The organism is Scandinavium tedordense (assembly GCF_024764965.1).
Taxonomy (GTDB): domain Bacteria; phylum Pseudomonadota; class Gammaproteobacteria; order Enterobacterales; family Enterobacteriaceae; genus Scandinavium; species Scandinavium tedordense.
This window is the reverse complement of the sequence record NZ_JALIGG010000049.1, coordinates 114,366-158,635: the sequence shown is the minus strand read 5'-3', so window position 1 is coordinate 158,635 and position 44,270 is coordinate 114,366. Positions and strand designations below refer to the sequence as shown.

The window sequence follows — 44,270 nt, the reverse complement described above, 5'->3', positions numbered from 1 at the left end:
TTGGCCCCGAAGGGGTGAGCCGCTTGCGGCGAATAATCGAACGGAGTTCGATGGAGAGTCCATACTCCAGAAAGCAAAAAACCAGCCCTTAGGCTGGTTTCTTTAAATAGTGGTGCCCGGACTCGGACTAACGCCGCAGGCGTTTGAACAACGCGCTTGTCGCGTTGGCCCCGAAGGGGTGAGCCGCTTGCGGCGAATAATCGAACGGAGTTCGATGGAGAGTCCATACTCCAGAAAGCAAAAAACCAGCCCTTAGGCTGGTTTCTTTAAATAGTGGTGCCCGGACTCGGAATCGAACCAAGGACACGGGGATTTTCAATCCCCTGCTCTACCGACTGAGCTATCCGGGCAACGGGGCGAATTAAACCTTAATCAGCGATGCCCGTCAACCCAAATCACGGAAATCTAGCGCGTTTGCTTAACATTACGACAATTTGCGCAAATTAGCTGCGATTGACCTGAGCGACGTGCATTAGGTCAGTGCGCCACCCGAACGGCACTGGGCGAAGCGTAAAATATCTTCTGCCAGGCGATGTGCGGTATCAACATCCTGCTGACTGCGTTTAACCAATAAACGGCTCAGGCAGCCTTCAAGCACCAGCTCCATTTGCTTCGCCACCATCGTCGGGTCGTCGACTTCCAGCTTCGTCAGTAGTTCATGCGTGAAAGCATGGGCGGTGCGCTTTTGCAGGTCCGCAAGCTGATGAATAGGATGCTCGGGATCCGGATAAAACGTACACGCCGCGATGAACAGGCAGCCGGGATAGCGGTTATTGCTGACACACTCCGTCAATGCGCTGTAGCGGGCCAGCAGCTTTTGCTCGCTGCTGAGCTCCTCATTGAGCATTAACTGTCGGCGCCAGGTATCCACCTGCTGGCTGAGATAGCGCAGTACGTCATACAACAGCGCTTCTTTGTCGGGCCAGAAACGCTGCAGATCATCAAGCGGGATGTTGACCTCTTTGGCCACCATTTCCAGCGTTGTGTCGGCAATCCCTTTAATCTCAAGTAATTGCAGGGCTTTCCCCAATACATCTTCGCGTTGCACGGCTTTATCCTCCGTTTATCCCTTTAAAAGTGTCGTTTACCGGACCAGATTCTGCAAATGCGCCTGAAACGCGGCGGCATCCATAAATCCGGCAACCCGCATGGTTGGGATCTCTTTACCTGCGGAATCAAAAAACAGAATGGTCGGCAGACCCGGAACTTGCAACTGTTTCAGCAACTCCGCATCTTGCGCTGTGTTGCGCGTCACGTCGGCCTGCAATAAAACGCTGTTTTTTAGCGCCTGCCGGACCTGCGGATCGCTAAAGGTATATTTCTCGAACTCTTTGCAGGCAACGCACCAGTCGGCGTACAGGTCTAGCATAACCGGTTTGCCATTAGCCTGTGCCAGCGCCTGATTCAGTTCATCCACGTTAGCGATACGCGTGAAGTTTAAATGCGCCTGCTGTTGCGTTGGTACAGCGCCAAATGCCCAATCCTGGAGCGGGCGCGCACTGACCAGGGCCGCAGCCAGCAGTATGATTTGTATCACCCGCATCCATGGTTTGCTGGCCGTCAGGCTGGCGATAAACGCCCAGCCGAAGAAGGCAACGCTAAGCATCGACCACAGACGAAGCCCCCATGTGTCGCCAATAATACGTTCGAGCAGGAACACCGGCAGCGCGAGGATCACGAAGCCAAAGGCGATTTTAACCTGTGCCATCCACGGCCCACTTTTCGGTAGCAGCCGGTTGCCAAAGACGGTGACCAGAATCAGCGGTAATCCCATTCCCAGTGCGTACAGGTACAGCGTGCCGCCACCCAACCACAGATTTCCGCTTTGAGCGATGTACAGCAGAATGGCGCTCAGTGGCGCGGTAGTACAGGGTGAACAAATCAGCCCAGCGATGGCACCCATCGCAAATACGCCGCCCGCAGAGCCGCCCTGTTGGCGATTGCTCATCAGCGTCAGGCGCGTTTGCAGCGAAGAGGGGAGTTGCAGGCTGAACAGGCCAAACATCGACAACGCCAGCAGAATAAACACCGTTGACAGGCCAATCAGTACGTAAGGGTGCTGGAGCGCAGCCTGAAACTTCAGCCCGGCAGCCGCAACCACCAGGCCCAGCGCGGTGTAGGTCAGCGCCATGCCCTGTACATAGATAAACGCCAGCAGCAACGCGCGGCCCGTTGAGAGGCGCTGTTTACCGCCAAGTACGATACCGGAGATCAGCGGATACATCGGCAACACGCACGGCGTGAAGGCGATACCAATGCCAATCAGCAATGCCCACAGTGCCGAGAATGGCAACGTAGAGGACGGCTCGCTGGTGGGGTGATTCACCTGCGCTGCAGGTGGGGTCACTGATTCAGGCGTAGCCTTGGTCGGGGCGATAACTTCGCTCAGAGGCACCACTTTAGTTTCCGGTGGATAACAGAATCCAGCTTCGGCGCAGCCCTGATAAGTAATCGTTAACGTCGCGCCTTTGCTGGCCTGGTTGATGGTGACCGGAAGCGTGAGTTGATGGCGGTAGATTTCACTTTTGCCAAAGAATTCATCTTCATGCCATTCGCCTTTGGGCAGCTGTAACGGGCCGACAGAGGCCTGCGCGGGCGTAATGCTCACCTGTTTTCGGTACAGGTAGTAGCCGTCTTTTATCTGCCAGCTCAGATTAAGGTCATGGGCGCTCTGCTGGAAATCAAAAGCAAATGCCCGATCAGCAGGAATGAAATTGGAGCGGCCAGGTGCGTCAAATAACCCGGCAAAGGCCGATGTGCTGCACAGCAGCAGGATCAGCGTAATGAATCGTTGAGCCATGAGAGGTAAGCGTTGTCTCCGTGGGAAACGGGTAAAACCAGCAATTCTGGCGTTTGATACGGGTGATGTGACTTCAGGCAGTCCAGGAGTTCCTGCTGATGCGCCGTGTCTGATTTCAGCAGCATCTGCACCTCGTATTCCTGTTCGAGCTTACCTTCCCAGTAGTAGAGCGACGTGGCGTTGGGCATGAGCGTGACACATGCTGCGAGCTTTTCAGCCAGCACTTTGGCGGCCAGGTCCTGGGCCGTAGCTTCGTCCGGGGCGGTACAGAGCACAACAACTGCGGTGGGCAGGGTCATCGTCACAACCTCGTATCGGCGAAAAAAGGCACTATAGCACGATGCGGGGCGGGGGGATGAAGGAGTCAGGCCGCTAGCGGCCTGACTTTAAGCATTTTTACACCCGGTGAAGGTCAGAGAATGAAACTGCCGAGCAGGAAACCGAAGCATACGGAGAAAATCACGCCCATGGTGCCAGGGATAAAGAACGGATGGTTAAACACGAAGCGGCCAATGCGCGTGGTGCCGGTGTCATCCATTTGCACGGCGGCAACCAGCGTCGGGTAGGTCGGCAGGATAAACAGGCCCGATACGGCTGCAAATGAGGCTACGGCGGTCAGCGGAGACACGTTCAGCGCCAGCGCCATTGGCATCAGCGCTTTGGCGGTCGCGGCCTGAGAATAAAGCAGCGCTGAAGCGAAGAAGAAAATCACCGCCAGCAGCCACGGATGGCCCTGAATCACGCTGCCCGCAGTCTCTTTAATCCAGTCAATATTGTTGGACACGAAGGTGTCGCCGAGCCACGCCACGCCCAAAATACAGATACAGGCGCTCATCCCGGCCTTAAAGGTGCTGGAGCTGAGAATGCTGTCGGTTTCAACGCGACACAGAATGGTAGTCAGCGTCGCGACGCTCAACATAATAATCAGGATGGCGTTGGTGGTGTTCATCAGCGGGGTGGCTACCAGGCCAAGACTTGGGCTGTTGACGATGGCATAAACCACCACGCAGACCACGCCGAGCAAGAACATCAGTACCGACAATTTCGCCCGTGGTTTGATCTCCATCTGACGTTCGCCGCGCAGTTCCACCAGGCCCTCTTCCAGGCGCTTGAGGTACACCGGGTCGTCGGAAAGTTTAGAGTTAAATAGCATGGTGACGAGGAAAGACATCAGTAGTATCGCCATCAACGTGGAAGGGATAACCACTGAAAGCAGATGAATGTAGCTGATACCGTGGCCTTCCAGCACCGACGACATGTACACCACGGCTGCGGAAATTGGTGAGGCGGTAATCGCAATCTGCGCGGCAACAACCGCTGTGGACAGCGGACGGCACGGTTTAACGCCTTGTTCTTTCGCCACTTCGGCGATAACCGGCAGCGTGGCCAGCGAGATGTTGCCGGTACCGGCAAAAATGGTCAGGAAGTAGGTGACGAGCGGCGCGAGGATGGTGATGTATTTTGGGTTTCTGCGCAGTAGTTTCTCGGTTTGATTCACGAGATAGTCCAGACCACCGGCAATCTGCATCGCCGAGATAGCAGCAATCACCGCCATGATGATGGAGATCACGTCAAACGGGATGTGCCCCGGCTTCACGCCGATCACCGCGAGGACGAGAACGCCCAGGCCACCCGCATAACCGATGCCGATTCCCCCTAGTCTGGCGCCGATAAATATCGCCGCTAATACAATGATAAGTTCGATGGCTATCATGGCCGCTTCCTTGAATGTTAGATATTAGATACGTAAATGTTGTTTTTTTGATGTTCCAGAAATGAAAAAAGGCACGTCACTCCTGACGTGCCTTGCATGATTTTAACCAGAATTCTTACTGTTCGCTTTCATCTGTATAACGCTTGGCTTTGTAGGCCGGGTGCATCAGGTTCTGTGGCGAGAAAATATCGTCCAGCTCCGCTTCGGTAAGCAGGCCGCGCTCCAGCACCACTTCACGTACGCTCTTTCCGGTTTCAGCACAGATTTTACCGACGATGTCACCGTTGTGGTGGCCGATGAACGGGTTGAGATAGGTAACAATCCCGATGGAGTTGTAGACGTAGCTTTCGCACACGGCTTTGTTGGCGGTAATACCGTTGATGCATTTTTCCAGCAGGTTGTAGCAGGCGTTGGTCAGAATGTGGATGGACTCAAACATCGCCTGGCCAATCACGGGTTCCATCACGTTCAGCTGAAGCTGGCCCGCTTCAGACGCCATGGTTACAGTGATGTCGTTGCCAATCACTTTGAAGCACACCTGGTTCACGACTTCTGGCACTACCGGGTTCACTTTTGCTGGCATGATGGACGAGCCCGCCTGCAGTTCTGGCAGGTTGATTTCGTTCAGGCCAGCGCGCGGACCGGAGGACAGCAGACGCAGGTCGTTACAGATTTTCGACAGTTTCACCGCAAGACGTTTCAGGGCGCTGTGCACCATCACGTATGCGCCGCAGTCGGAGGTGGCTTCAATCAGGTCTTCTGCAGGCACTACCGGCATATTGGCGACTTCGGCCAGCTTCTGTACCGCCAGCTGCTGATAGCCGTCTGGCGTATTCAGGCGCGTACCGATGGCGGTTGCGCCGAGGTTCACTTCCAGCAGCAGTTCAGCCGTGCGCAGCAGGTTTTTCGTTTCTTCGTTCAGCAGCACGTTAAATGCGTGGAATTCTTGGCCGAGTGTCATCGGAACCGCATCTTGCAGCTGGGTGCGACCCATCTTCAGAATGTCCTGGAATTCAACGGATTTACGCTGGAAGCCATCACCCAGCTGGTTAATGGCGTCAATCAGTTTGACGATGGAGGCATATACCGCGATGCGGAAACCGGTCGGGTAGGCGTCGTTCGTGGACTGGCACTTGTTGACGTGATCGTTAGGGTTCAGGAACTGATATTCCCCTTTCTGATGTCCCATCAGCTCGAGGCCGATGTTGGCCAGCACTTCGTTGGTATTCATGTTCACGGAGGTGCCCGCGCCGCCCTGATAGACGTCAACCGGGAATTGATCCATGCATTTGCCGTTATTCAGCACTTCATCGCAGGCGGCGACTATGGCATCGGCGACACCTTTAGGAATGGTGTGTAGTTCTTTATTCGCCAGCGCGGCGGCTTTCTTCACCATCACCATTCCGCGAACAAACTCCGGAATGTCGCTGATTTTGTTGTTGCTGATGTAGAAATTTTCAATCGCTCTCAGAGTGTGGACACCGTAATAAGCGTCCGCTGGAACTTCCCTGGTGCCCAACAAGTCTTCTTCGATACGAATGTTGTTTAACATGTGAACCTTCTTGATTAAGCTGCTAATGATTTCACCCTACACACAGGATGAGTGGGGTCATGTGTGTTTTTTAGCCGACGATTATTTCCTTAATCGGCCCGGTGCCCATGATCATATGCTGATGATAGCGAATTGCCGTAATCTGGATCACTTATTATGCGCCGATCCGTATCAGATTTATTAATCTGTGAAATGAATCACCGCAATAACGATAGGGTGAAAAAGAGTGCCATCGCCGATTGAAAATGCGGTTTTTGCCTCCATCTCCTGAACACGCGAATCGCAAACTCATTCAAATAGCCGCCGGAAGCGGCTGTTGCTCAACAGGAGAAACCAGTGCGCTGGATACCTTTAATTGCCGTTTTTTTATATGTCTACATCGAGATCTCGATATTCATTCAGGTCGCGCATGTGTTCGGCGTATTGATGACCCTGATTCTGGTGATTTTCACCTCGGTCATTGGGATGTCTCTGGTGCGTAACCAGGGCTTTAAAAACTTTATGCTGATGCAGCAGAAGATGCAGGCGGGCGAAAGCCCTGCGGCGGAAATGATCAAAAGTGTATCGCTGATCATCGCCGGCCTGCTGCTGGTGCTGCCGGGCTTCTTTACCGATTTCCTCGGTATGCTACTGCTGTTACCACCGGTGCAAAAACACCTGACGCTCAAGCTGATGCCGCATTTGCGCTTTACCCGCACGCCGGGCGGTGGCTTCACCGCAGGCAGTGGCGGCGGGGATACCTTTGACGGGGAATATCAGCGTAAGGATGACGAACGCGACCGACTGGAAAACAAAGACGACCGCTGATGAGATGAGCCCGGAAGGCGCAACGCCCCGGGTTTTTTATTGTGTAAATACCGTCTCGCGCTTGGGCAAAAACAGCCACAGCGCCGCCAGCATGATAATGGCATACAGGCTTTTCAGGCCGACTATTGCCAGCAGCAGTAAACACAGAACCCCGCCAAACATCGCCAGCACTCTGAATCGCCCTTTCAGCAAACGACACCCTGCCAGCATGCACAGCAGATAAATCATGATGAAAATGCCGTTGGCATAAATGATCAATCCTTCCAGATTGATGTTCAGCGCGTAGATACACAGCGTGCTCAACATGCAGCAGCTGAGGACCATGTTCAGTGCATTCAGCGGAATACGTCGCGGGGAAAGCTGCGCCAGTCGGCTATTTGGCCGGTATTGCGCCTGGGTCCACACCAGCCGGGCAAAGCTCTGGATGTAAATATTCAGGCTGGCGAAGCATGCCAGAAAACCGATCACGCTCGCCACCCACAGGGCTTTAACGCCAAACAGCGTAACTACAATACTTGGCAACGAGGCCGCTGCGGCTTTATCGGCGCCGAAAGCGTGGAAATGCAGTACCAGCACCGTGCAGGCCCAATAGACGGCACCCGACAACAGCAGGCCAATCATCAGCGCGCGCGGGAAATCGCGTTCCGGTTGTTTGAATTCGGAAGCCATATGCGCGAAGGCTTCGAGACCGACGAAGCACCAGAACATCACCGACAGCGCGGCGAAAAGCTGCGAGTGGTCGACGCGGGTTACGGGCGGGAAAGGGATGGAGGAAAAGGTGATGTTGCCTGCCCACCACAGTACCGCGATGAGCGCGACAATCAGGGCCGCGACCAGCGTTTGCAGATTAGCGCTGGTACTGGCGCCGCGCGAGCCAACCCACCAGATGATGCCCAGCGTGCCGAGTTCTGCCAGCAGCAATTGTTCATTATGCCAGCCAAACAGCGCCTGACTAAAACCGGTAGCGATATGTAACGCTGCCGGTAAACCTACCGGAATCACGGACAAAAACAGCCAGCCGGTGACGCGCTCAAGTCGTGGGCCAAACGCCATACCGACGAAGTGCGCCACGCCGCCTGCGCTTGGGAAATGACGGCCCAGTACGGCAAAGACGATCGCAATCGGGAAAACCAGCAAGATGAGCGCAGGCCACGCCCAAAGGCTGGTGTCACCGGCAACCAGCGCACCCAGCGCCGGAACGGCAAATACACCGGTGCCGAGTAGCGACGTGGACAGTAATCCCACGCCCTGCGCCAGACCGAGCTCTTGTTTTAAGCCACTCATCACTTCAACCTGTTACGAGAAAGCCCGCATCGTAGCACTGAAGCGTATTAATTCGTTTTGTGACGAATGCCCATTTCAAAATTTTTTTTTGATTTTCCCCTTGAAGGGATAGCAGGCCACCCCCATCTCTCAGGTCACTAGCCGGTAAACCGACTGCGTCCCGGCGCCATCCATAGTGATAAAGACTTTCTCAAAGGAGAGCTATCAATGAGTATTCGTCCGTTACATGATCGTGTGATCGTCAAACGTAAAGAAGTTGAATCCAAATCTGCGGGCGGCATCGTTCTGACCGGTTCAGCAGCAGGCAAATCAACTCGTGGCGAAATCATCGCTGTCGGTAAAGGCCGCATCCTGGAAAACGGTAATGTGCAGCCACTGGACGTTAAAGTCGGCGACATCGTTATTTTCAACGACGGTTACGGCGTGAAGTCCGAGAAGATCGACAACGAAGAAGTGCTGATCATGTCTGAAAGCGACATTCTGGCAATTGTTGAAGCGTAATCCACTCGCGAACCTGAACGAATTGAAGGGAAAAGAAAATGGCAGCTAAAGACGTAAAATTCGGTAACGACGCCCGTGTGAAAATGCTGCGCGGCGTGAACGTACTGGCAGATGCAGTGAAAGTAACCCTGGGCCCTAAAGGCCGTAACGTGGTTCTGGATAAATCCTTCGGTGCTCCGACCATCACTAAAGACGGTGTTTCCGTAGCACGTGAAATCGAGCTGGAAGACAAGTTCGAAAACATGGGCGCGCAGATGGTAAAAGAAGTTGCCTCTAAAGCGAACGATGCTGCAGGCGACGGTACCACCACCGCAACCGTACTGGCTCAGTCCATCATCACCGAAGGTCTGAAAGCCGTTGCTGCGGGCATGAACCCAATGGATCTGAAACGTGGTATCGACAAAGCTGTCGCTGCGGCCGTTGAAGAACTGAAAATCCTGTCCGTACCATGCTCTGACTCTAAAGCCATTGCTCAGGTCGGCACCATCTCCGCTAACTCCGACGAAACCGTGGGTAAACTCATCGCTGAAGCGATGGACAAAGTGGGCAAAGAAGGTGTTATCACCGTTGAAGACGGTACCGGTCTGCAGGACGAACTGGACGTGGTTGAAGGTATGCAGTTCGACCGTGGCTACCTGTCCCCATACTTCATCAACAAGCCAGAAACTGGCGCAGTAGAACTGGAAAGCCCGTTCATCCTGCTTGCTGATAAAAAAATCTCCAACATCCGTGAAATGCTGCCAGTTCTGGAAGCCGTTGCGAAAGCCGGTAAGCCACTGGTAATTGTTGCTGAAGACGTTGAAGGCGAAGCGCTGGCGACTCTGGTGGTTAACACCATGCGTGGCATCGTGAAAGTAGCTGCGGTTAAAGCACCTGGCTTCGGCGACCGTCGTAAAGCCATGCTGCAGGATATCGCAACCCTGACTGGCGGTACCGTAATCTCTGAAGAGATCGGTATGGAGCTGGAAAAAGCGACTCTGGAAGACTTGGGTCAGGCGAAACGCGTTGTTATCAACAAAGACACCACCATCATCATCGATGGCGTGGGTGAAGAAGCGGCAATTCAGGGTCGTGTGACTCAGATTCGTCAGCAGATCGAAGAAGCGACTTCCGACTACGATCGTGAAAAACTGCAGGAACGTGTAGCGAAACTGGCTGGCGGCGTTGCCGTTATTAAAGTAGGTGCTGCGACTGAAGTTGAAATGAAAGAGAAGAAAGCACGCGTTGAAGATGCTCTGCACGCAACCCGTGCTGCGGTTGAAGAAGGCGTGGTTGCAGGCGGCGGTGTTGCGCTGATCCGTGTTGCAAGCAAGCTGGGCGAACTGCGTGGCGTGAACGAAGACCAGAACGTGGGTATCAAAGTTGCGCTGCGCGCAATGGAATCCCCACTGCGTCAGATCGTGCTGAACTGCGGCGAAGAACCATCCGTTGTGGCGAACATCGTTAAAGCAGGCGACGGTAACTACGGTTACAACGCGGCGACTGAAGAATACGGCAACATGATCGACATGGGTATTCTGGATCCAACCAAAGTAACCCGTTCTGCACTGCAGTACGCAGCATCCGTTGCTGGCCTGATGATCACCACCGAATGTATGGTGACTGATCTGCCTAAAGGCGACAGCCCTGACTTAGGTGCTGGCGGTATGAGTGGTATGGGTGGCATGGGCGGCATGATGTAATTCGTCCCCCCGTAAAGCTCTTACACTAAATAATTCGTGCTGCAGGAAGGCGGCCAGTTCGGGAATCCCAGGAGCTAACATTCAGTAAGTGACTGGGGTGAGCGAGTGCAGGTAACGCACCTGCAGCATGAAATATGAAGTGTAAAAATAAACCCCTGTGGCAGATAATGTTGCGGGGGTTTTTCTTTTGGTCATCTTTTTAGTATAACGTTCACACGGACAAGTTGTGTCCAGCCCATTTATAACGAGGAATAAGATGCGCGTAAACGTCTGTGCAGGGATCGTCGGTGCCGCTTTATTATTGGCAGGCTGCAGTTCCAGCAATGAACTGACCGCAGGCGGGCAAAATGTTCGCTTTGTTGAAGATAAGCCGGGCGCTGAGTGCCACCTGGTCGGCACCGCAACGGGCAAGCAGAGCAACTGGCTCTCTGGTCAGCATGGTGAAGAGGGTGGTTCAATGCGTGGCGCGGCGAATGCGCTGCGTAATCAGGCGGCAGACTTGGGCGGCAACGTTATTTATGGCGTGAGCAGCCCAACTCAGGGCATGCTTTCAAGCTTTGTTCCAACGGACAGCGAAATGATCGGCCAGGTTTATAAGTGCCCTAACTGATCTTTCCCCGCCGTAAAGACGCCCTCTGTCTGAGGGCGTTTTCTTATTTAGCCTTCCCTGACTTCTGCCACAACGCATGTAGCGCGCGTAAACAGTGCTCGCGGGGAACATGCTCCTGGCCTGATGTTAAAGTAAAGGCCGAAACCTGACACTTTATCCCTTCCTGCTTTTTCAAACGTGGACTAAACCCCAAAAGCCTCTGTGCAATGGCCTGTGTCTCTTTCATCTCACTGCGGAGCCGGGTTTTAATCACCGTACCGTATGCCTGTTGTTCACCGTGTTCGTCGGCGTAGTGATACACCAGCGCCAGGGTTTCGCTAAACAGTGCGAGTTTCCATGCCGGGTGCGGATAAGAATCATATTCCAGCTCGCCGTTATTTTTTATCGTTGCATCGTACAGCGGTAAAAAGTCCAACAGCGATGACAGGCGTAGCGACAGCGTATGCATGCCTGCGTTATTGATGGCGTGGGAAATGGCGCTGACAAATAACGCGATTTGTGCGTCGTCAATCAACAGCGATAACGTGTTTCCGCCCTGAAGCGTAATCGTGAGCTGCAGTTCATTTTTGCGTTTGTTATTCGGCTCAATTTTCGTGACACGCTGATGTAACCCCGCTTCCAGTAATTCACTTTGGGTTAGCGAAGGAATATTTTTGTGCAACCCCGCAGTGGCGATTTGCTGCCGTTTTTTGAATGCCGCTTTGTCTTTGGCATTGCGCAGGCTTTGCAGATGCAGTCGGTATTCGAAACAGATAAAAAGATCGCGCAGTGGTAACGCCGGGATGAGCAGCAGCAGCTGTTCATGTTGTTGATTAATTTTCAGCGCCAGCGCCGTGAACTGTTCGCCGTGACGAATGACGCCGGTATTAATGCCGGTGAGGATTGAGCTCATCTTTATTCTCCCTGTTTTTCGGGGGCTAAAATAGCACTCGTCAGGAGTTGGGAAGAGTCGGTTTCCGGACTTGCAGCCTGCGCGAAGGGCTCCGCGCAGGCGAGGGTGACGTAAAAGTGGATTAGCTTTGGCGTAGCTGTAAATCGAGCGGCGTTTTACTTGGCTCACCGCCAATTTCACGGGCCAGTTTGGGCACCATGTAGCCTGACACCAGCGTCAGCAGTTCACGCATGATGGCGCGGGCTTCGTCATCGCTTACCAGGAAATGCGCGGCGCCCTGTACTTTATCCAGCACGTGCAGGTAATAGGGCATGATTCCCGCGTCAAACAGGGCATTGCTGAGGTCCGCCAGCGTTTGTGCATTATCGTTCACGTCACGCAGCAACACGCTCTGATTGAGCAGCGTCACCCCGGCTAATTTCAATTTGCGCATCGCCTGACGGAATTCTTCATCAATTTCCTGGGCGTGGTTGATGTGATTCACCAGCAGAATTTGCAGCGATGAACGGGCGAAGCGCTCCGCCAGGCCATCGGTGATGCGTGCCGGAATGACTATCGGCAAACGGCTGTGAATGCGCAGGCGTTTGAGGTGCGGAATGGCTTCGAGCGCATCCAGCAGCCAGGTGAGTTCGTGGTCCTTTGCCATTAGCGGGTCGCCGCCGGAAAAGATGATTTCGTCGAGCTCAGGATGGGCGATGATGTAATCCAGCGCCACCTGCCAGTTCCGCTTGTTGCCCTGGTTGTCGGCATACGGGAAATGACGACGGAAGCAGTAGCGGCAGTTCACTGCACAGCCGCCTTTCACCAGCAGCAGCGCGCGGTTGCGGTACTTGTGCAGCAGCCCCGGCACAACGCTGTGCTGTTCTTCCAGCGGGTCGGTAGTGAAACCAGGCGCCGCAGCGAACTCTTGCTGTGAGGTCAGTACCTGAAGCAGCAGCGGGTCGTTGGGGTTGCCTTTTTCCATGCGTGCGACAAATGCCCGCGGGACTCGCAGCGGGAATAAACGTTTTGCCTCACGGCCTGCGAGCAAATTTTCATCAGCGTCTACATTTAAGAGACGTAACAGTTCGTCAGGATCGGTGATTACATCGGCAAGTTGCGATAACCAATCTTCTCTGGACGGGGTGTTTAGGGTTACAATATGCGCCATTTTGTGGCTTAGCTACCAGTTAACAAATTTAGAGGGCCTTATGGCGACTTATTCTAGCAACGATTTCCGTGCCGGTCTTAAAATCATGATGGATGGAGAACCGTATTCGGTTGAATCCAGCGAATTCGTAAAACCAGGCAAAGGCCAGGCGTTCGCACGCGTTAAGCTGCGCCGTCTGCTGACCGGTACTCGCGTAGAGAAAACCTTCAAATCGACCGACTCTGCAGAAGGCGCAGACGTTATCGATATGAACCTGACTTACCTGTACAACGACGGTGAGTTCTACCACTTCATGAACAACGAAACCTTCGAGCAGCTGGCTGCCGACGAGAAAGCAGTTGGCGAAAACGCTAAATGGCTGCTGGACCAGGCCGAGTGCATCGTGACTCTGTGGAACGGTCGTCCAATCTCTGTGACGCCACCGAACTTCGTTGAACTGGAAATCGTTGAAACCGATCCAGGCCTGAAAGGTGATACCGCAGGTACCGGCGGCAAGCCAGCAACCCTGACGACTGGCGCTGTGGTTAAAGTTCCTCTGTTTGTGCAGATTGGCGAAGTCATCAAAATTGACACCCGCTCTGGCGAATACGTTTCTCGCGTGAAGTAATTCATGCTATAAAAAAGTCGGCACCGCTTTCGTCGTGCCGACTTTTTCTTAGAGCGCAGGGATGATGAACCGTTTACTCAAACTCTTCTTTATACTTCTGTTCACCGGTACGCTGCTTTCGGGCTGCAACACCTTCCGCGGCTTCGGCCAGGACGTCCAGCATCTGGGCAACTCCATTTCGCACGCCGCCAGCTAAGCACTTCACATCGTCTTAAAATTTCACTGTTTTCGACCATAATGGGCGATCTTGTCTATGCTTATGTTGCTACATAATGAATATTAACTGGCAATTAAAGGATGACATTATGCTTAAGAAAACCATTGCTGCGTTTTTTACTCTCCTGGTGCTCTCTTCTGTGCTTTCGGGCTGTAATACGACGAAAGGGATGGGGGAGGATATTTCAGATGGCGGTAGCGCTATTTCAGGTGCAGCAACCAAAGCCCAGAACTAACGATGTTCGGTACGGCTTTCAAGCCGTACCGTTATTCCACGCATTCGGTTGAAGGGATGAATGGCGAAAATCGATTTTCGACTTTCAGTTTCATGCGAATGTTGCGTTTGTAGGTGTAGACCGTTTTGACAGTAATCTGCATTTCGTTGGCCATCGTCTGATTGCTGACACCGTCCATCCATAGCGACAATACTTTCTCTTCCTGACGCGTTAAGAGCGGCGTGACTATGCGTGCCGGATTAATTGCGGGACCGTTGCGCAGCACCGTCAAAATATGCTGGCCGAGCGTTTCCAGCGGCGCTTTTTTAGCGAGCGCTTCCCCCACGTTTTTAAAGACGAAGGGCTCATTTTGTAGTCGCATCAGGCGCGTGCGTTGTTCACACACGGCCAGAAGGGCGGGCAGAAAATGTGATTGCTGAAGATCGTGCTGAAAGCAGGTGAAATCAGCGATAACCAGATGCGGTTGCCAGCTTTCCACATGCGCTTTTGCTAATAATAAACTGTTCAGATGGGTAATCAGAAACGATGATTTACCGCCATTGACCGCTTGCAGCCAGGTTTCTAGTCCGAGGCGACTGAAACAACAGCGATCAATAATTAGGATTTTATACATACAGGCCAGGTAAGCGCTTCATAGTTTGCGAATGCAAAGGGAACAGAGAGCCATCATAATGAAAGTGTCTGCGACATAAAAAGGCGATCTCCGCATTGAAATGCGCCTATTTCACTTAATCATCGCGGAAAATTAACTTAAGCCAAATTACTTGCATCCCCGAAAACAGTGGCTAAAATAAGCACTCTCAAAGACTTTACAGGACGACCTGTAAACGTATCTAAAATACCGGGGACGGCCCCAATCTGGAGTCAAAAATGTCCTGGTTAATTCTTGTTGTTGCAGGTCTGCTGGAAGTCGTCTGGGCTGTCGGCCTGAAATATACCCACGGTTTTACGCGCCTTGTGCCGAGCGTCATTACGGCAACGGCGATGATCGCCAGCATCGCCTTGCTATCATGGGCAATGAAAACCCTGCCCGTCGGCACGGCTTATGCTATCTGGACCGGTATCGGTGCAGTTGGTGCGGCGATAACCGGAATCCTTTTGCTCGGTGAATCCGCCAGTGTCGGCCGTATATTCAGCCTGGGGCTGATCGTCTGCGGCATCATTGGCCTGAAACTCAGCGCGCATTAATAGGTCTGATTTACCCAAATCAATTTCTGAACGGGGAAACCCTGCCGGGTCGCGATATCCAGCATCTGCTGCTTCATTTCATTGGAGATGGTTGGCGTGCGGGCGAGGATCCATAAATAATCGCGATCCGGTCCACAGACCAGCGCATGCTTATACTCTTTATCCAGCGCAATAATGTTATATCCGCCATAGAACGGGCCGAAGAATGACACCTTCAGCGCCGCCCTGTTCGGTGAGCCAGTGAAATAAGCCACGCCATCGGTTTTTTGCCACATACCCCTGTCTGGGTTGTAGCCTTTATTCCGCACGTTAATCCCGTTATCACTGCGCAGGCTGTAGGTCGCCGTGACTTTCTCCAGTCCACTTTCGAAGTTGTGGTCCAGACGGGCGATTTCATACCAGGTGCCGAGATATCGGTTGGCATCAAAAGGGGCGACGACGGTCACGCCGGGAGGGGGAACAGGATTACTACAGGCAACAACCAAAAATGCAGCAGCAACAGTCGCAATGATGGACAGCAGACGCATGGTAATGTCCTTGCATGTTTTTTTGTAAGTGTAGAACCGGGCGGGGAAAAAGTACGAGGCGGGACAAGAAATATGCCCGGCATGTGCCGGGCTTCTCAGCTTTAAATGAAAATCACACCGACGAGTGTAATGACGGTCAAAATAGCCGCCAATCCATAGAACACCCATTTGCCATTCGGCACATGAATTTTCAGATCATGCATGGCGTGATGAATGCGGTGTAAACCACACCACAGTGGTAGAACAATCATCAGGAACAGGAACGCGCGGCCAATAAAACTTTGAGCAAAGGACAGCACGCGTTCATAGCTGAAGGCGTCATGCGGTGCCAGGCCGAGCGGCAGCAGAACACCGACGAGCAGCACCATCACCGGCGCAATGATCGCCCCCCACATGCCGCCTGCGCCAAACAGGCCCCAGAAGACGGGCTCGTCCGAACGTTTTGGATTTGGATTAATCATCTTGGTCTCCTTACCAGAACAGTGCGACAAACAGGATCACCACGGTGACCACAATCGTCACCCCCCACAGCGCTTTAATGACCGGCTCTGGCCCTAACTTCTCGCCTTTGATAATCACATTGGCGGCTTTTGGTGCTAATTCAAACCAGGTTTTGGTATGCAGCAACGCGGCGGCCAGGGTTATGAGATTCAGCACTATTACTATGGGGTTTTGCAGGAACCCGACGTAGCCCGCCCAGGATTCAGCGCCGTGCTTCAGTGCGAACAGTCCGTAAATCAACACGATGCTGAACCATACTGTTGGAAGCGCGCTTCCTTCGCGAATCATGTAAAAGCGATAAAAAGGCAGTTTCTTCCACCACGTGGAGGTCATCGGCTGCACGTAGGGTTTGCGTTTTGTCGTCATGATGCACTCCTTAGCGTGGTTTCAGGGTGGCGATAAGAAAGTCTTTCGAGCTTTCCACTTTGCCCTGCTGAATGGCGGCGGCCGGGTCAACGTGCTTCGGACACACTTCCGAGCAGTAGCCGACAAAGGTGCAGCTCCAGACGCCATTTTTGCCGTTCAGTTGCGCCATGCGCTCCTTTTTCCCGTGGTCGCGGCTGTCTTCGTTATAACGATGTGCCAGCGTAATAGCCGCCGGGCCAATAAACTCTTTGTTGAGACCAAACTGCGGGCAGGCGGCGTAGCACAGACCGCAGTTGATGCAGCCGGAGAACTGATGGTATTTCGCCATCTGCGCCGGGGTTTGGGTGTTTGGTCCCTGATCCGGCGTACGCGGATTGCCAATGATGTAAGGCTTAATAGCTTCCAGACTTTCGATAAAGTGGGTCATGTCGACCACCAGATCGCGCTCAATCGGGAAATTCGCCAGCGCTTCGACCTTCAGCCCTTTTTCGTATTCACGCAGGAAGGTTTTACAGGCAAGTTTCGGCACCTTGTTCACCATCATGCCGCAGGAGCCGCAAATCGCCATACGGCAGGACCAGCGATAGCTGAGGTCTGGCGCAAGGTTATCTTTGATATAACCCAGCGCATCCAGCAACGACGTTTGCTCGTCGTAAGGCACTTCATAGAACGCGCTGTGCGGCGCGGTGTCTACTTCCGGGTTGTAGCGCACGATCTCGATTTTCAAATTCTTCATCTCAGCCATTTGCCGTCTCCTTCTTATCGGCAGCTTCCGCTTCTCCGCCGTAAACGCGTTTCGCAGGTGGCAGAGTGGTTATCTTCACGTCGCTGTACTCAAGGTGCGTAGTGCCATCTGCATCGCGGAAAGCAAGGGTATGCTTGAGGAAGTTAACGTCATCACGCTCGGTGCAGCCTTCGTCCAGGCGCTGATGCGCCCCACGGGACTCTTTACGCGCCAGGGCGGAATGTGCCATGCACTCGGCAACGTTCAGGCCGTGGCCCAGCTCGATGGTGTACAGCAAATCGGTGTTGAACACGCTCGAGGTGTCGGTGATACGCACGCGTTTAAAGCGTTCCTGCAACTCAGCCAGTTTATCGATGGTTTTCTGCATCAGTTCCGGCGTGCGATAGATACCGCAACCTTCTTCCATCGACAGGCCCATTTCGTCGCGGATCTTCGACCAGTTCTCGTTGCCTTCCTGGTTAACCAGCGCTTTCAGGCGTTTTTCGACATCTACCACCTGTGCATCCAGCGTCGCGCTGTTGGCTTCACCTGCCGTCGAAGCACGTTCCATCGCACGTTCACCGGCCATACGGCCAAAGACCACCAGTTCTGCTAATGAGTTGGAACCCAGACGGTTTGCGCCGTGCAGGCCGACGGAAGAACATTCACCCACGGCGAAAAGTCCCTTGATGCGGCTTTCGCACTGCTGGTCGGTTTCAATTCCGCCCATGGTGTAATGCGCGGTTGGACGCACCGGAATCGGTTCTTTCACCGGGTCGACGCCGACATAGGCTTTGGCCAGTTCGCAGATAAACGGCAGACGTTCCAGCAGCTTTTTCTCGCCGAGATGGCGCAGGTCGAGGTAAACCACCTCCCCACGCGGCGTGGAGATAGTGTTGCCTTTGCGCCATTCGTGCCAGAAAGCCTGGGACACTTTGTCGCGCGGGCCCAGTTCCATGTATTTATTTTTCGGCTCGCCGAGCGGCGTTTCTGGCCCCATGCCGTAATCTTGCAGGTAACGGTAGCCGTCTTTGTTGACCAGAATACCGCCTTCACCGCGACAGCCTTCCGTCATCAAAATGCCGGAGCCTGGCAGGCCAGTTGGGTGATACTGGACGAACTCCATATCACGCAGCGGCACGCCGTGGCTCAGCGCCATGCCCATGCCGTCACCGGTGACGATGCCGCCGTTGGTGTTGTAGCGATAAACGCGACCCGCACCACCCGTCGCCATGACGACCGCATTGGCGCGAATCTGGATCAGCTCGCCTTCCATCATGTTCATCGCCACGAGGCCGCGCGCCTGACCGTCATCGACCAGAATATCCAGCACGAAGTGTTCGTCAAAGCGCTGAATTTGAGGGAATTGCAGGGAAGTCTGGAAGAGGGTGTGCAGCATATGGAAGCCGGTTTTATCTGCGGCAAACCAGGTACGCTCAATTTTCATTCCGCCGAAGCGACGCACGTTAACGGAACCATCTTCACGGCGGCTCCATGGGCATCCCCATTGCTCAAGCTGGGTCATCTCTGTCGGGCAATGGTGAACAAAGTAGTCCACGACATCTTGCTCACAGAGCCAATCGCCACCGGAAACGGTATCGTTGAAATGGTACTCAAAGCTGTCATGGTCCTGAGTGACCGCCGCAGAACCGCCTTCAGCGGCAACGGTATGGCTACGCATAGGGTAAACTTTTGAAATCAGTGCGATTTTTGCGTTTGGATTGGCTTGTGCTGCGGCTATTGCAGCTCGTAATCCCGCCCCGCCAGCGCCTATAACGGCCAGATCGGCATGAAAGGTTTGCACGACATTCCTCCAGAATTGTTGTTATTTCGCAACACACCTAACCAAAGGTAGTTCACTTAGTCGGCACGGCAATTGCGAACGTGATTCCACTGCTCCTTTATGGGTAGCTCAGTATATCCATATGGTTGTGATGGAAATTTGACGCGTTCGATTTTTTTGTTGTTCTGTTTGGCCATTTATCATCGAAATTGATGAATTGCGTCACGGAAACGTCTTTACGCCATCGACGGACGTTTTCGCCGGGCAAAATTTGTCTCGTGCAGCGCTTGCGGGTAGACTTCGGGCCTTTGTTTGTCTTCGGAGAGTTTTACCATGAGCGAAACGGCCACCTGGCAGCCGAGCGCCTCCATCCCCAATCTGTTGAAACGCGCGGCCATTATGGCGGAAATCCGCCGCTTCTTTACCGACCGCGGCGTGCTGGAGGTGGATACGCCGTGCATGAGTCAGGCGACGGTGACGGATATTCATCTGGTCCCGTTTGAGACGCGTTTTGTCGGCCCCGGCCATTCTCAGGGTATTAATCTCTACATGATGACCAGCCCGGAATATCACATGAAGCGCCTGCTGGCAGCGGGATGTGGCCCGGTGTTCCAGCTGTGTAGAAGCTTTCGTAATGAAGAGATGGGACGTCATCACAACCCAGAATTCACCATGCTCGAGTGGTATCGTCCGCATTACGACATGTACCGCCTGATCAACGAAGTGGACGATCTATTGCAGCAGGTACTGGAATGCCAGCCGGCTGAGAGCCTCTCCTATCAGCAGGCTTTCCAGCGTCATCTCGAAATTGATCCGCTGTCGGCAGATAAGACGCAGCTGCGCGAAGTGGCGGCTAAACTCGATCTCAGTAACATTGCCGACACTGAAGAAGACCGCGACACTCTGTTGCAACTGCTGTTCGCCATGGGCGTTGAGCCGCATATTGGAAAAGACCGTCCGACTTTCGTCTATCACTTCCCGGCAAGCCAGGCTTCGCTGGCGCAGATCAGCACCGAAGATCACCGCGTGGCGGAACGCTTCGAGGTGTATTACAAAGGTATTGAGCTGGCGAATGGTTTCCACGAACTGACTGACGCGCGTGAACAGCAGCAACGTTTCGAGCAGGACAACCGTAAACGTGCCGCCCGCGGCCTGCCGCAACAGCCGATTGACATTAATTTGTTGGAAGCGCTCAACGCCGGAATGCCGGACAGCTCCGGTGTCGCACTGGGAGTCGATCGTCTGGTGATGCTGGCTCTGGGTGCCAAAAGCATTGGCGACGTGATTGCTTTTACGGTAGATCGCGCTTGATGTGATTGACACTCGCCGCCGGGTTCCTCCGGCGGCGAAAGTCTGAAATCCCCTTACTCTCCTTTCGAATTTACATCTGTAACATACTCGTTACTTAGATGATAATTTCAGTTCAGCTTTGAAAGTCACATTTTTTATCTGTGTTTGCCTTATTATCCTGACATCATGTCCGATTTTATCACCTTACCGCGCCGCCATTTCTGTTCGGCACGACGGGCATCGCTTTGAAAGTATTCTCGATTTTCGCCAGGATTCAGGAGGGTTAATGACCCAAAATATAAAAAGGATGAGTCTGACAGGCCTCATCCTCATGATTTTCACGTCGGTGTTTGGCTTCGCCAACAGTCCGTCGGCGTTTTATTTGATGGGCTACAGTGCCACGCCGTTTTACCTGCTTTCGGCTCTGTTCTTCTTCATCCCTTTCGCGCTAATGATGGCGGAAATGGGATCCGCATTTCGTAAAGAAGAGGGCGGGATCTACTCCTGGATGAACAACAGCGTCGGTCCACGCTATGCGTTTATCGGCACCTTCATGTGGTTCTCCTCCTACGTGGTGTGGATGGTCAGCACCGCGGCGAAGATTTGGGTACCACTGTCGACTTTTCTGTTCGGGGCCGATAAAACCCAGACCTGGTCATTCATCGGTCTGAGTTCAACTCAGATGGTCGGGATCCTGGCCGTTTTGTGGATGGTGGCGGTGACGTTCGTGGCCGCAAAAGGTATCAATAAAATTGCCAAAATCACCGCCGTGGGTGGGATTGCGGTGATGTGCCTGAACTTGGTCTTGCTGGCGGTGAGTATTGCCATCTTCGCGCTGAACGGCGGACATTTTGCCGAGCCGGTCGCGTTTACCGCCTCGCCTAACCCGGGTTATCAGACCGGCTTGTCGATGCTCTCGTTTGTGGTATTTGCCATTTTTGCCTACGGTGGGATTGAAGCTGTCGGCGGCCTGGTCGATAAAACCGAGAACCCGGAAAAGAACTTCGCCAAAGGCATCATCATCGCCGCTATCGTGATTTCCATCGGCTATTCGCTGGCGATATTCCTGTGGGGCGTAAGCACTAACTGGCAAGCCGTGCTGAGCAATCGCTCCACCAACCTCGGCAACATTACCTATGTGCTGATGACCAGCCTCGGGGCGAACTTTGGCCACGCGCTAAATTTGTCGCAGGAAGGTGCTATCACGATGGGCGTATGGTTTGCCCGCATCACAGGCCTGTCGATGTTCCTAGCCTATACAGGCGCATTTTTCACGCTGATTTACTCTCCGCTGAAGGCGATTATTCAGGGGACGCCGAAGGCGCTGTGGCCGGCCAAAATGACTCGCCTGAACGCAGTCGGTATGCCCGGGAATGCCATGTGGATGCAGTGTCTGCTGGTGTGCTTGTTCATTCTGCTGGTGTCGTTTGGCGGAGATACCGCATCGGCGTTTTATAACAAACTGACGCTGATGGCGAACGTCTCTATGACGCTGCCGTATCTGTTCCTGACCATCGCCTTCCCGTTCTTTAAGGCTAAAGCCGGCCTGGATCGCCCCTTCGTTATCTTTAAATCACGCCTGTCGATTCTGCTGGCCACCACCGTCGTGGTGCTGATTGTGGCTTTCGCCAACATCTTTACGGTGATTCAGCCGGTGATTGAAGCAGGGGATTACAGTAGTGCGCTGTGGATGATTGGTGGGCCAATTTTCTTCTCACTGCTGGCATCCGCCATTTATGAGAACTATCGCCGCCGTACGACGACGCTTGTTGTAGAGCCTGCATAACCGTAAGCCCGGCAGCCAACCTGTGCTGCCGGGCTTACGTCCTGATTACAAACTCCCCGCCGGGCGATTGCGTCCCGTAGACGTCAGCGTTCTACCGGTTTTCCGACCGTCCATGGTTTCCAGACGCATCTGGAACGGTGGGAACGGCATATCAATTCCGTGTTCGCGGAATCCGGCCAGGATCAGCTGGTGAATCTCATGGCGCAGCGGCATACGGTGACCCATTTCGGCGGCGTAGATACGCAACTCGAAAATCTGAATACCCTGCTGCAAATCGACCAGGAACACCTCCGGCGCCGGGGTATCAATCACCAGCGAGCAGCGCTCTGCGGCGGTCATCAGGATTTGCGTCACTTCTTCACTGTTGGCATCCGACGGCGCCGGAACGGTCAACACCACGCGTGTGACAGAGTCTGACAGCGACCAGTTGATGAACTGCTCGGTGATAAACGCCTTATTCGGCACGATTATCTCTTTACGGTCCCAGTCGCTGATGGTGGTCGCACGGGTATTGATCTTCGTTACACTGCCGGTTAAATCGCGGATCGTGACGGTATCGCCGATTCGAATAGGTTTTTCGAACAGGATAATCAGGCCCGAAATAAAGTTGGCGAATATCTCCTGCAAACCAAATCCGAGCCCGACACCCAGGGCGGCAACCAGCCATTGCAGTTTCGCCCACTCGATACCGATCATCGAGAAGCCAACTAGCCCGCCAATCAGCATAAGCAAATATTTAGTGATAGTTGTGATGGCATAACCGGTGCCTGGCGTCAGGCTGAGGTGTTGGAGTACCGCCAGTTCGAGCAGGGCAGGGAGATTGCGCACCAGCTGAGTGGTGATGATAAACACCAGAATCGCAATCAGTACCGCGCCAAGAGTAATCGGCTCAAGGCTTTCGACGCCCTGCACCGTGGACGTCACGTCCCACAGCGAGATGTTTTCGAGGAAGCCAAATGCCGAATGAATTTCGGACCACAGCACAATCACCGACACCAGCGCGATAAGCATCAGGATGGAACGCACCAGTCGCAGCGACTGTGCGCTGAGGGTGTCGAGATCCACTTCGCTGATATCCACTTCCGGCGAGCCTTCCAGGCTGGTGTTGTGATGAGCCTCTTCTTCGCCACGGGCGCGCTGCGCCAGCATTTCCGCCCGGCGATGCTTCGCGCGGTCAAAGGCGATACGACGACGCTGAATCAGCATCCAACGGCGGATCACGTGATAAATTACCAGCAGCAGGAACCAGATGGCCACCGAAGTTTCAAGGCGTGCCAACAGCGCTTCGGCCGTCGCCAGATAACCCACCAACGCGGCAAAAATCGCAATCAGCGGCGCGCCCATCAGCAGGTTCCACAGCATGCGGTTAACCATATTTTCGCCGCTGCCCTCTTTGTCGAGGAACAGCGGAATGCCTGCCCGCTTGAGGCTAAGCGTCACTATCCCCAGCGCTCCGCAGATAAGGACAAAGCACAGTCTGCCGAGAGAAGATGAGAATTCGCGATCGTGCAGGTTATCGAACATGAACAGCGCCATAATCAGCGGCACGATAAGCCCGATACTCATCAGGTAATAACGCATCGCACGAGCGACGCGATTACGAGGCCAGCCAAAGTGCGCCACGAACAGGCCATTCGGGCGCGCAAAGGCGGCGCAAATCATCACCACCCATAGCAGCGGCACGGTCGCGGTGACGCCGTTGCCAATCGCCACGGCCAGCGGGTACGGCCACGCTTCCTGTAATCCGAAGCCGAGTGTCATCCACAGTACCGGCAACGGTGAAGCGACCAGTATCGACCAGAACACCGTGCGTAACGTGAGCCAGAAGTGGTCCTGCGTCACTTTGCCGACACGGTTACTGGAGCGCTCCAGAAATCGCGTGAAGTGCTTACGCGAGCTGATGCTGAACCCAACCAGAATCAGTGCGGCAAACAGCGGGATTAGCGTCTCTTTGCTGGTCAGCATCATGATCGAGGCTTTGCCAAGCTGACTGAAGGTATCGAGTGAAATCAGACGGCGCAGATCCTGCACGATTTCCAGCGGCCAGGCGAAGGTTATCGGGCTGACATCTGAGGTCCAGAACAGGTAGCGGTGGGTGGCTTCGTTGATTTCCTTCAGCGCATCTTCCAGCTGGCCATTGGCCACTTTCAGTTTGGTGAGTTCGAGGATCAGTGTATCACCGCCCTGCAGCAACGAGTTGAGCAGCTCGCGCTGGGTGCGTAACTGGGCTTCCAGAATTCGTGATTCATCGTTGGCCAGCGGTTCACCATCGGTCTGGCGGCTTTCCCGCAGCTGAGTTTGCTTGCTGAGTAAGTCTTCGTAGCGCAGGCGATGGACGCGCAGCTGAGCCATTTCGGTATCAAGCTGCTGCGGCTTAGGCATCTCCGGCAGGCGGGCAACCTGGGCGCGCAGGGCTTCGCCTAACAGGTTGGATGAGCCCAGCCACTGAGACTGTTCGCGCAAGGTGTTCAGCGCCTGACGGACCTGCAGCGTTTGATTAGTTGCCTGACGCTGTTGAGAGGCCACCAAATCCATTCGCTGCGCCTGCTGGTTGAGTGCCTGCGACAGTTCGCGGTTAATGGTGAACTGCTGGACGATACTCGGCGGCAGGTTAGCGCTGTTCTCGGCTAATAATTCGGTGCTTTCCAGCGCTTTTTCAGCTTCCCGCTGACGCTGGCTATTGAGCTGGTTACGCAGTGCCTGGAGATAGGCATCTAGCTGCTCGCTCTGTTTCTGCGCCAGCTCCGAGCGCATCCGCGCCAGTTCCTGGCGGTTGTTGGCCGAAAGCTGTGCCAGCTCCAGTTCGTCGACCAATGCTTTCAGCTTGGCGGATTCCGCCTGCAAGCTGAGATTTTGTGCCAGCGCGGTTTTTCCGGTGGCGGTGCCGACCCGGCGTTCGACGTCATTCAGCTGGCGGCGCGCGTCGGTTTGCTGTTGCGGCAGCTGGCTGAGTGAATCGGCAATTTCCCGGGCGCGTTCCTGCTCCTGTTGGGCCTGACGGCTTTTTTCAAGCAGCTGGCTACTGACCTGCAGGATTTCCTGATTCAGTGCATCGGTAGTGAGGTTTTCAGGGGCTGGACGAGGCTCGTCGCGCAGGTTAGTGAGTTGAGTGCGCAGCGATTGGGAAAGTTTGGGGAAGTTATCGATAACTTGTTGATATTGCTGAACGCGGTCGAGCGAACCTTTACGCTCTTCGAGCGCGTTCAGCGCGGACTGGAGCGCCTCGACGGCTTCAGGCTGAGCGGGCTTTGCCGCTTTCGCCTGTTCCAGTTCCTGGGTAATTTGTTTGGCGTCGGGGGCGCTTGCTGCGTACGCCCCCATGCTGAGGCACCAGGCCATCAGAAAAGTGATAATCAGGCGCACGTCAGCGGTCCTTGTGGTTAGCCCTGGTCGTTTTTATCATCAACCGGCGGAATGATTTCATCCGCGGTAACAACGTCTTCTGCTGCAGGAGTGACAACGTCTGTTTCCTGAGCGGTAAATATTTCGGTAGACACTGCCAGCGGCAAACCAATCTTGGTCGCAGACAGGCTGGCGAGCTGCTCTGCCAGCTGAACTTTGCCCGGCGCAAACAGGTTGATAACCGTTGAACCCAGTTTGAAGCGACCCATTTCCTGGCCTTTCAACAGAGCAACAGAACCTTCGCTTTCACCGGCAGGCCAGGTCCAGCGCTTGATGACGCCTTCGCGCGGTGGGGTAATAGTGCCAGCCCAAACGGTTTCAATGCTGCCGACGATAGTCGCACCGACCAGAATCTGTGCCATCGGGCCAAATTCAGTATCAAACAGGCAGATGACGCGTTCGTTACGGGCGAACAGGTTCGGTACGTTCTGCGCGGTCAAATGGTTAACGGAGAACAGATCGCCTGGTACGTAAATCATTTCGCGCAGGATACCGTTGCAAGGCATGTGCACGCGGTGATAGTCGCGCGGCGAAAGATAGGTCGTGGCAAAAGAACCGTCACGGAACAGGGCCGCCATCTGGTAGTTGCCTGCCAGCAGCGCTTCAAGGCTGTAGTTATGGCCCTTTGCCTGCAGGATTTTGTCGTCTTCGATTTTGCCAAGCTGGCTAATCACGCCGTCGGCCGGCATGACCAGCACGCCTGGATCGGTGTCAATCGGACGCACTTCGTCACGCAGTGGGCGAACAAAGAAGTCGTTGAAGGTGCGATAGCTGGCGGTATCCGGCTTTTGCGCCTCTTTCATGTCGACTTTGTAGCATTTTACGAACAGGTCAATGACCAGCTTTGTCAGCCAGCCTGCTCGTTTGCTTGCGCCCCAGCCTGCGAGGCGGGTAAGCCACAGTTTAGGCAGAATGTATTGAAGCGAAAGTTTAAATGAGTTTAGCAAGGTAGCCTCCAGGCCAATGTTTATGCCATTTCAGGCTCAAATCGGAGCCTTTCTGCTCGTCTATTTCAAGCTGCTGGATTTGCAGCTTGAATTATCCGGAGCACTAAAAAAGGGGCTGATTCTATCGGCGTTAAGCTTAAATGTCAGTTGCCGCTATCAGAAAAGGTTTTACGCGATTTTACCTCTGACATACTTTCGAGGATGCGATGATAATTTTCAAAGCGCGTTTCGGCGATATCACCTTTTTCAACAGCTTCACGAATTGCGCAGCCCGGATCATTGTCGTGCTTGCAGTCGCGATATTTACAGGCACCTAAATACTCATGGAATTCGACAAAGCCGTTAAAGATTTGTTCTGCTTCCAGATGCCAGAGGCCAAACTCACGCACGCCCGGCGAGTCAATCACATCTCCACCGTGAGGGAAATGATACAAACGCGAAGCGGTGGTGGTGTGCTGGCCGAGGCCTGAGTTGTCAGAGACATCATTGGTGAGGATCTCTGTCTGCAGGCCGAGCAGGTTGTTCAGCAGACTGGATTTACCCACGCCGGACTGGCCAGCAAAGATGCTGATACGCCCGGTCAGCGCCTCTTCTAATGGCTTCAGACCATCTTTCTTGTGACTGGAAACCATCAATACGGTGTAGCCAATTTTGCGATAGATATCCATCTGCTCATTAACAAATGCCAGGCCTTCGTCATCGAGAAGATCAATTTTGTTCAGAACGAGAAGCGGCTCAACGTCGAGCGTTTCGCAGGCAACAAGATAACGGTCGATAATGTTCAGTGAGAGTTCAGGCAGAATGGCTGACACGATAACGATCTGATTGATATTTGCGGCAATCGGTTTTACACCATCGTAAAAATCCGGACGCGTCAGTACCGATGTGCGCTCATGAACGGCTTCCACAATTCCTTTGACGTTAACGCCTTCTGCGGCAGATTTCCCTGGGCGCCAGACGACGCGGTCACCCGTGACCAGCGAACGAATGGTGCGGCGAATGTTACAACGGTGGGTCGTGCCTTCGGTGGATTCTACATCGGCATGCATGCCGAAGCGGCTGATAACGATGCCTTCAGCTTTTTCGCCAAACAGGTTGTCATCGAGATCGGGCTTCTCCGAAGTCGTTTTAAGACGGCGCTCGTGGTTGGCTTTAACCCGACGCTGCTGACCTTTGGAGAGTTTATTTTTACTCAATCGTGCTGACTCCTGGTCGCCCCTGAGGGGCAAAACCTCTATGATACACGCTATTTTAGATGAATATAGTCACTGTCGTTGTGACGCGAGAAGGGTGGAAAATAGCATGAGTGCAAATGAAAACAACCTCATTTGGATCGATCTTGAGATGACGGGTCTGGATCCCGAGCGCGATCGCATTATTGAAATCGCAACCCTGGTGACCGATGCAAATCTGAATATTTTGGCAGAAGGGCCGACCATTGCGGTGCATCAGTCCGATGAACAGCTGGCGTTAATGGACGACTGGAACGTGCGTACGCACACCGGCAGCGGTCTGGTTGATCGGGTAAAAGCGAGTTCCGAGGGCGATCGCACGGCAGAGCTGGCGACGATTGAATTCCTCAAACAGTGGGTGCCAGAAGGAAAATCACCTATCTGCGGCAACAGCGTCGGTCAGGACCGCCGTTTCCTGGTTAAGTATATGCCGGAACTGGAAGCGTATTTCCATTACCGCGCTTTGGACGTCAGTACGCTGAAAGAACTGGCGCGCCGCTGGAAGCCAGAAATCCTCGACGGCTTCAAAAAGCAAGGTACGCATCAGGCTATGGATGACATCCGCGAGTCCGTCGCTGAACTGGCGTATTACCGCGAGAATTTCATCAAGCTGTAAGCGATTTGCCCGGCGGTGAAGGCTCGCCGGGCCTACCTGGTAGGGGATTTGGTGTAAAAACAGGCGATGTGACGAATATTCCATCACTTGAACTGAATTTCAAAAAAATCGCTTACAGGGGGGTTGCAGCTAAAAGGATTTCTCGTATAATGCGCCTCCCGTAACGACAGGAATTTCCGTGTTACGGCAGCACCAAATTTGCGGGAATAGCTCAGTTGGTAGAGCACGACCTTGCCAAGGTCGGGGTCGCGAGTTCGAGTCTCGTTTCCCGCTCCAAAATTTGAAAAGTATCGCAAGATACATGCACCAGCGTCACCCAAGCGGGAATAGCTCAGTTGGTAGAGCACGACCTTGCCAAGGTCGGGGTCGCGAGTTCGAGTCTCGTTTCCCGCTCCAAAATTTGAAAGTATCGCAAGATACACGCACCACCCAAGCGGGAATAGCTCAGTTGGTAGAGCACGACCTTGCCAAGGTCGGGGTCGCGAGTTCGAGTCTCGTTTCCCGCTCCAAGTTTTCTTCATCCAAATTCTCTTATCCACAGCGTTTAATGACGTTGGGGATGTTTTTTATTTTCTCTGAAATATTCTTGTGAACAGACTTATCCACAGCCCTGCGATTTTGTCTGGAAATTCAAAATGCTTCGAACTGTGAATAGTAAACCTATAACTTATTGACGTATAACAATAAAAATAGATTTCAAATTGTTATCGCGATCACTTGACGAATTTGGCACCCTTGAATTTCAATGTGTTTTTATTTTTATTCACACCCTGTGAATGAATCAGGCATCCCTCGGCAGACCCTTTTCAATCACTCTCACCAGACGTTGTTTTTGCGGTAACTGCACCTCGACCACGCAGGCATTTCGCTTGTCTATTTGCTGCGCAACCGCCCATTGTATGTGTTCATCGAGAAGTGGGTGCTCACCTCTACGACTCTCCAGTGCGTCAATATTCTGTTCATCCCACGGAGCATTTCCCAGGGCGACGGCAATATTACGCAGCCAGCGCAAATGACCGATTCGCCGAATAGGCGATCCTTCGGTGACCTTCAGGAAATGGGCTTCGCTCCAGCCAAACAGCGTAATAAGCTCTGGCGCATGCAGCGCTTTACGCGGGCTGAAATCCTCTTCGTCGGTGAGCTGCGAGTAACGATTCCATGGGCAAATCAGCTGGCAGTCGTCGCACCCGTAAATACGATTGCCCATCAGCGGGCGAAATTCTTCCGGGATGGCGCCTTCCAGTTCGATAGTCAGATAGGAAATGCAGCGGCGGGCGTCGACGGTGTAAGGCTCAACGATGGCGCCAGTAGGGCAGATGGTCATGCAGGCCACGCAGCGGCCACAATTTTCTTCCACTGGTTTATCAATAGGTAAGGCTAGATCGATAAGCAGTTCGCCGAGGAAAAAGAACGAACCCGCATCGCGGCTCAGAATAAGTGAGTGCTTACCTGTCCAGCCGAGCCCGGCTTTTTCAGCGATTGGGCGTTCCAAAATAGGCGCGGAATCAACAAAAGGTCTAAAATTCAGCGAGGCACACTGTTCCTGAATCTTTTCGCCGAGCTTTTTAAGGCGGTTACGTAACAGCTTATGATAATCACGCCCAAGGGCATAACGGCTGACGTAGCCAAGTGACGGGTTTTTCAGCGTGCTGGCAAACGCCGCGTTGGCGGGCAGATAGTTCATCCGCACGCTTATCACGCGCAGCGTACCGGGCAGAAGTTCATGTGGGCGCGCACGCATCATGCCGTGGCGCGCCATCCACTCCATTTCGCCATGGTACTGTTTGTCCAGCCATGCCTGTAGTTTGGGTTCACTGGCGCTGAGATCGGTATCGGTGATACCGACGTGCTGAAAGCCCAGTTCGGTGCCCCACTGTTTGATGTCTTGCGCTAATTGGTTGAGATCGAGGGGCTGTGACATGACGGACCATACAATGACGAGTAACCCCGAAAGTATACCACACACCATCTGGTCTGCGGATGACCTGCGTCGCGCTGAAAAAGAGGCCGCCGATGCGCTCGGTCTGACGCTCTACGAATTGATGCAACGTGCAGGCGAGGCCGCTTTCAACGTTGCGCGCGGCTATCATTCTGCGACAACACATTGGCTTATCCTCTGTGGTCACGGTAATAACGGTGGCGATGGCTACGTCGTGGCGCGACTGGCGCAGGCGGCGGGTATTCAGGTGACGTTGTTGGCGCAGGAGAGTGAGAAACCGCTTCCTGAAGAAGCCACCGAAGCCCGAACCGCGTGGCTCAACGCTGGTGGCGTGATTCACGCCCACGATATCACCTGGCCTGACGGCGTCGATTTAATTGTTGATGCGCTGTTGGGTACCGGATTAACCCATGCACCACGTGCGCCGATTGCCGCGCTGATAGTGCACGCCAACGCCCATCCTGCACCAGTTGTTTCACTCGATATCCCTTCTGGACTGCTTGCCCAAACGGGTGCGACGCCGGGAGCGGTTATCCACGCCGCCCGAACCGTTACGTTTATCGCCCTGAAACCGGGCCTGTTAACAGGGAAAGCCCGGGACGTGACGGGCGCGCTGCATCACCATGCGCTGGGTCTTGATGCGTGGCTGAATGCGCAAACCACGCAGTTTCAACGCGTGGATGCCAGCCAACTGGCGCAGTGGTTACCGCCGCGACGTCCTACGTCGCACAAAGGCTCTCACGGCAAGTTAGTGATTATTGGCGGCGATCATGGCACTGCGGGTGCCATTCGCATGGCTGGCGAGGCGGCGCTGCGTGCCGGGGCCGGACTGGTGCGGGTGCTGACTCGCGTCGAAAATATCTCGCCGATCGTGACTGCGCGACCGGAATTGATGGTGCATGAACTCACTGCTCAAAGCCTGGATGACGGTCTGGAATGGGCCGACGTGGTGGTGATTGGACCTGGCCTTGGACAACAACCGTGGGGCAAACAGGCGTTACGCAAAGTGGAGAACGTTCGTAAGCCGATGCTCTGGGACGCTGATGCGCTGAACCTTCTGGCAATCAACCCCGATAAACGTCACAATCGCGTACTGACGCCGCACCCCGGCGAGGCCGCCCGGTTGCTGAATTGCAGCGTGGCAGAAATTGAAAGTGATCGCTTACTTTCTGCGCAACGTCTGGTAAAACGGTACGGCGGGGTCGCCGTGCTGAAAGGCGCAGGCACCGTCGTTGCTGATAATGAACACGGTATCGCGATTGTCGATGCCGGAAATGCAGGCATGGCCAGCGGTGGGATGGGCGATGTGCTGTCCGGTATTATCGGCGCGTTGCTAGGCCAGCATCTCTCACCGTATGATGCTGCCTGCGCAGGCTGTGTCGCGCATGGCGCAGCGGCTGACGTACTGGCCGCGCAGTCTGGAACCCGTGGCATGCTTGCCACCGATCTTTTTTCCACGCTCAGGCGTGTTGTTAACCCGGATGTGATTGACGTAAACCATGATAAATCGAGTGATTCCCTTACCCAATGAGCAGGCAACATTAGATCTCGGCAATCGCATAGCCGGGGCCTGCACAGGCGCAACCGTCATTTATCTCTACGGCGATTTGGGCGCCGGGAAAACCACTTTCAGCCGCGGATTTTTGCAGGCGCTGGGCCACAAAGGCAACGTCAAAAGCCCGACTTACACGCTGGTTGAGCCGTATACCCTCGACAATTTGATGGTGTACCACTTTGATTTATATCGCCTTGCGGATCCTGAGGAGCTTGAATTCATGGGGATCCGCGATTACTTCGCTGACAATGCCATTTGCCTGGTGGAATGGCCGCAACAGGGCGCGGGTGTGTTGCCTGAACCGGATGTCGAAATTCACCTGGAGTACCAGGCACAAGGGCGAGAGGCGCGCGTGACGGCAGTCTCCTCACTGGGTGAGTCTTTACTGGCACACTTGGCCAGTTAACCTGAGGGATGACGGGATGATGCATCGCGTTAAAAATTGGTGGGTTGTCGGCATGATGTTGTTTAGTTTGCAGGCAACGGCGGCAAGTTTATCCGATATTCAGGTATCCAATGGTGATAAACAGGCCCGTATAACGTTCAGTTTTATGGGCGATCCTGATTACTCCTTCTCGCAGGAAGGAAAACGCAGCGTCGCGCTCGATATCAAACAAACCGGTGTTATCCAGGGTTTGCCGCTCAATTTCAGCGGTAACAATTTGGTCAAAAGCATCCGTTCCGGCACGACGAAGGACGCACAGTCCCTGCGCCTGGTGGTTGATTTAACCGGCGATGGTAAGACTCGCGCGGTGAAACAACAAAGCGGTGGAAACTATACCGTCGTCTTCACCATTAACGCAGATACACCGCCACCTCCTCCGCCGCCTCCGGTGGTCGCGAAACGTGTGGAAGCGCCAGTCGTTGCAGCCGCTCCTCGTCAGGTCGAGCCGGCACGAAACCCGTTTAAACCGCAAAACGACAGAATGACCAGCGTGACCAGCAGCAACACGGCAACGCGTCCCGCACGGTCCCGCACAACCAGCGTCAACGGCGATAAAGTGATCATCGCCATCGACGCCGGTCATGGAGGTCAGGATCCGGGAGCCATCGGGCCGGGCGGAACCAAAGAGAAAAACGTCACCATTTCGATTGCCCGTAAACTACGCACTTTGCTGAACGACGACCCGATATTTAAAGGCGTGCTGACTCGCGATGGCGATTACTTCATTTCGGTAATGGGCCGTTCGGACGTGGCGCGTAAGCAGAATGCCAACTTCCTGGTCTCCATCCATGCGGATGCCGCGCCAAACCGAGACGCCACGGGCGCGTCGGTCTGGGTACTGTCCAACCGTCGTGCGAACAGCGAAATGGCAGGCTGGCTGGAGCAGCACGAGAAGCAGTCTGAACTGCTCGGCGGGGCGGGTGACGTACTGGCTAACAGCCAGTCTGACCCTTACCTGAGCCAGGCAGTGCTGGATTTACAATTCGGCCATTCCCAGCGCGTCGGGTATGATGTTGCGGTTGATGTCCTGGGCCAACTCCAGCGCGTCGGAAACATTCATAAGCGCCGTCCTGAGCACGCTAGTCTTGGTGTTTTACGCTCGCCGGACATCCCGTCTATCCTCGTCGAAACCGGTTTTATCAGTAACGGTGGCGAAGAACGTTTACTGGGTAGCAGCGACTATCAGCAGCAGATCGCTGAGGCGATTTATAACGGGTTGCGTAACTATTTTAACGCGCATCCGTTGCAGAGCGGGCCGCGCAGCGAGTCTTCGCAAACGGCCAGCGCGTCTGGCCCTGACGGGACGTTAATTAATTAAGGAGCGCTTCATGCCGATCCAGGTTCTGACACCGCAGCTTGCGAACCAGATTGCCGCTGGCGAAGTGGTGGAACGACCTGCGTCGGTGGTGAAAGAGCTGGTAGAAAACAGTCTGGATGCGGGCGCGACCCGTATCGATATCGACATCGAACGCGGCGGGGCGAAGCTCATCCGCATCCGTGATAACGGCTGCGGCATTAAAAAAGACGAACTGGCGCTGGCGCTAGCGCGTCACGCGACCAGCAAGATTGCCTCACTCGACGATCTGGAAGCGATTATCAGTCTCGGTTTCCGTGGCGAAGCGCTGGCGAGTATCAGCTCCGTTTCCCGTCTGACGCTGACCTCTCGCATTGCCGAGCAGCCTGAGGCCTGGCAGGCCTACGCTGAAGGGCGCGACATGGACGTGACGGTGAAACCAGCCGCACATCCTGTGGGCACCACGCTTGAGGTGCTGGATCTGTTCTACAACACCCCGGCGCGCCGCAAATTCATGCGCACAGAAAAAACGGAATTCAGCCATATCGACGAAGTGATTCGCCGAATCGCGCTGGCCCGTTTTGACGTCACTATCAATCTCAATCACAACGGAAAAATGGTGCGTCAGTATCGCGCCGTACTCCAGGACGGGCAGAAAGACCGCCGTTTGGCCGCTATCTGCGGTACGCCGTTTGTGGAACAGGCGCTGGCTATCGAGTGGCAGCATGGCGATTTAGCTCTGCACGGCTGGGTAGCAGACCCGCAGCACACCAACACCCAACTCGCTGAAATTCAGTATTGCTACGTCAACGGCCGCATGATGCGCGACCGCTTGATCAACCACGCCATTCGTCAGGCCTGTGAAGACAAGCTTGGCGCGGGTGAACAGCCAGCGTTCGTGCTTTATCTGACTATCGACCCGCATCAGGTGGATGTGAATGTGCATCCGGCCAAACACGAGGTGCGTTTCCACCAGTCGCGCCTGGTGCATGATTTTATCTATCAGGGCGTGGTGAGCGTGCTGCAACAGCAGATGGACGCCCCGCTGCCGCTGGCAGACGAAGATGAACAACCCGCGCCGCGTGCGTTGCCGGAAAACCGTGTCGCGGCGGGGCGCAATCATTTCGCAGAACCGGCTGTGGCCCGGGAGCCTGCGGCTCCACGCTATAGCGCCTCTTCTTCTGGCGGCAATGCGCGGGCTGAAGGCGGTACTACGTGGCCAAATGCGCAGCCGGGCTATCAGAAACAGCAGGGCGCGCTGTATAAGCAGCTGCTGGATACGCCAGTCGCTGAACGTAAACCTGTTTCCGCACCAGTGGCTGAAAGCCTGGCTGGCCACAGCAGCAGCTTTGGTCGAGTGCTGACTATCGTGGCGGGCGACCGGGCATTGCTGGAACGTGATGGGAAACTGAGCTTACTGGCATTGCCGGTGGCCGAGCGCTGGCTACGTCAGGCGCAGCTTTCGCCGGACAGTACCGCGGTTTGCGCACAGCCGCTGCTCATTCCTCTGCGGTTAAAAATTTCCGCAGATGAACAGGCGTCGCTGAAAAAATCCCTGACGGTACTAGGGCAATTAGGCATTGATATTCAATCAGAAAGCCAGCATGTGACCGTGCGTGCGGTGCCTTTACCCTTAAGACAACAAAATTTACAAATCTTGATTCCTGAACTGATAGGCTACCTCGCGCAGCAATCAACATTCGATGCGGGAACGCTGGCGCAGTGGCTGGCGCGTAACCTCGCAAGCGAACATGCGCAGTGGAATATGGCACAGGCAATTGCCGTGCTGACAGATGTCGAACGTCTCTGTCCGCAGCTGGTAAAAGCGCCGCCAGGTGGCCTGTTACAACCCGTTGATCTGATTACGGCGATGAATGCCCTTAAAAATGAGTGATGTAACAGAGGCAAGCCTGCCAAAGGCCATATTTTTGATGGGGCCAACGGCCTCCGGTAAAACCGCGTTAGCCATTGAGCTGCGTAAAGTTTTACCCGTAGAGTTGATTAGCGTGGATTCCGCCCTCATCTATCGAGAGATGGATATCGGAACCGCGAAACCGGATGCGACGGAGCTTGCCGCTGCACCGCACCGGTTACTGGATATTCTTGACCCGGCTCAGGCGTATTCTGCTGCGGATTTCCGCCGTGATGCGCTGGCCGAGATGGCGGAGATCACCGCAGCAGGAAAAATCCCGCTGTTGGTGGGCGGTACGATGTTGTATTTCAAGGCGTTGTTGGAAGGGTTGTCGCCGTTACCGTCGGCAGATCCGGATGTCAGAGCCAGAATTGAGCAACAGGCAGCAGAGCAGGGATGGAATGCGCTGCATCAGCAACTTCAGGAGATTGATCCGGTTGCTGCCGCGCGTATTCATCCAAATGATCCGCAAAGACTTTCCCGGGCACTGGAAGTTTTTTTCATTTCGGGTAAAACTTTAACGGAACTGACGCAAACGTCAGGAGAGGCTCTGCCGTACACGGTGCATCAGTTCGCCATCGCCCCGGCGAGCCGTGAACTGCTCCATCAACGCATCGAGCAGCGTTTTCATCAGATGTTGGCTTCAGGTTTTGAAGCAGAAGTTCGGGCGCTTTTTGCCCGTGGAGATTTGCATACGGACATGCCTTCCGTTCGTTGTGTGGGATACCGCCAGATGTGGTCATATCTTGAAGGCGAAATTTCATATGATGAAATGGTTTATAGAGGTATTTGCGCTACGAGACAGTTGGCTAAGCGCCAGGTAACCTGGTTGCGCGGTTGGGAAGGCGTTCATTGGTTAGACAGTGAACAGCCTGAACAGGCGTTCAGCGATGTGTTAAAGGTTGTTGGTGCGGGTCTTGGCTGAACGTGTAAAATTAAGACGTATCGTGCGCAATTTTCAGAATCGCAAGGTTCTAAGTACAAGCCCGAAGTTTGTGGGTAACTCCCTGAAAACCGTGGGTAAAACAAGCATATAAGGAAAAGAGAATGGCTAAGGGGCAATCTTTACAAGATCCGTTTCTGAACGCACTGCGTCGGGAACGTGTTCCGGTTTCTATTTATTTGGTGAATGGCATTAAGCTGCAAGGTCAAATTGAGTCTTTCGATCAGTTCGTGATCCTGTTGAAAAACACGGTCAGCCAGATGGTCTATAAGCACGCAATTTCTACGGTGGTTCCGTCTCGTCCGGTCTCTCATCATAGCAACAACGCCGCGGGCGGCAGTACTGGTAGTAACTACCATCACGGTAGCAACGCGCAGTCTTCTTCTGCGCCGCAAGACAGCGACGATACCGAATAAGGTTGGTGGCTGTTTTTCCATGTCGGGGAGCCAGTTTGTTCGGTTCCCCGCTGGTCTTTTAGGAGATATTACGCTTGTTTGACCGTTATGACGCCGGTGAGCAGGCGGTGCTGGTACACATCTATTTTTCGCAAGACAAAGATATGGAAGACCTTCAGGAGTTCGAAGCTCTGGTCTCTTCCGCCGGTGTCGAAGCAATGCAGGTGATTACCGGTAGCCGTAAAGCGCCGCACCCAAAGTATTATGTTGGAGAAGGTAAGGCTGTCGAAATTGCGGAAGCCGTGAAAGCAACGGGTGCGTCCGTTGTCTTATTCGACCATGCATTAAGTCCGGCCCAGGAGCGAAACCTGGAGCGTTTGTGCGAGTGCAGGGTTATCGATCGTACGGGTCTTATTCTCGATATTTTTGCTCAGCGTGCACGTACTCATGAAGGGAAACTGCAGGTTGAGCTGGCGCAGCTGCGCCATCTGGCGACGCGTCTGGTGCGTGGCTGGACCCACCTTGAAAGACAGAAAGGCGGGATTGGTTTGCGCGGCCCGGGTGAAACCCAGCTCGAAACTGACCGTCGTTTGCTGCGTAATCGTATTATGCAAATCCTCTCCCGTCTGGAGAGAGTAGAGAAGCAGCGTGAACAAGGACGCCGTTCGCGTACCAAAGCCGATGTTCCAACCGTGTCGCTGGTGGGTTACACCAACGCCGGAAAATCGACGTTATTTAATCAGATAACTCAAGCGCAGGTGTATGCCGCGGACCAGCTGTTCGCGACGCTCGACCCCACTCTGCGGCGGATTAACGTCGCTGATGTCGGTGAAACCGTACTGGCAGACACCGTTGGGTTTATTCGCCATTTGCCACACGATTTAGTGGCCGCGTTTAAAGCAACATTGCAGGAGACGCGTCAGGCAACGCTGTTACTGCATGTGATCGACGCCGCTGATGTGCGCATACAGGAAAACATTGATGCAGTGAATGTTGTGCTCGAGGAAATCGAGGCCGACGAGATCCCAATGCTGCAGGTGATGAACAAGATAGATATGCTGGATGATTTTGAGCCGCGTATCGACCGGGATGAAGAAAATAAACCGATTCGGGTCTGGCTCTCAGCGCAGACCGGGGTGGGTGTACCACTGCTTTTCCAGGCTTTAACTGAACGACTTTCCGGTGAAGTGGCGCAGCACACGCTACGTTTACCTCCACAGGAAGGACGTTTACGAAGCCGTTTTTATCAGCTTCAGGCGATAGAAAAAGAGTGGATGGAGGAAGACGGTAGCGTCGGTCTGGAAGTTCGACTGCCGATCGTGGACTGGCGTCGCCTCTGTAAGCAAGAACCTGCGCTGGTGGACTACGTAGTCTGACAGCCAGCTAGCCTGAAGATTATTCGCCTTTATACCCGGTAAAAAGGGTATACACCGCATAACAAATATGGAGCATATACATGGCGTGGAATCAGCCCGGTAATAACGGACAAGACCGCGACCCGTGGGGAAGCAGCAATAATCAAGGCGGCAACTCTGGGGGAAATGGAAACAAAGGTGGTCGCGATCAGGGGCCCCCTGATCTGGATGATATCTTCCGCAAGCTGAGTAAAAAGCTCGGTGGTTTAGGCGGCGGTAAAGGTGGTTCAGGCGGCGGCAGTAATAATTCTTCTCAAGGGCCGCGCGCGCCAATGGGTGGACGCATCGTCGGCATCGCTGCCGCAGCTGTGGTCATCATCTGGGCGGTGAGTGGTTTCTATACCATTAAAGAAGCAGAACGCGGCGTAGTGACGCGCTTCGGTAAGTTCAGTCATCTGGTTGAGCCAGGTCTGAACTGGAAGCCGACATTTGTCGATGAAGTCACTCCGGTCAACGTGGAAGCCGTTCGTGAACTCGCGGCTTCTGGCGTGATGCTGACCTCGGATGAAAACGTGGTGCGCGTTGAAATGAACGTGCAGTACCGCATCACCGATCCACAGAAATACCTGTATAGCGTCACCAGCCCGGATGATAGCCTGCGTCAGGCAACCGACAGCGCCCTGCGTGGGGTTATCGGTAAATACACCATGGACCGTATTCTGACGGAAGGTCGTACCGTTATTCGTAGCGATACCCAGCGTGAGCTGGAAGAGACCATCAAGCCGTACAACATGGGTATCACCCTTCTGGACGTCAACTTCCAGGCTGCACGTCCGCCGGAAGAAGTGAAAGCCGCGTTTGATGATGCAATTTCTGCCCGTGAGAACGAGCAGCAGTACATCCGTGAAGCCGAAGCGTACACCAACGAAGTTCAGCCACGTGCGAACGGTCAGGCGCAGCGTATTCTCGAAGAAGCGCGTGCGTATAAAACGCAGACTGTCCTGGAAGCACAGGGTGAAGTGGCTCGCTTCTCGAAACTGTTGCCTGAGTATAAAGCTGCACCGGAAATTACCCGTGAACGTCTGTATATCGAAACCATGGAAAAAGTGCTGAGCCATACCCGTAAAGTGCTGGTCAATGATAAAGGGGGCAACCTGATGGTTCTGCCGCTTGACCAGATGCTGAAAGGTGGCAGTGCCGCACCTGCAAAAAAGAATGACAGCAGTGGCGCCAACAGCCTGTTGCGCCTGCCACCTGCCTCCAGTTCGAGCAGCAGCGCCAGCAGCAAGAGCAACGCACCGGCATCAAGCGATGACAATATCATGGACCAACGCCGTGCGAATGCGCAGCGTAACGACTACCAGCGTCAGGGGGAATAACGATGCGTAAATCAGTAATTGCGTTAATTATCATCGTGCTGGTAGGCCTCTACACGTCAGTATTTGTGGTGAAAGAGGGTGAGCGCGGTATCACGCTGCGATTTGGTAAAGTCGTTCGTGACGATGAAAATAAACCACTGGTGTACGCGCCAGGTCTGCACTTCAAAGTGCCGTTTATTGAATCCGTTAAAACGCTGGATGCGCGCATTCAGACCATGGACAACCAGGCCGATCGCTTCGTCACCAAAGAGAAGAAAGACCTGATCGTTGATTCCTACATCAAATGGCGTATCAGCGATTTCAGCCGTTACTATCTGGCGACCGGCGGCGGTGACGTCTCCCAGGCAGAAGTGCTGCTGAAACGTAAGTTCTCTGACCGTCTGCGTTCTGAAATTGGTCGTCTGGATGTGAAAGACATCGTGACCGATTCCCGTGGTCGTCTGACCATCGAAGTGCGTGACGCGCTGAACTCCGGTTCTTCTGGCGGTGATGACGAAGTGGCCACGCCTGCAGCAGACAGCGCTATCGCTGAAGCAGCAGAACGCGTAGTTGCGGAAACCAACGGCAAAGTGCCGGTGATCAATCCGAACAGCATGGCGGCATTAGGGATTGAAGTGGTTGATGTTCGCATCAAGCAAATCAACCTGCCGGCGGAAGTGTCGGAAGCGATTTACAACCGTATGCGCGCTGAGCGTGAAGCGGTTGCCCGTCGCCACCGTTCACAAGGTCAGGAAGAGGCAGAAAAACTGCGCGCGACGGCAGATTATGAAGTCACCAAAACGCTGGCAGAATCTGAGCGTCAGGGGCGTATTACCCGCGGTGAAGGCGATGCCGAAGCGGCAAAACTGTTTGCTGATGCCTTCAGTCAGGATCCGGATTTCTACGCCTTTATCCGTAGCCTGCGCGCGTATGAGAACAGCTTCCAGAGCAATCAGGATGTCATGGTACTCAGCCCAGACAGCGATTTCTTCCGCTACATGAAGACGCCGAGCAGCGCAACGCGCTAAACTCTCGGGCAGTTGCTTTAGTTAAAAAACCACCGCATTGGCGGTGGTTTTCTTTTATCAGGATGAATCATGAACTCAACGATTTGGCTGGCACTTGCGCTGGTGTTAGTCCTTGAAGGTCTCGGCCCGATGCTCTATCCACAGGCCTGGCGGAAAATGGTCGCGGCGTTATCGCAACTCCCCGATCATATTTTACGTCGTTTTGGTGGGGGTCTTGTGGTTGCAGGCGTCGTCATCTACTACATGTTGACGAAAGCGATGGCCTGACAGGGTCTTAGTCGCTCTTACCAGATTTTGCCTGGAAAAAGTGCTGTATCTCTGAAAAAGCGATGGTAGAATCCTTTTTTAAGCAAACGGTGATTTTGAAAAATGGGTAACAACGTCGTCGTACTGGGCACCCAATGGGGTGACGAAGGTAAAGGGAAGATCGTCGATCTTCTGACTGAACGGGCTAAATATGTTGTACGCTACCAGGGCGGTCACAACGCAGGCCATACTCTCGTAATCAACGGTGAAAAAACCGTCCTCCATCTTATTCCATCAGGCATTCTTCGCGACAATGTGACCAGCATCATCGGTAACGGTGTTGTGCTGTCTCCTGCTGCGCTGATGAAAGAGATGAAAGAACTGGAAGACCGTGGTATCCCGGTTCGCGAACGTCTGCTGCTCTCTGAAGCATGCCCGTTGATCCTTGATTATCATGTTGCACTGGACGTTGCTCGTGAAAAAGCGCGTGGTGCGAAAGCTATCGGTACTACTGGTCGTGGTATTGGACCTGCGTATGAAGATAAAGTGGCCCGTCGTGGCCTGCGCGTTGGCGACTTGTTCGACAAAGCGACCTTCGCCGACAAACTGAAAGAAGTGATGGAATATCACAACTTCCAGCTGGTGAACTTCTACAAAGCTGAAGCTGTTGATTTCCAGAAAGTGCTGGACGATGTCATGGCCGTGGCCGATATCCTGACTGCGATGGTTGTTGACGTTTCTGACCTGCTGGATCAGGCGCGCAAGCGTGGTGATTTCGTGATGTTCGAAGGTGCCCAAGGCACCCTGCTGGACATCGACCATGGTACCTATCCGTACGTGACTTCCTCCAACACCACCGCAGGTGGCGTGGCGACCGGTTCCGGTCTGGGTCCGCGTTACGTTGATTACGTGCTGGGCATCATCAAAGCTTACTCTACTCGTGTAGGTGCAGGTCCGTTCCCAACTGAGCTGTTCGACGAAACCGGCGAGTTCCTCTGCAAGCAGGGTAACGAGTTTGGTGCGACCACTGGTCGTCGCCGTCGTTGTGGCTGGCTGGATGCGGTTGCCGTGCGCCGTGCCGTGCAGATCAACTCCCTTTCTGGCTTCTGCCTGACCAAACTGGACGTTCTGGATGGTCTGAAAGAAGTGAAAATCTGTATTGGCTACCGTATGCCGGATGGCCGCGAAGTGACGAACACTCCGCTGGCAGCCGACGACTGGGAAGGTATCGAGCCGATTTATGAGTCCATGCCGGGCTGGTCTGAAACCACCTTTGGCGTGAAAGCGCGCAGCGGCTTACCGCAGGCAGCGCTGGACTACATCAAACGTATCGAAGAACTGACCGACGTTCCTGTTGATATCATTTCAACCGGTCCGGACCGTAACGAAACCATGATCCTGCGCGACCCGTTCGACGCATAATCATGTCAGGGGCGCTTTCAAAGCGCCCCTTGTTCTTGCTTTCCACCACCCTCATATATACCCGCCATACTTCAAGCTGCATGTGTATTGGCTGCGTCTGCTTATCCCAGTCACTTAGATAAGTAAGCTCCTGGTTATTCTCAGACTTGCCGCCTTCCTGCAACTCGAATTGTTTTGGATATAAATTAATTAACCGCTACCTGGCTGGCTGGTTTATCATCAATGGTAATAACACCCCGATTTTCCCTGCTTTGAGGTTGATGTGCAGTTAACGAGTTTCACCGATTACGGATTGCGTGCGCTAATCTATATGGCATCGCTGCCGGACGGTCGAATGACCAATATCTCTGAGGTCACTGAGGTATATGGCGTATCCCGTAATCATATGGTTAAAATTATTAACCAGTTAAGCCGCGCAGGCTTTGTCGATGCCGTACGCGGAAAAAACGGTGGTATTCGTCTGGGAAAACCGGCACGCACGATTATTATTGGTGATGTGGTTCGCGAACTCGAACCCTTGTCGTTGGTGAACTGCAGCAGCGACTTTTGCCACATTACGCCCGCCTGTCGTTTGAAACAGGCACTCTATGAGGCCGTGAACAGTTTTCTCAAGGAACTGGATAACTACACGTTGGCCGATTTGGTTGAAGAGAATCAACCGCTTTATAAATTATTGCTGGTGGAGTGAGCTTATACCCTAAATAATTCGCGTCGCAGGAAGGCGGCTAGTCCGAGAGTCCCCAGGGCTTACTCAGGTAAGTGACCGGGGTGAGCGGACGCAGCCAACACACATGCAACGCGAAGTATGACGGGTATATCATTTCACCGGAGCTGACAACGGAGGAACCGCTATGTCACACGATCCTTTCAAGGAACGCGAAGCTGAAAAATACGCGAACCCTATCCCGAGCCGCGAATTCATCCTCGATTTCATTACTAAACGTGAAAAACCGGTCAGCCGAGACGAGCTGGCAACAGAGCTGAAAATCGAAGGTGAAGAACAGCAGGAAGCCCTGCGTCGCCGCCTGCGCGCCATGGAGCGCGACGGGCAACTCGTTTTCACTCGCCGTCAGTGCTATGCGCTACCGGAACGCCTTGATCTGCTGAAAGGTAAAGTCATCGGTCACCGTGATGGCTTTGGCTTCCTGCGCGTCGAAGGGCGTAAAGACGATCTCTATCTTTCATCTGAACAGATGAAAATGTGTATGCACGGCGATCAGGTGCTGGCGCAGCCGCTGGGTGCCGATCGTAAAGGCCGCCGCGAAGCGCGCATCGTTCGCGTGCTCGAGCCAAGAACCGGGCAAATCGTTGGCCGCTACTTTACCGATGCAGGTATCGGCTTTGTAGTGCCGGATGACAGCCGTCTGAGCTTTGATATCCTCATCCCGCCTGAAGAACTGATGGGCGCGCGGATGGGCTTTGTGGTGGTGGTTGAGCTGACTCAGCGCCCTACTCGCCGCACGAAAGCCATTGGTAAAATTGTTGAAGTGCTGGGCGATAACATGGGCACCAGCATGGCCGTGGACATGGCGCTGCGCACCCATGAAATTCCGTATGTCTGGCCACCTGAAGTTGAAAAACAGATTGCGAACCTGAAAGAACAGGTGCCGGAAGAAGCCAAAGTGGGCCGTGTGGATCTGCGCGATCTGCCGCTCGTCACCATCGATGGTGAAGACGCCCGTGACTTCGATGACGCCGTCTTCTGCGAGAAGAAACGTGGCGGCGGCTGGCGTCTGTGGGTGGCTATTGCCGACGTAAGCTATTACGTGCGCCCGCCAACTGCGCTGGATGCCGAAGCCCGCAGCCGTGGCACCTCAGTGTACTTCCCGTCACAGGTTGTCCCGATGCTGCCGGAAGTGCTGTCCAACGGTCTTTGCTCCCTGAACCCACAGGTTGACCGACTGTGCATGGTCTGTGAAATGACCATTTCAGCAAAAGGACGCCTGACGAGTTATACATTCTACG

Annotated in this window: 42 protein-coding genes and 4 tRNA genes (1 of these 46 only partly in view); 27 read left to right on the top strand and 19 right to left on the bottom strand. The window is 54.0% G+C overall.

Going from position 1 to position 44,270, the window contains the following annotated elements; all coding sequences use genetic code 11:
* Nucleotides 1–274: 274 nt before the first annotated feature.
* The 6 genes from MUU46_RS04140 to aspA all read right to left on the bottom strand — a co-directional run bounded on the left by MUU46_RS04140 (nucleotide 275) and on the right by aspA (nucleotide 6,066).
* A tRNA-Phe gene (locus tag MUU46_RS04140) sits at nucleotides 275–350 on the bottom strand.
* 122 nt (nucleotides 351–472) lie between these two features.
* A complete protein-coding gene (locus MUU46_RS04135; protein WP_159759559.1) occupies nucleotides 473–1,048 on the bottom strand; it encodes a transcriptional regulator in 576 nt (191 codons plus the stop codon).
* A gap of 36 nt (nucleotides 1,049–1,084) precedes the next feature.
* The gene (locus MUU46_RS04130) at nucleotides 1,085–2,800 is read right to left on the bottom strand and encodes a protein-disulfide reductase DsbD (protein WP_258964833.1); all 1,716 of its coding nucleotides are present in this window, start codon (nucleotides 2,798–2,800) and stop codon (nucleotides 1,085–1,087) included.
* Nucleotides 2,776–3,099 (bottom strand): divalent cation tolerance protein CutA, encoded by a 324-nt coding sequence (gene cutA / locus MUU46_RS04125; RefSeq protein ID WP_125351829.1) that lies wholly within the window; start codon nucleotides 3,097–3,099, stop codon nucleotides 2,776–2,778. Before cutA ends, MUU46_RS04130 begins: the two co-directional genes overlap by 25 nt.
* A gap of 113 nt (nucleotides 3,100–3,212) precedes the next feature.
* Complete coding sequence (locus MUU46_RS04120; RefSeq protein ID WP_159759555.1) at nucleotides 3,213–4,514, bottom strand: anaerobic C4-dicarboxylate transporter; 1,302 nt, start codon at nucleotides 4,512–4,514, stop codon at nucleotides 3,213–3,215.
* A gap of 115 nt (nucleotides 4,515–4,629) precedes the next feature.
* Nucleotides 4,630–6,066 carry an aspartate ammonia-lyase gene (gene aspA, locus MUU46_RS04115; RefSeq protein ID WP_159759553.1) on the bottom strand — a complete coding sequence of 479 codons (1,437 nt, stop codon included), beginning with the start codon at nucleotides 6,064–6,066 and terminating at the stop codon, nucleotides 4,630–4,632.
* Between the two features lie 336 nt (nucleotides 6,067–6,402).
* Here aspA and MUU46_RS04110 point away from each other — a divergent pair, with 336 nt between their 5' ends.
* On the top strand, nucleotides 6,403–6,873 hold the full coding sequence (locus MUU46_RS04110) for an FxsA family protein (protein WP_258964832.1): 471 nt from the start codon (nucleotides 6,403–6,405) through the stop codon (nucleotides 6,871–6,873).
* A 36-nt stretch (nucleotides 6,874–6,909) separates the two neighbouring features.
* Here MUU46_RS04110 and yjeH read toward each other — a convergent pair whose 3' ends face one another.
* Complete coding sequence (gene yjeH / locus MUU46_RS04105) at nucleotides 6,910–8,157, bottom strand: L-methionine/branched-chain amino acid transporter (protein WP_258964831.1); 1,248 nt, start codon at nucleotides 8,155–8,157, stop codon at nucleotides 6,910–6,912.
* A gap of 207 nt (nucleotides 8,158–8,364) precedes the next feature.
* On the opposite strand from yjeH, the gene MUU46_RS04100 reads away from it, so the two are divergent.
* The 3 genes from MUU46_RS04100 to MUU46_RS04090 all read left to right on the top strand — a co-directional run bounded on the left by MUU46_RS04100 (nucleotide 8,365) and on the right by MUU46_RS04090 (nucleotide 10,950).
* Nucleotides 8,365–8,658 carry a co-chaperone GroES gene (locus MUU46_RS04100; protein ID WP_043081801.1) on the top strand — a complete coding sequence of 98 codons (294 nt, stop codon included), beginning with the start codon at nucleotides 8,365–8,367 and terminating at the stop codon, nucleotides 8,656–8,658.
* 38 nt (nucleotides 8,659–8,696) lie between these two features.
* Nucleotides 8,697–10,340: a chaperonin GroEL gene (groL, locus tag MUU46_RS04095; RefSeq protein WP_258964830.1), complete on the top strand. Its 1,644-nt coding sequence runs from the start codon at nucleotides 8,697–8,699 to the stop codon at nucleotides 10,338–10,340.
* A gap of 256 nt (nucleotides 10,341–10,596) precedes the next feature.
* Nucleotides 10,597–10,950, top strand: coding sequence for a DUF4156 domain-containing protein (locus MUU46_RS04090; RefSeq protein ID WP_110510957.1), 354 nt, complete (start codon nucleotides 10,597–10,599; stop codon nucleotides 10,948–10,950).
* A 43-nt stretch (nucleotides 10,951–10,993) separates the two neighbouring features.
* Here the strand turns inward: MUU46_RS04090 and yjeJ are convergent, their stop codons facing one another.
* Nucleotides 10,994–11,842 carry a YjeJ family protein gene (yjeJ, locus tag MUU46_RS04085; RefSeq protein WP_258964829.1) on the bottom strand — a complete coding sequence of 283 codons (849 nt, stop codon included), beginning with the start codon at nucleotides 11,840–11,842 and terminating at the stop codon, nucleotides 10,994–10,996.
* Between the two features lie 121 nt (nucleotides 11,843–11,963).
* Nucleotides 11,964–12,992, bottom strand: coding sequence for an EF-P beta-lysylation protein EpmB (gene epmB, locus MUU46_RS04080; protein WP_159759543.1), 1,029 nt, complete (start codon nucleotides 12,990–12,992; stop codon nucleotides 11,964–11,966).
* A 40-nt stretch (nucleotides 12,993–13,032) separates the two neighbouring features.
* On the opposite strand from epmB, the gene efp reads away from it, so the two are divergent.
* The 3 genes from efp (at nucleotide 13,033) to ecnB (ending at nucleotide 14,051) form a co-directional block, all read left to right on the top strand.
* On the top strand, nucleotides 13,033–13,599 hold the full coding sequence (gene efp, locus MUU46_RS04075) for an elongation factor P (protein WP_159759541.1): 567 nt from the start codon (nucleotides 13,033–13,035) through the stop codon (nucleotides 13,597–13,599).
* A gap of 64 nt (nucleotides 13,600–13,663) precedes the next feature.
* Nucleotides 13,664–13,795, top strand: a complete 132-nt coding sequence (locus MUU46_RS04070) for an entericidin A/B family lipoprotein (protein WP_373422901.1) — start codon at nucleotides 13,664–13,666, stop codon at nucleotides 13,793–13,795.
* A gap of 109 nt (nucleotides 13,796–13,904) precedes the next feature.
* Nucleotides 13,905–14,051 carry a lipoprotein toxin entericidin B gene (gene ecnB, locus MUU46_RS04065; protein WP_159759539.1) on the top strand — a complete coding sequence of 49 codons (147 nt, stop codon included), beginning with the start codon at nucleotides 13,905–13,907 and terminating at the stop codon, nucleotides 14,049–14,051.
* A 31-nt stretch (nucleotides 14,052–14,082) separates the two neighbouring features.
* Here the strand turns inward: ecnB and MUU46_RS04060 are convergent, their stop codons facing one another.
* Nucleotides 14,083–14,664: a LuxR C-terminal-related transcriptional regulator gene (locus MUU46_RS04060; protein WP_258964828.1), complete on the bottom strand. Its 582-nt coding sequence runs from the start codon at nucleotides 14,662–14,664 to the stop codon at nucleotides 14,083–14,085.
* Between the two features lie 257 nt (nucleotides 14,665–14,921).
* Between MUU46_RS04060 and sugE the strand changes: the two genes are divergently transcribed.
* The gene (gene sugE / locus MUU46_RS04055; RefSeq protein WP_159759535.1) at nucleotides 14,922–15,239 is read left to right on the top strand and encodes a quaternary ammonium compound efflux SMR transporter SugE; all 318 of its coding nucleotides are present in this window, start codon (nucleotides 14,922–14,924) and stop codon (nucleotides 15,237–15,239) included.
* Here sugE and blc read toward each other — a convergent pair.
* The 5 genes from blc to frdA form a co-directional block, all read right to left on the bottom strand.
* Complete coding sequence (blc, locus tag MUU46_RS04050) at nucleotides 15,236–15,766, bottom strand: outer membrane lipoprotein Blc (protein ID WP_159759533.1); 531 nt, start codon at nucleotides 15,764–15,766, stop codon at nucleotides 15,236–15,238. The two genes, sugE and blc, sit on opposite strands and share 4 nt — an antisense overlap.
* Nucleotides 15,767–15,867: 101 nt before the next feature.
* Nucleotides 15,868–16,227: a fumarate reductase subunit FrdD gene (frdD, locus tag MUU46_RS04045; protein ID WP_159759531.1), complete on the bottom strand. Its 360-nt coding sequence runs from the start codon at nucleotides 16,225–16,227 to the stop codon at nucleotides 15,868–15,870.
* A 10-nt stretch (nucleotides 16,228–16,237) separates the two neighbouring features.
* On the bottom strand, nucleotides 16,238–16,633 hold the full coding sequence (gene frdC / locus MUU46_RS04040) for a fumarate reductase subunit FrdC (protein WP_258964827.1): 396 nt from the start codon (nucleotides 16,631–16,633) through the stop codon (nucleotides 16,238–16,240).
* A 10-nt stretch (nucleotides 16,634–16,643) separates the two neighbouring features.
* A complete protein-coding gene (locus tag MUU46_RS04035) occupies nucleotides 16,644–17,378 on the bottom strand; it encodes a succinate dehydrogenase/fumarate reductase iron-sulfur subunit (RefSeq protein ID WP_159759527.1) in 735 nt (244 codons plus the stop codon).
* Nucleotides 17,371–19,161, bottom strand: coding sequence for a fumarate reductase (quinol) flavoprotein subunit (gene frdA, locus MUU46_RS04030; protein WP_258964826.1), 1,791 nt, complete (start codon nucleotides 19,159–19,161; stop codon nucleotides 17,371–17,373). The genes MUU46_RS04035 and frdA overlap by 8 nt, the downstream gene beginning before the upstream one ends.
* A gap of 312 nt (nucleotides 19,162–19,473) precedes the next feature.
* Here frdA and epmA point away from each other — a divergent pair, with 312 nt between their 5' ends.
* Together epmA and yjeM are read left to right on the top strand one after the other, a co-directional pair.
* Nucleotides 19,474–20,451 carry an elongation factor P--(R)-beta-lysine ligase gene (epmA, locus tag MUU46_RS04025; protein WP_159759523.1) on the top strand — a complete coding sequence of 326 codons (978 nt, stop codon included), beginning with the start codon at nucleotides 19,474–19,476 and terminating at the stop codon, nucleotides 20,449–20,451.
* A gap of 265 nt (nucleotides 20,452–20,716) precedes the next feature.
* Nucleotides 20,717–22,216, top strand: a complete 1,500-nt coding sequence (gene yjeM, locus MUU46_RS04020; protein ID WP_159759521.1) for a glutamate/gamma-aminobutyrate family transporter YjeM — start codon at nucleotides 20,717–20,719, stop codon at nucleotides 22,214–22,216.
* A gap of 45 nt (nucleotides 22,217–22,261) precedes the next feature.
* Here yjeM and mscM read toward each other — a convergent pair whose 3' ends face one another.
* The 3 genes from mscM to rsgA form a co-directional block, all read right to left on the bottom strand.
* Nucleotides 22,262–25,579, bottom strand: coding sequence for a miniconductance mechanosensitive channel MscM (mscM, locus tag MUU46_RS04015; protein WP_258964825.1), 3,318 nt, complete (start codon nucleotides 25,577–25,579; stop codon nucleotides 22,262–22,264).
* Between the two features lie 17 nt (nucleotides 25,580–25,596).
* Nucleotides 25,597–26,565: an archaetidylserine decarboxylase gene (asd, locus tag MUU46_RS04010; protein ID WP_185153766.1), complete on the bottom strand. Its 969-nt coding sequence runs from the start codon at nucleotides 26,563–26,565 to the stop codon at nucleotides 25,597–25,599.
* Between the two features lie 143 nt (nucleotides 26,566–26,708).
* Nucleotides 26,709–27,761, bottom strand: coding sequence for a small ribosomal subunit biogenesis GTPase RsgA (gene rsgA / locus MUU46_RS04005; RefSeq protein WP_159759517.1), 1,053 nt, complete (start codon nucleotides 27,759–27,761; stop codon nucleotides 26,709–26,711).
* Nucleotides 27,762–27,867: 106 nt separating this feature from the next.
* Here rsgA and orn point away from each other — a divergent pair, with 106 nt between their 5' ends.
* The 4 genes from orn to MUU46_RS03985 all read left to right on the top strand — a co-directional run bounded on the left by orn (nucleotide 27,868) and on the right by MUU46_RS03985 (nucleotide 28,922).
* A complete protein-coding gene (gene orn / locus MUU46_RS04000; protein ID WP_258964824.1) occupies nucleotides 27,868–28,413 on the top strand; it encodes an oligoribonuclease in 546 nt (181 codons plus the stop codon).
* 200 nt (nucleotides 28,414–28,613) lie between these two features.
* A tRNA-Gly gene (locus tag MUU46_RS03995) sits at nucleotides 28,614–28,689 on the top strand.
* A 44-nt stretch (nucleotides 28,690–28,733) separates the two neighbouring features.
* A tRNA-Gly gene (locus MUU46_RS03990) sits at nucleotides 28,734–28,809 on the top strand.
* Between the two features lie 37 nt (nucleotides 28,810–28,846).
* A tRNA-Gly gene (locus MUU46_RS03985) sits at nucleotides 28,847–28,922 on the top strand.
* A 272-nt stretch (nucleotides 28,923–29,194) separates the two neighbouring features.
* On the opposite strand, the gene queG is transcribed toward MUU46_RS03985, so the two are convergent.
* Nucleotides 29,195–30,334 (bottom strand): tRNA epoxyqueuosine(34) reductase QueG, encoded by a 1,140-nt coding sequence (gene queG / locus MUU46_RS03980; RefSeq protein WP_258964823.1) that lies wholly within the window; start codon nucleotides 30,332–30,334, stop codon nucleotides 29,195–29,197.
* Between queG and nnr the strand changes: the two genes are divergently transcribed.
* The 13 genes from nnr to rnr all read left to right on the top strand — a co-directional run.
* Nucleotides 30,333–31,883 (top strand): bifunctional ADP-dependent NAD(P)H-hydrate dehydratase/NAD(P)H-hydrate epimerase, encoded by a 1,551-nt coding sequence (gene nnr, locus MUU46_RS03975; protein ID WP_258964822.1) that lies wholly within the window; start codon nucleotides 30,333–30,335, stop codon nucleotides 31,881–31,883. The genes queG and nnr overlap by 2 nt on opposite strands.
* On the top strand, nucleotides 31,852–32,313 hold the full coding sequence (tsaE, locus tag MUU46_RS03970; protein WP_159759509.1) for a tRNA (adenosine(37)-N6)-threonylcarbamoyltransferase complex ATPase subunit type 1 TsaE: 462 nt from the start codon (nucleotides 31,852–31,854) through the stop codon (nucleotides 32,311–32,313). The genes nnr and tsaE overlap by 32 nt, the downstream gene beginning before the upstream one ends.
* Nucleotides 32,314–32,329: 16 nt before the next feature.
* Nucleotides 32,330–33,670 carry an N-acetylmuramoyl-L-alanine amidase AmiB gene (gene amiB / locus MUU46_RS03965; protein ID WP_258964821.1) on the top strand — a complete coding sequence of 447 codons (1,341 nt, stop codon included), beginning with the start codon at nucleotides 32,330–32,332 and terminating at the stop codon, nucleotides 33,668–33,670.
* Nucleotides 33,671–33,680: 10 nt separating this feature from the next.
* Nucleotides 33,681–35,540, top strand: a complete 1,860-nt coding sequence (gene mutL, locus MUU46_RS03960) for a DNA mismatch repair endonuclease MutL (protein WP_258964820.1) — start codon at nucleotides 33,681–33,683, stop codon at nucleotides 35,538–35,540.
* Complete coding sequence (gene miaA, locus MUU46_RS03955) at nucleotides 35,533–36,483, top strand: tRNA (adenosine(37)-N6)-dimethylallyltransferase MiaA (protein ID WP_159759503.1); 951 nt, start codon at nucleotides 35,533–35,535, stop codon at nucleotides 36,481–36,483. The genes mutL and miaA overlap by 8 nt, the downstream gene beginning before the upstream one ends.
* 122 nt (nucleotides 36,484–36,605) lie before the next feature.
* Complete coding sequence (hfq, locus tag MUU46_RS03950) at nucleotides 36,606–36,917, top strand: RNA chaperone Hfq (RefSeq protein ID WP_258964819.1); 312 nt, start codon at nucleotides 36,606–36,608, stop codon at nucleotides 36,915–36,917.
* A 74-nt stretch (nucleotides 36,918–36,991) separates the two neighbouring features.
* Nucleotides 36,992–38,272: a ribosome rescue GTPase HflX gene (gene hflX / locus MUU46_RS03945; protein ID WP_159759501.1), complete on the top strand. Its 1,281-nt coding sequence runs from the start codon at nucleotides 36,992–36,994 to the stop codon at nucleotides 38,270–38,272.
* 80 nt (nucleotides 38,273–38,352) lie between these two features.
* On the top strand, nucleotides 38,353–39,630 hold the full coding sequence (gene hflK, locus MUU46_RS03940) for an FtsH protease activity modulator HflK (protein ID WP_258964818.1): 1,278 nt from the start codon (nucleotides 38,353–38,355) through the stop codon (nucleotides 39,628–39,630).
* A 2-nt stretch (nucleotides 39,631–39,632) separates the two neighbouring features.
* Nucleotides 39,633–40,637 carry a protease modulator HflC gene (hflC, locus tag MUU46_RS03935; RefSeq protein ID WP_159759497.1) on the top strand — a complete coding sequence of 335 codons (1,005 nt, stop codon included), beginning with the start codon at nucleotides 39,633–39,635 and terminating at the stop codon, nucleotides 40,635–40,637.
* 69 nt (nucleotides 40,638–40,706) lie between these two features.
* Nucleotides 40,707–40,904, top strand: coding sequence for a DUF2065 domain-containing protein (locus MUU46_RS03930; protein WP_110510929.1), 198 nt, complete (start codon nucleotides 40,707–40,709; stop codon nucleotides 40,902–40,904).
* 102 nt (nucleotides 40,905–41,006) lie between these two features.
* On the top strand, nucleotides 41,007–42,305 hold the full coding sequence (locus MUU46_RS03925; protein WP_159759495.1) for an adenylosuccinate synthase: 1,299 nt from the start codon (nucleotides 41,007–41,009) through the stop codon (nucleotides 42,303–42,305).
* 262 nt (nucleotides 42,306–42,567) lie between these two features.
* A complete protein-coding gene (nsrR, locus tag MUU46_RS03920) occupies nucleotides 42,568–42,993 on the top strand; it encodes a nitric oxide-sensing transcriptional repressor NsrR (protein WP_159759493.1) in 426 nt (141 codons plus the stop codon).
* Nucleotides 42,994–43,156: 163 nt separating this feature from the next.
* On the top strand, nucleotides 43,157–44,270 hold the start of the coding sequence (gene rnr, locus MUU46_RS03915; RefSeq protein WP_258964817.1) for a ribonuclease R. 1,340 nt of this gene lie beyond the right edge of the window; 1,114 of the gene's 2,454 nt are visible here — the first part of the coding sequence; it begins with the start codon at nucleotides 43,157–43,159; its stop codon lies beyond the right edge, outside the window.

Bases quoted from the DNA above. Each gene is read 5' to 3' on its own strand.
- MUU46_RS04130 (WP_258964833.1), bottom strand. From the start codon at position 2,800: ATGGCTCAACGATTCATTACGCTGATCCTGCTGCTGTGCAGCACATCG.
- cutA (WP_125351829.1), bottom strand. From the start codon at position 3,099: ATGACCCTGCCCACCGCAGTTGTTGTGCTCTGTACCGCCCCGGACGAA.
- MUU46_RS04120 (WP_159759555.1), bottom strand. From the start codon at position 4,514: ATGATAGCCATCGAACTTATCATTGTATTAGCGGCGATATTTATCGGC.
- aspA (WP_159759553.1), bottom strand. From the start codon at position 6,066: ATGTTAAACAACATTCGTATCGAAGAAGACTTGTTGGGCACCAGGGAA.
- yjeH (WP_258964831.1), bottom strand. From the start codon at position 8,157: ATGAGTGGCTTAAAACAAGAGCTCGGTCTGGCGCAGGGCGTGGGATTA.
- MUU46_RS04100 (WP_043081801.1), top strand. From the start codon at position 8,365: ATGAGTATTCGTCCGTTACATGATCGTGTGATCGTCAAACGTAAAGAA.
- groL (WP_258964830.1), top strand. From the start codon at position 8,697: ATGGCAGCTAAAGACGTAAAATTCGGTAACGACGCCCGTGTGAAAATG.
- MUU46_RS04090 (WP_110510957.1), top strand. From the start codon at position 10,597: ATGCGCGTAAACGTCTGTGCAGGGATCGTCGGTGCCGCTTTATTATTG.
- yjeJ (WP_258964829.1), bottom strand. From the start codon at position 11,842: ATGAGCTCAATCCTCACCGGCATTAATACCGGCGTCATTCGTCACGGC.
- epmB (WP_159759543.1), bottom strand. From the start codon at position 12,992: ATGGCGCATATTGTAACCCTAAACACCCCGTCCAGAGAAGATTGGTTA.
- efp (WP_159759541.1), top strand. From the start codon at position 13,033: ATGGCGACTTATTCTAGCAACGATTTCCGTGCCGGTCTTAAAATCATG.
- MUU46_RS04070 (WP_373422901.1), top strand. From the start codon at position 13,664: ATGAACCGTTTACTCAAACTCTTCTTTATACTTCTGTTCACCGGTACG.
- ecnB (WP_159759539.1), top strand. From the start codon at position 13,905: ATGCTTAAGAAAACCATTGCTGCGTTTTTTACTCTCCTGGTGCTCTCT.
- MUU46_RS04060 (WP_258964828.1), bottom strand. From the start codon at position 14,664: ATGTATAAAATCCTAATTATTGATCGCTGTTGTTTCAGTCGCCTCGGA.
- sugE (WP_159759535.1), top strand. From the start codon at position 14,922: ATGTCCTGGTTAATTCTTGTTGTTGCAGGTCTGCTGGAAGTCGTCTGG.
- blc (WP_159759533.1), bottom strand. From the start codon at position 15,766: ATGCGTCTGCTGTCCATCATTGCGACTGTTGCTGCTGCATTTTTGGTT.
- frdD (WP_159759531.1), bottom strand. From the start codon at position 16,227: ATGATTAATCCAAATCCAAAACGTTCGGACGAGCCCGTCTTCTGGGGC.
- frdC (WP_258964827.1), bottom strand. From the start codon at position 16,633: ATGACGACAAAACGCAAACCCTACGTGCAGCCGATGACCTCCACGTGG.
- MUU46_RS04035 (WP_159759527.1), bottom strand. From the start codon at position 17,378: ATGGCTGAGATGAAGAATTTGAAAATCGAGATCGTGCGCTACAACCCG.
- epmA (WP_159759523.1), top strand. From the start codon at position 19,474: ATGAGCGAAACGGCCACCTGGCAGCCGAGCGCCTCCATCCCCAATCTG.
- yjeM (WP_159759521.1), top strand. From the start codon at position 20,717: ATGACCCAAAATATAAAAAGGATGAGTCTGACAGGCCTCATCCTCATG.
- orn (WP_258964824.1), top strand. From the start codon at position 27,868: ATGAGTGCAAATGAAAACAACCTCATTTGGATCGATCTTGAGATGACG.
- nnr (WP_258964822.1), top strand. From the start codon at position 30,333: ATGACGGACCATACAATGACGAGTAACCCCGAAAGTATACCACACACC.
- queG (WP_258964823.1), bottom strand. From the start codon at position 30,334: ATGTCACAGCCCCTCGATCTCAACCAATTAGCGCAAGACATCAAACAG.
- tsaE (WP_159759509.1), top strand. From the start codon at position 31,852: ATGATAAATCGAGTGATTCCCTTACCCAATGAGCAGGCAACATTAGAT.
- amiB (WP_258964821.1), top strand. From the start codon at position 32,330: ATGATGCATCGCGTTAAAAATTGGTGGGTTGTCGGCATGATGTTGTTT.
- mutL (WP_258964820.1), top strand. From the start codon at position 33,681: ATGCCGATCCAGGTTCTGACACCGCAGCTTGCGAACCAGATTGCCGCT.
- miaA (WP_159759503.1), top strand. From the start codon at position 35,533: ATGAGTGATGTAACAGAGGCAAGCCTGCCAAAGGCCATATTTTTGATG.
- hfq (WP_258964819.1), top strand. From the start codon at position 36,606: ATGGCTAAGGGGCAATCTTTACAAGATCCGTTTCTGAACGCACTGCGT.
- hflK (WP_258964818.1), top strand. From the start codon at position 38,353: ATGGCGTGGAATCAGCCCGGTAATAACGGACAAGACCGCGACCCGTGG.
- hflC (WP_159759497.1), top strand. From the start codon at position 39,633: ATGCGTAAATCAGTAATTGCGTTAATTATCATCGTGCTGGTAGGCCTC.
- MUU46_RS03930 (WP_110510929.1), top strand. From the start codon at position 40,707: ATGAACTCAACGATTTGGCTGGCACTTGCGCTGGTGTTAGTCCTTGAA.
- MUU46_RS03925 (WP_159759495.1), top strand. From the start codon at position 41,007: ATGGGTAACAACGTCGTCGTACTGGGCACCCAATGGGGTGACGAAGGT.